Here is a 50247-nt window from a genome sequence, read left to right on the forward strand (position 1 = left end):
GGGCGAGGCCGACGAGGATCTTCTCCGCTTGTTCGCGGTCGTGGTCGGACACGGTGGCGGGGATCTTGCCCAGGATCGAGGTGATGGCGTCGATCTGAGCGTTCCCGATCACCCCTTCCCGCGCGGCGTCAGCGGTGGCGGGCGCTAGGGGTGCGGTGGGGGTGCCGGTGAGATCACACCCCGGGTGCAGCGCCTCGGACCGCTTGACGCGGGCGAGGGCGTCGGTGGTGGAGACATGGACGGTGTCGCGGATCAGCGCGGGCAGGGTGCCGTAGCCGGTGGTGTCACGGACGCCGCGGCGCTTGATCTCGGCGAGGATCCGGCCTTGTTCGGCTTCCGCGCGGCGTCGGTTTTCCTCGAGGTTGATGTATTCGGTTACCAGCACAGGCCCGTCGACACGCCACCATTCGGTGGGTGTTGTGGAGGTGCCGGTGCTGGTCACGCCTCTATGATACCGCGATTAGAACAAAGGTTCGCGACTCTTTAGGGTGGCATGGGGGATGTTGCGAGACCACGCACTCGCTTCATTCACGTCACTGTCCGACACAATTGCGGGGGAATGTGGGTGACGCGAACCTCAGGGCTGGCGACGGAACCTACAAAAGGCCTGTCACGTAAGCGATTCGAGGTCCGCGATGAACGCGGATAGTGAGGGCAGGTCGAGGATGTCGCGCTGGAAGGACCGCGCGGCCAGGTGGTAGGACGGCTCGTCGAGCACGCGCTTGACCAACCCTGCCAAGGTATCCGGGGTAAGGCCCGCGGTATCGACCTTGACACCCAGCCCCAGTTCGTCCACTCGGGACGCGTTCGCGGGCTGGTCGGCGAAAAGGGGCAGGGCGACCATGGGCACGCCGGCCGTCAGCGCCTCGCGGACGCCGCTGAAACCTGCGTGGGTGAGGAACAGGTCGCTTTCGCCGAGCAGTCGGCGCTGCGGTACGAACGGCGCGAGTTCGACGTTGGCCGGGCGGGGGCCGGTCCACGCGGCCACGGCGTCGTCGCTGCCGAGCGCGACAACGGCACGGACGGACAGGGAACCCAGCGCTTCCACGGTGATGTTCAGCAGCTCGGAGTCCGCTGCCAGCAGTGTCCGCAGATTGGAACCGAAGCCGGCCAGTACGAACGGCGTGGTGGCCGGGGCCGGCTGGTGATCGTCAAATGAATCGTTCACGCGGTAGTGCCGGTGGCCTGGTGTCCGCAGCGCGGCCGGGTACCACTGCTCGGGAAGCAGGCCGGCGGTCAACCGACCGGACGCGTGGGTCGCCGAGTCGACCGCCGGTAGGCCGAGGCCTTGGCGGAGGACGTTCAGTTGATCTGTCAGGTCCGGGATCAGGCTCGAGATCAGCGGCGCGATGTCCACGACGGCGAGCGGCAGGCAGAGTACCTCCGCCGCCAGGTAGCCGCCGTATTCGTTGGTCTCGCGCACGATCACGTCCGGCCGCCAGGACTTGGCGGCTTCGATGACGTTCGCTGCGAAGGCGTCGGTCAGGGCGCTGCTGAACAGCGGCAGGGACAACGGTCCGGTGACTTCCGGCCGCCACTGCTTCAGCTTCTCCAGCGAGAACCCGGTGTTGGCCAGTTGCTCGGGCCGGACCTGCTCGGGAGCGAGCGCATCCGGTAGAACCAGCACTGGGATGCCGTGCCGTTCGACTTCCGCCGCGATCGCCGACCCGGTGGCGATCGCGACCTCGTGCCCGGCGTACTGCAGGGACTTGGCCAGCGGAACCACCACGGGTACCAGGTGGGACTGGATGGGCAATCCGGTGAACAGCACTCGCACTGCGGAATCCTCCCTCACGGCGTTCGAAGCCAAACCAGTTCAGCGTAAACCGGACACACCCGGCCGCAGAGGTGGCGAAGTCCGCGCTCTTGACCGCTCGTTCGGTCGTAGCAGTGCGCTGACCGGGACCACTTTCTGCCTGGACACCCTCAGGAAGTGACGCCCTTGTCGATACCGTGCCGCATTTCGCTGATCAACGACGACACCACGGCTTTGAGGCTTCCGTTGTGCTGCTTCGCAACGGCTCGCTGACGCTGGTAACTCGGGCCGTACTTCAGGATCGTTTCGACTCCGCGCAGCTCGGCGACGCAGTCCAGCCGCCGTGACACCGGTTCGAGGCGGTCGAGCAGCTCGATGACGTCGTCGGTGACAAGGCGCTCGTTGCCGGCGGCGTCGAGGATGATGATCGCGTCGATGCCGTACCGCGCGGCGCGCCACTTGTTCTCCTGGACGTGCCACGGCGGCAGCGAAGGCAGGATCTCGCCGTCGTCGAGCCGCTGGCTGAAGTCGTCGACCAGGCACTGGGTGAGCGCCGAAATGGCGGCCACTTCTTCCAGCGTCGGCAGGCCGTCGCACACCCGCATCTCGATCGTGCCGAACTGCGGAGCCGGCCGGATGTCCCAGCGGATCTCCGAGAAGTGGTCGATGACGCCGGTGACGAGCATGTCCTCGGTGTAGCTCTCCAGCTCCGACCACTTCCGGAACTGGAACGGCAGCCCCGCGGTGGGCAGCTGCTGGAACATCAGCGCGCGGTTGGACGCGTATCCGGTGTCCTCGGCGCCCCAATACGGAGAGGACGCCGAGAGCGCTTGAAGGTGCGGCGCGTACTTCAGCAGCGAGTCGAGCACCGGCAGCACCTTGTCCCGGTGGTCGAGCCCGACGTGCACGTGGACGCCGTAGATCAGCATCTGCCGTCCCCACCACTGGGTCCGGTCGATCAGTTTCGCGTAGCGCTCCTTGTCCGTGACCCGCTGCTGGTACCACGGCGAAAACGGGTGCGTTCCGGCGGAGAACAGTTCGACGCCGAGCGGGTCGATCACCGAATGCACGACGTCCAGCGACTCGGCGAGGTCGGCGGTCACCTCACTGATCGTCGAGCAGACGCCGGTGATGATCTCGATGGTGTTGAGCAGTAGTTCCTGCTTGATCTTCGGGTGCTCGTCGCAGCCGGCGGGGCGGACCTCCTCGAGGATGCGCTCGGCGACCGAGGACAGCTCGCCGCTGCGCCTGTCGACCAGCGCCAGCTCCCATTCCGCGCCGACCGTGGACCGGCGCGAAGGGCGGAAGTCGATGCCCATCCGCGGTGCGGTTCCTAGACCTGGGCGCCGTTGCTGGGATCCGCCCCGGGCGGCGGTCCTTGCCGGACCCTGAGCAGCAGCAGCGCGATGCCGGTGGCGAGCGCCAGAATCCCCAGCGGGGTGCCCTGGATCGGGCCGATCCCCAGCAGGTTCGGCGCGATCAGCAGGAACAGGCCGATGATGAACAGCAGCAGCACCAGGAACGCGCCCTTGCGCGGCCTCGGCAGCGGAGGCGGCTCGGGCGGGACGAAGTGCTCGTCGTCGTCGGCCGGGTCGCCGCTGAAGATCGTGGTGTCCCATTCGGTGCCGCCGCCGCGCCAGCCGGCCGCCGTGGTGCCGCGCTCAGTCGGCTCCGGCTCGTTGGAGGACTCGTTCGTCGACTTCTCCGGCGTCGGGGCTTCGGCGTCCGCCGTGTCCTCCGGCAGCAGGCCGACGCCCTCGGCGCGGAGGTCGGCGACGATCTCGGCGAAGGCCGCGTCGACGTCTTCGGGGCCGTCCATGCCCTTACCGCGGCTCATCCGGCATCGACCTGTCTCGCCTGGCTGATCGATCGCACGAATTCGGTACTGCGTTCGAAGATCAACGGGGCGTCGTTGTCCTGTGTCGCGACGTGGAAGCTGTTTTGGAGGAGCACCTCGGTGACGTTCGCACTGCGGACGCCTTCGAGGATGAGCGCCGAGTTGACCGGCTCGACGACGTGGTCGACCACCGAGTGGAGCAGGAGCAGCGGCTGGGTCACCTTCGGCAGGTCTTCGCGGACGAGCTTCCAGAGCTTGCTCAGGCTCGCCGCGGCGCGCACGGGCGTGCGCTTGTAGGCGACCTCGACCTCGCCCGCCTTCGCGATGTCGTTGCCGACCCCGGGCACCGACGCGAGCACCTTCGACAGCACGGGCAGGAGCTTCGCGTCCTTGCGCAGCGTCGTCACCGACGGGTTCACCAGGATGACCCCGGCAATCCGGTCGCCGAACTCCTCGGCCAGCCGCAGGCTCAGCGTTCCGCCCATCGAGAGGCCGGCCACGAAGACCGAGCCGCAGGTCTCGAGCAGCTGTTCGAGCTCGGTCCGGACACAGCCGTACCAGTCGGTCCACCCGGTGGTGTTCATTTCCTGCCAGGTCGTCCCGTGGCCGGGGAGCAGGGGGCAGCGCACGGTGAAACCCGCTTCCGCGAGGTGGCCACCCCAGTCGCGCAGGCTCGCCGGGGTTCCGGTGAACCCGTGGCACAGCAGTACCCCGACTTCGGTCGAACCGGTGAACGAGAACGGTTCTGCGCCGGCGAGCACGGTCATGCGAAACGCCCTCCGTGTAAACATCTAGGGAACCTATGTTCGCACGACCGGGGGTGGTTGTGGGGGTGTGGATGCCTCCGTTCTTATCGGTCCGGCGGTGTGAGATCAATCGCTGAGCCCGCGCAACCGGGCGGCAGGCGTTGTGCACGTAGGGTCATGCTTCGTAGGCTTTGGCGATCGGGTGAAGCGTCCTAGCCGCTAGGAGGGCATGTCGCGGTGCTGTATCGGTTGATGAAGTACGTGCTGATCGGGCCGCTGCTGCGGCTGCTCTGGCCCACCAAGGTCGTCGGTGCGGAAAACATCCCGGCCACCGGCGGGGCGATCCTCGCGGGCAACCACCTCGCCGTGGCGGACTCGTTCTTCATGCCCATCCGCGTCAAGCGCATGGTCACCTTCCCGGCGAAGTCGGAGTACTTCACCGAGAAGGGCATCAAGGGCACGCTGAAAAAGTGGTTCTTCACCGGCGTCGGGCAGTTCCCGATCGACCGCTCCGGCGGCAACGCCGCGCAGGCCGCGCTGAACACCGCGACCCGGCTGGTCAAGGAAGGGCGCCTGCTCGGGATCTACCCCGAGGGCACCCGCTCGCCCGACGGGCGGCTGTACAAGGGCAAGACCGGGGTCGCCAGGATCACCCTGGACTCCGGGGGTGTGGTGATCCCGGTGGCCATGATCGGCACCGAGAAGGTCAACCCGATCGGCTCCAAGATGTGGTGGCCCCGCCGCCTCGAGATCCGCTTCGGCAAGCCGCTGGACTTCTCGCGCTACGAGGGCCTTTCCGGCGACCGGTTCATCGAGCGGTCGATCACCGACGAGATCATGTACGCGCTGATGGAGCTGTCGGGCCAGGAATATGTCGACATCTACGCGGCCAAGGCGAAGGAACTGATCGCCGCCGAGCAGTCCGGCGTCCGGCCGGCCGTCCCCGCCCAGGCCTCGGCGCGCGAAGCGGACCGGGTTCCAGGGACGAAGGTCGGGTAGCACTAGGGTCGTCGGGTGCGATTCTTCTACGACACCGAGTTCATCGAGGACGGCGTGACCATCGACCTGGTGTCGATCGGTGTGGTGGATGAACAGGGCCGGGAGTTCTACGCCGTCTCCACCGACTTCGACCCGGGTAAGGCCGGTCCGTGGGTCCGCGAGAACGTGCTGCCGAAACTCCCTTCGCCCGCGGACACCGCTTGGCGCAGCCGGGAGCGGATCCGGGCGGACCTGCTCGAGTTCTTGGGTAAGCCCGGCGGCGGCATCGAACTGTGGGCGTGGTTCGCCGCGTACGACCACGTCGCCCTCGCCCAGTTGTGGGGCCCGATGCCCGCGTTGCCCCGGCAGCTTCCCCGCTTCACCCGGGACCTCCGGCAGCGCTGGGAAGACGTCGGCAAGCCGAAGCTGCCCGCCGCGCCCACCGACGCCCACGACGCTCTCGCCGACGCGAAACACAACCTCGAACGCTGGCAGGTCATCGAAGACGAGTGGCACCGCCGCGGCTGAGCGGGCAGTCAGCGCTCGTGAGTGTTCCAGCCGCTTGGAACCGGCCGGAACACTCACGAGCCTTGGACGCACCTACCGGCGCCGGGCGACGCCGTCGGCGAGGTCGTCGAGCAGGGACGCGGTGGTGTCCCAGTCCATGCACGCGTCGGTGATGCTCTGGCCGTAGGCGAGTTCGTCGCCGTGGCCGAGTTCGAGTTCCTGCCGTCCGCCGACCAGGAAGCTCTCGAGCATCAGGCCGACGATCCCGCGCTCACCGTCGCCGATGCGGACGGCCAGCTCGCGGACGACGTCGGCCTGGCGCACGTGGTCCTTGCCGCTGTTGCCGTGGCTCGCGTCGATGATCACGCGCTCGGGCAGGCCACCGGCGCGCAGCCGGTCGAGGGTGTGGGAGACGGTCTCGGCGTCGTAGTTGGGACCCTTGGTGCTGCCACGCAGGATCACGTGGCAGTCCGGGTTGCCGGACGTCGTGAGCAACGCGGCGAGGCCGTCGGCGTTGATGCCGGGGAAGACGTGGCTCGCCGCGGCGGCGCGCGTGGCGTCGACGGCCACCTGGACGTCCCCCGAGGTCGAGTTCTTGATCCCGACCGGCATCGACAGCGCGCTGCACAGCTGGCGGTGGACCTGGCTGGCCGCCGTGCGGGCACCGATCGAGCCCCAGGTGACGGTGTCGGCGATGAACTGCGGGGTGATCGGGTCGAGGAACTCGCAGCCCACCGGCAGGCCGAGCGCGGAGATGTCGAGCAGCAGCTGGCGGGCCACGCGCAGCCCCTTGTTGACCTCGAACGTGCCGTCGAGACCGGGGTCGTTGATCAGGCCCTTCCAGCCCAGCGTGGTGCGCGGCTTCTCGAAGTAGACCCGCATCACGATGTGCAGCCGGTCGCTGAGCACTTCGGACTTCGCGGCGAGCCGGTGGGCGTAGTCGAGGGCGGCCACCGGGTCGTGCACCGAGCACGGCCCGACGACCACGAGCAGCCTGTCGTCACGGCCGTCGAGGATGTCGACGGCCCCGGCTCGGCCGCGTTGGACCGTCTCGGCGACCTCGGCGTCGATCGGATGCTCGTGGCGCAGCATGTTGGGCGACAGCAGCGGGTTGATCGCGATCGTGCGCTGGTTGTCGAGTGCGGGGAAAAGGTTGAGGGTCATGACGGGGTCCTTTCGAAAGGAACCGACCCGTCGAACCACGCCCGAGCCGGTGGATGTCCGGCTCGCAGGGTGGGAAGTGTCAGCGCGTGGTTTCGCCGCCGGGCCCACCCTGGGCCGGCTCGGTAAACCACGAATAACGCTGCATGAGGATCAACTTACACGAATGTCCCCCGACCTCGATCGGGGGACATTCGTGGGTCAGCCGCCGACCGTGACCCCGCTGAACGTGACCGGGATGGCGGGTTTGCCGGTGCCGTCCTGGCTCGACTCGGCGGCGGCCGGGTCGATGCCGCCGCGGGCCACCTTGTCCAGTACCTGCAGGCCCTGATCCGAGATGGTGCCGAAAACGGTATACGAAGGAGGCAGCGGGGCGTCGCCATAGACCAGGAAGAACTGGCTGCCGTTGGTGTCCGGGCCGGCGTTGGCCATGGCCAGGATGCCCCGGCCATAGGCCAGTTCCGGGAAGACCTCGTCCGCGTAGCTGTAGCCGGGGCCGCCCGATCCGTTGCCGGCCGGGTCGCCGCACTGGAGCATCTGCAGGCTGCTCGTGCCGAGCCGGTGGCACGACGTTCCGGTGTAGAACGACTGCTGCGCGAGGCCGAGGAAGCTGTTCACCGTGCACGGTGCGAGCGCGCGGTCCAGCGCCAGCGGGATGTCGCCGGCGCTGGTCCGCAGGGTCACCACCACCGTGCCGGTCGAGGAGAGCCGGCCGTCGGCCGGGGCGGTGGCGTGTTTCGGAGCCGGTGTCTGAGTATCGGCCGGGTACTGGCAGTTGACCGGGTTCGCCAACGGCGTCGCGCGGTGCGGCGTCGGGGTGCGCACGGTCGGGATGGTGACCGAGGCCGCGCTCGGCGGAGCGGCCGGCGTGCTCGGTACCGACGCTGCGGACGGAGTGACCGGAGTGGTTGACGTCGACGTGGTCGCGACCGAAGTGTTCTTGCTCAGGAAGAACCCGGGCGCGACGAATCCCGTGACACCCAGCGCGATCACCACGACCACGACGAGCCCGACCGCGACCCACAGCCCGGTCTGGCTCTTCTTCGGCGGGATAGGAGGCAGTGGCGGCGGTCCGTAGCCGCTGAACGGCGGCGGGAACTGGCCGGCCCGCAGCGGCACGGGCGGCGGGCCATAAGCCTGGTAGGGCTGCTGCGGGTACGGGTCAGGCCCTGGTCCGGGCGGGTTCGTCATGGGGGAGATCCTGCCGCCTCGACCGGCTCCACGTCACGTTGCCGCACAATGTTCGTAACGTCACTGTCATGGCTCCTGCACCGATCAAGACGCGAGCCGCTACGCTGGCGCCGAAAAGTGACCGCCCTCATGGTGAGGGACGAAATGCGGAGGTCTGATCTCATGCGAGTCGGAGTGCTGACCGGCGGCGGCGACTGCCCCGGGCTCAACGCGGTGATCCGTGCGGTGGTCCGGAAGGGCATCGAGGTCCACGACTGGGAGATCGTCGGCTTCAAGAACGGGTGGCAGGGCCCGATCAGCGGCGACAGCAGGCCGCTCGGCCTCGACGACGTCGAGGACATCCTGACCAGGGGCGGCACGATCCTGCGGTCGTCGCGCACCAACCCGTACAAGATCGACGGCGGTGTCGACGCCATCAAGGCCACGATGGCCGCCCAGCACATCGACGCGCTCGTCGCGATCGGCGGCGAGGACACCCTCGGCGTCGCTAAGCGGCTGACCGATGACGGTATCGGTGTCGTCGGGGTGCCCAAGACCATCGACAACGACCTCGGCGCGACCGACTACACCTTCGGTTTCGACACCGCGGTCTCCATTGCCACCGAGGCCATCGACCGGCTGCACACCACCGCCGAGTCGCACCACCGCGCGCTCGTCGTCGAGGTCATGGGCCGCCACGCCGGCTGGATCGCCCTGCACTCCGGCCTCGCCGGCGGCGCCAGCGTGATCCTCACCCCGGAGCGTGAGTTCTCCGTCGACCAGGTCGTCAAGTGGGTCGAGCGCCGGTTCGAGCGCGAGTACGCGCCGATCATCGTCGTCGCCGAGGGCGCACTGCCCGCCGGCGGCCGCGAAAGCCTTCTCAACGGCGAAAAAGATGCCTTCGGACACGTCCGTCTCGGCGGCATCGGCACGTGGCTGGCCGAGGAGATCGCCGAGCGCACCGGCAAGGAGTCCCGCGCGGTCGTGCTCGGCCACGTCCAGCGCGGCGGCACGCCGACGGCGTACGACAGGGTGCTCGCGACGCGCTTCGGCCTCCACGCCGTCGACGCCGTCGCCGATGGCGACTTCGGGGTCATGGTGGCGCTGAAGGGCACGGACATCGTCCGCGTCAAGCTGTCCGAGGCCACCGCCGAGCTGAAGACCGTCCCGACCGAGCGCTACGAAGAGGCCGAAGTCTTCTTCGGCTGAGTCCCACTGCGCGTTTCAAACCGACTCAGGGGACCCCTGGTACGAATCATTCGTACCAGGGGTCCCCTGAGTCGATTCGGGGCCGGCATCCAGGTGGCGCTCGAGAGCGTCGAGGCGGTCTGCCCAGAACCTGCGGTAGGGGGCCAGCCAGGCGTCGACCTCGGTGAGCGGGTCGGGACGCAGCCGGTAGCAGCGGCGTTGTGCCGCCACCCGGACCGTCACCAGTCCGGCTTCCCGCAGTACCCGCAGGTGCTTGGACACCGCGGGCTGGCTGAGGTCCATTTGCTCGACCAGCTCGCCGACGGAGCGTTCTCCGTCGCGAAGCAGGTCCAGGATGGTGCGCCGACGAGGCTCGGCGAGTACGTCGAAGGTCTGCATCACGCCCTTAATGTGACCCTTCCTGCATATTACTGTCAAGGCATGTTCGGGCGATTTCTCCTGATCTGCTCAGGTCTGAACCATTGACTCAGTGGTCTAGTCCACTTAGCTTAGGAGGAGTCCCCTCCGCATCCCCCCGGTCGCCCACGGTGACCCTCGAAGGGAGAAGGCATGCTCAAACTGAGCAGGCGCACCCTCGTCGCAGTCGGCGCAGCGGCCGCGACGCTCGCGGCGGCCATCGTCGCGAGCCCCGCTTCCGCGGCTCCGGCCGCGCCGGCAGCACCGGCCGCGGCGCAGGCCTCGGTCGGCAAGGTGGTTGGCTACTTCGCCGAATGGGGCGTCTATCAGCGCAACTACCAGGTGAAGAACATCGAGACCTCCGGTTCGGCGGCGAAGCTGACTCACATCAACTACGCCTTCGGCAACGTGACCAACGGTGCTTGCGCGATCGGAGACGCCTACGCCGACTACCAGAAGACCTACGATGCGGCGGGCAGCGTCAGCGGCGTCGCGGACACCTGGGACCAGCCGCTCGCGGGCAGTTTCAACCAGCTCAAGGAGCTCAAGGCCAAGCACCCCGGGCTGAAGGTCATCTGGTCGTTCGGCGGCTGGACCTGGTCGGGCGGTTTCGCGCAGGCCGCGGCGAACCCGACCGCGTTCGCGAACTCCTGCTACAACCTGGTCAACGACCCGCGCTGGGCCGGGGTCTTCGACGGGATCGACATCGACTGGGAGTACCCCAACTCCTGCGGCCTGTCCTGTGACAGCAGCGGTGCTGCCGCCTACAAGAACGTGATGGCGGCCCTGCGGGCCAAGTTCGGTTCGGCCAAACTGGTCACTTCGGCGATCACTGCCGACGGCACCAGCGGCGGCAAGATCGACGCCGCCGACTACGCGGGCGCGGCGCAGTACGTCAACTGGTTCAACGTGATGACGTACGACTACTTCGGCGGTTTCACCCCGGCCGGCCCGACGGCTCCGCATTCGCCGCTGACTTCCTACACGGGCATCCCGATCCCCGGGTTCTACTCGGACGCGGCGATCCAGAAGCTCAAGAGCAAGGGCATCGCGTCGAACAAACTGTTGCTGGGTATCGGTTTCTACGGTCGAGGCTGGACGGGCGTGACACAGAGCGCGCCCGGTGGCACGGCGACCGGCCCGGCCGCGGCCACCTACGAGGCGGGCATCGAGGACTACAAGGTGCTCAAGACCAAGTGCCCGACCACCGGGACGATCGCCGGCACCGCGTACGCCAAGTGCGGCTCGGACTGGTGGAGCTACGACACCCCGTCGACGATCGCCGGGAAGGTCAGCTACGCCAAGGCACAGGGTCTCGGCGGCGCGATGTTCTGGGAGCTCTCGGGCGACACGTCGAACGGCGAGCTGATCACCGCCGTGGCGAAGTAAGCGCGGTAACCCGCAGAACCACCCGGTGCGGCCGGTCGCGCGAGCGCCGGCCGTACCGGGTTCCACGCCGTCCGGGCCGCGGCACTATCGTCCCGGGGTGACATTCGCGGGGTTCGGAGAGTATGCCGTCGACTTCTTCGACGGGCTCGTCGCCGACAATTCCAAGGCCTACTGGGACGACAACGTCGCGGTCTACAAGTCGGACGTCCGCGCGCCGATGGAGGCGCTGCTCGCCGAGCTGGCGCCCGAGTTCGGGGCGGGCCTCGGCGAAGGCAAGGTCTTCCGGCCGCACCGGGACGTCCGGTTCGCCAAGGACAAGAGCCCGTACAAGACGAACTGCGGCGCGGTGTTCGAGCTCGGCCGGGGCGGCGGCGCGTACTACGTCGAGCTGAGCCCGGCCGGTCTGCGGGTCGGTGGCGGGTGTTTCCACCTCGCGACGGACCAGCTGGCCAGGTTCCGGCAGGCGGTGGACACCGACCTCCACGGCAAGGCGCTCGAGAAGATCCTCGCGAAACTTCGCGCCGCGGGCTGGGACATCAACGGCGACCAGCTGAAAACGAAGCCGCGCGGGTTCGCCGAGGACCACCCCCGGCTGGACCTGCTCCGCTACCGGTCGATCTACGCGGCGCGGACCTGGGAGCCCGACGACACCCTGCACGAGCGGGGCTGCTTCGACCGGGTGCGTAAGTCGTGGCGCCAGCTGCGCGCGTTCAACGAGTGGTCGCTCGACCGAGTCGGCCCCAGCGAGAACCCGCGTCGCTGACCGTCCGGCTCCGGAGGTCGCACTTTTGCGCTTTTGTGCCCTGGTTGAGAACTCAAGCAGGGCACTTTTGTACAAGAGTGCCTTGCTTGCGCAGGCTAAAGCATCGCAACTCGACGGCGAGTTGCGACGGTGGCCGAGCCCGGCTGCCGGTCGCGACGGCGGCGTCCACAAGAGATCTGCGTCCACCAGCGACCGGTCACACTGGGGGCGTCACCGGTCACCGCGAGCTGCGGAAAAACCGCCGAACCGGACACAGCGGTTACTGGCAAAGGGACATTCACCAGACAGGCCGGCGAACTTTCGGTATCGGTACAGACGATCCGCGACAGAGGGTCTAAACTGCTTGAACGTGAGCCGACGCGCGAAGATCGTTTGTACTCTTGGACCTGCCACCGCTACGCCCGAAAAGATGCGGGCGCTCGTAGACGCCGGCATGGACGTCGCGAGGATGAACTTCAGCCACGGAACCCACAGCGACCACAAAGAGGTCTTCGACCTCATCCGGTCCGCTGCCGCCGAGAGCGGGCGTGCCGTGGGAATCCTGGCCGACCTGCAGGGACCGAAGATCCGCCTGGGCACCTTTGCCGGCGGTCCGGTCGAGTGGGACACCGGCGACATCGTCCGGATCACCGTCGAGGACGTCGCCGGTACGCACGACCGGGTGTCCACCACCTACAAGGGCCTTGCCGAGGACGCGAAGGCCGGTGACCGCCTGCTCGTCGACGACGGCAAGGTCGGTCTCGTGGTCAAGACCGTCGAGGGCCAGGACGTCGTCTGCGAGGTCACCGAGGGTGGCCCCGTCAGCAACAACAAGGGACTTTCCCTGCCCGGCATGGATGTTTCCGTGCCCGCCATGTCCGAAAAGGACATCGAAGACCTCGAATTCGCCCTCGAGCTCGGGGTCGACCTGATCGCACTGTCGTTCGTGCGGTCGCCCGCCGACATCGACCTGGTCCACCAGGTGATGGACCGGATGGGCAAGCCCCGGCTGCCGGTCATCGCGAAGATCGAGAAGCCCGAGGCCGTCTACAACCTCGAAGCCATCGTGCTCGCGTTCGACGCGATCATGGTCGCCCGTGGTGACCTCGGCGTCGAGTTGCCGCTCGAGCAGGTCCCGCTGGTGCAGAAGCGCGCCATCCAGATCTGCCGCGAGAACGCGAAGCCGGTCATCGTCGCGACGCAGATGCTCGAGTCGATGATCAACAGCTCGCGCCCGACGCGCGCCGAGGCTTCCGACGTCGCCAACGCTGTCCTCGACGGCGCCGACGCGCTGATGCTCTCCGGTGAGACGAGTGTCGGCCGCTACGCCATCGAGGTCGTCCAGACGATGGGCCGCATCATCGAGGCCGTCGAGACGGATTCGCCGGTCGTGCCGCCGCTGACCCACGTCCCGCGCACCAAGCGTGGTGTGATCTCCTACGCCGCCCGCGACATCGGCGAGCGGCTGAACGCGAAGGCGCTGGTCGCCTTCACCCAGTCCGGTGACACCGTCCGCCGGCTCGCCCGGCTGCACACCCGGCTCCCGCTGCTCGCGTTCACCCCGGCCGAGGCCGTGCGCATGCAGCTGTCGATGACCTGGGGCACGACGACGCACATCGTCCCCGAGGTCAGCTCGACCGACAAGATGATCCAGCAGGTCGACCACGCGATGCTCGAAATGGGCAAGTACCAGAAGGGCGACCTCGTGGTGATCGTGGCCGGTTCCCCTCCCGGCACGGTCGGCACGACCAACCTGATCCGCGTCCACCGCCTTGGTGAAGACGACCACGCATAAGGGACTGGACGGACGCGGGGTAATAGGGTTCGGGCATGACTGAGCTGGCCCGGCAGGCCGCGTCCGGCCTTGCCCTGAACACCGCCGCCGGAGGCCAACCGATGTTGGACCACCTGGTGGCGCTCCTCGACCTGGAGAAGATCGAGGAGAACATCTTCCGCGGCGTGAGCCCGGCCAACTCGACGGTGCGGGTGTTCGGCGGCCAGGTCGCCGGACAGGCACTGGTGGCGGCCGGGCGTACGGTCCCGGAGGAACGCAAGGTGCACTCCCTGCACGCGTACTTCATCCGCGGTGGGGACCCGAGCGTCCCGATCGTCTACGAGGTGGACCGGATCCGGGACGGCCGGTCGTTCACCACCCGCCGGGTGATCGGCGTCCAGCACGGCAAGGCGATCTTCTCGCTCTCGGCGTCGTTCCAGCTTGTCGAACCCGGAATCGAGCACGCCGAGGAGATGCCCGACGTCCCGGGTCCGGAGTCGCTGAAGACGATGGCGGAACTGGTCGCGGAGTTCCCGGGCGACCTGGGCTACCGCGATCGGCCGAGGCCGATCGACATCCGGTACGTCAACGCCCCGCCGTGGGAGACCCGTGCGTCCGGTGAACGCCCGGCGCGCAACCAGGTGTGGATGCGCGCCGACGGTTCCCTGCCCGCCAACGACCTGCTCCACGTCTGTGTGCTGACGTACGCCTCCGACATGACCCTGCTGGACTCGGTACTCGCCCGGCACGGGGTGTATTGGGGCCTGGACAAGGTGCTGGGGGCCAGTCTCGACCACGCGCTCTGGTTCCACCGGCCGTTCCGGGCGGACGAGTGGTTCCTCTACGACAGCGGCACGCCGACCGCCTCGGGTGCCCGTGGCCTGGCCACCGGCCGCTTCTTCGCCGCCGACGGCACCCTCATCGCCACCGTCGTCCAGGAAGGCCTTCTGCGCGTTCTGGACTGAGTCTCTCTGGTCCTCGGCGCGGCGCTAGGTGGGGGGCAGCTCGTCGGGTGAGGGTCCCGTCTACTGCAGCAAGACGAGGGCGACCAGGGCCACGGAACGGCCCTGGAGGCCCGAGGGATCCCTAACGCCGTGCGCGAGGTGCGGGGGGCGTTGGAAGGGAGGGTCCGGGATCGATCGGGGGAACAACCCCGGGCCCTCCCACAGTGAGAACGCGGTCGGATCACCTTGTGGTCAAGCCACGTAGTGCGGATTCCGCTTTCTCCGTTTGTGGTGGCTGGTGCTGGCCGCCATCACGGCCTCGCCTTGGCCCAGCCTGAGTTGTGCCGCCAGGTAGACGCGGCATGGTGTCCGGATGCGGCGGCGCCATGGCCACCGTGACGTGCGCGAGCGGCAGGCGCGGCATCGGCCGCGGGCGTCCGGGTCGTGCTCGGCGAGCGCTTCGCGCAGGGCGGCGACGATCACCGGGATTTCGGCCCTGGCCATCGCGGCCAGCCGGGCGTCGTCATAAACTTCAACAGTTCGGGTGATTTCGGTCAGTCGGTTATGGACAGCGGCCTGCATCGGGCCGAGGATGGACTCTCGTTCGAGCACTGGCCCCCCGTAACCGGTTTCACTGGGCGGAAACCCATTCCACTGCTTTCTCTCCCGCGGGGGAATCCGGTTCTCCGGTTATTCCTTCGCAGACTGCGAGCGTACATCGGCATTCTGCAAATTGCAGTCCACCGATCGGGGCTTGTCTCGCATTTCAGGGTGCACATTCATCACTGGGCGTATCAGCGGCTGGTTAGATGGTGCCTTGAACGGTGTGAAACTCCCGCCACCGCCGACCCGGAGGAGCCGCCATGACCAGGGGTCAAGGGCCTACCGTGCGCCGCCGCAGGCTGGCGAGCGAACTCAGGCGGTTGCGCGAGCTCGCCGACCTCACGATCGACGAGGTGGGTGAGAAGCTCGAGTGTTCCGCGTCCAAGGTCAGCCGCATCGAGACGGGTCATGTCGGGGTGACCCCGCGTGACGCCCGGGACATGCTCGAGCTGTACGGCATCGCCGGCGACGAGCAGGAGGCACTGGTCCAGCTGGCCAGGGAAGCCCGCAAACGCGGCTGGTGGCACGCCTACAACGAGGTGTTCACCGGGACCTTCGTCGGACTCGAGGCAGACGCGAGCTCGCTGCGGGCGTTCCAGGCGCTGCTGGTGCCCGGGCTGCTGCAGACTGAGCGCTACGCACGCGCCGTGATCAGGGCGATGCGTCCGGACGCCGAAGAGATCGAGGTGAAGCGCCGGGTCGCGGCGCGGATGGCGCGCCAGGAGCTGCTGACCGACGCCTCGCCGCCGGAGTACTGGGCGGTGATCGACGAGGCTGTGCTGCACCGCGAGGTGGACAGTCCCGAAGTGATGGCCGAGCAGCTCTACCGCATGCTCGCCGTGGCCAAGATGCCCCACGTCACCATTCAGGCCGTGCCGTTCGGCGCGGGTGCCCATCCGGGGATGGAGGGACCGTTCCTGATCCTCGGATTCCCGGAACAGGCGGATCCGGACGTGGTCTATGTGGACAGTACGTCCACCGGTCTGTATCTGGAAATGCCCCCCGATGTTCGTCGCTACGCGTTGATGTTCGACCATTTACGGGCGGCCGCGCTGAAGCCCGACGACACGCTCGAGCTGATCGCCGAGGCCGCGGGCAGATTCGCGGAACGGGCCGCTGGTTAGGGCTCGCGCTCCGAATCGTCTTCGGTGATCGAGCCGGGTTCACCCGGAAGGGTGAGGTTCGGACTAAATACTGACAATTTCCAGGCCACTAGCGGTATCCGGCCAAGAGTAAGGAGCGGGGAACCATGCCCGACGTCGATCTTTCCCGAGTGAACTGGCGCAAGAGCAGCTATAGCGGTGGCGGCAACGACTGTGTCGAGATCGCCTTTGCCGGCGGCGGTGCCGCCGTGCGCGACTCCAAGGACCCAGCCGGGGGCGCTTTCACCCTGTCGGCCCCCGGCTGGCGCGGGCTGCTCGACGCGGCGCGCGTCGGAGGCCTCGAACAGCGCTGAACGGCACGGAACGGTGCCGGAAGGCACCGCGAATCGACCCCTTACCCGCGACTGAGCTGCTGATCGGTCGGAGTAAGGGGTCGATCTGCGTCCAAAGCTGGGTGATCGCCCGATGCCGAGGGGGTGCCCTCAGGACGAATCTCATGTTCGCAGGAGAACGAACAACGGATTCGGAAGAGGGAACCATCATGGCTGGCGAATGGACGTTCGGCGCGGTGCAGGCGGAGATCGCCTACCGGACCGATGAACTGCGTAAGTCCGGACGGCACAGCTGGGTCACCAGCGGCCGGTTGAGCCGGCGTGCGCGCAAGGCGAGTGCGGCTCCGGTCGACATCCCGGAGCAGACGCGGCGCGGGGTCGACCGGTTGAGTGAGGCGGCTCCGGCGACGCACCACGCGGCACGGTAGGGCCACCGGTCATGCCTTGCGTGAACAGACTGGCAAACCTGACAAAGTTTTTGACGAGGTAGGCAAGAATGCACCTTGTGCCCCGTCTCGGATCAGGAATCCCGCTAGTCGCCCGTACTCACGAGATGCGACGGCTCCGTGCCGGGTTCGCCCGCGCCGAACGCGGCGAACCCGGCACGGTGCTGCTCTCCGGTGATGCCGGCGTCGGGAAGACGCGGCTGCTCACCGCGCTCGGCGAGTTCGCCGCGGATCAAGGGGCGGTGGTCCTCACCGGCCGCTGTATCGATGTCCGCGACGGCGGGTTGCCGTACCTGCCTTTCGCTGAGGCGCTGGCTCCGCTGGCCGCCTCGGCTGACCCGGTGATCGCCACCGCGGTCGCCGAACGGCCGACCCTCGGGCGGCTGCTGCCGCAGGTACAGCAGTCTTTTTCCAGCGCGCCGGTGTCCTCTGGCGGGATGTCGCTCCCGGAGCACGCGCCGCTGAACTCCAACGAGCGGGAGCGCATGCAGCGCCCGCGCCCCGAGCAGGACATGGGGCAGCTCCAACTCTTCGACGCCGTGCTCGGCGTCCTCAACGCCGTCGCCGAATCCCGGCCGGTGGTGATCCTGCTCGAAGACCTGCACTGGGCGGACGGGTCCAGCCGGAACCTGCTGTCGTTCCTGGCATCCCGCCTGCGGACGCAGCGGCTACTGGTCGTCGGCAGCTACCGCGAGGAGGACGTGCACCGCCGCCATCCCTTACGCGGGCTGCTCGTCGAGCTGGTTCGTCTGCCCACAGTGGAGCGGATCGATCTGAAACCGTTCGGGGACGCCGACGCGCGGGCTTTTGTCGAGGCGCTCGCCGACGAACCGCTCAGCGCCGAAACCGTCAGCGGCATCGTCTCCCGCTCCGAAGGCAATCCGTTCTTCGTCGAAGAACTTCTCGCTTCCTCCACCGAATCGGCCGGCTGCGACGATCTGCCCGCCGGTCTCGCCGACGTACTGCTGTCCCGGTTGGAGCGGCTCTCCCCGGACACCCGGCGCGTCATGCGGGTCATCTCGGTGGCGAATGATTCGGTGGCGCACGCGGCGCTGGCCGAAGTGTCCGGCCTGGGTGAGCTCGAGCTCGATGAGGCGCTGCGCGAGGCGGTGCAGCACCACGTCCTGGTCATCGAGCAGGGGTTCTACGAGTTCCGGCACGCGTTGCTGCAGGAAGCCGTCTACGCCGACCTGCTGCCGGGCGAGCGCGTCCGGATGCACGCCGCGTACGCGCTCCGGCTCAAGTCCACCCCTCAGGGGCGCGGCGCGGACGCGAGATTGGCTTATCACAGCTTGGAGAGCAAGGATTTCGCCACCGCGTTGACGGCGCTGCTTCGGGCGATGGCCGAAGCCGAGAAGCTCGGCGCGCCCGGTGCGGCACTGCGGCATGTCGAGCAGGCACTGTCCATTTGGGACGCCGTGCCCGCGGCGGATCGGCCGGCGGAATTCGATGAGCTCCGGCTGCTGAGTGAGGCGTCGTACTTCGCCGCCACCTCCGGCGAGCCCGAGCGGGCGGTCGCCTACGCGCGGTCTGCCACCCAGGCGATCACCGCGGACACGACGACCGAGCGGGCCGCCAAGACGTGGCGCCGGCTGGCCGAAGCACTGATGGCGATCGAGGGGACCCTCGACGAGCTGGTCGCGGCCATCGACCGGGCCTGGGCGCTGGTCGAGCACACCGGGCCGAGTTCGGTCCGGGCCTGGGTACTGGCCACTCGGGCGAGCATCCTGCGCGTCGTCGACAAGCCGGAAGAGGCGCTGCTCAGCGCTCAGCAGGCGGTCGCCGACGCGCGGGCTTCCCAGTCGTCCGGCGCTGAGGCGTCGGCGTTGATCTCGCTGGGTACCTTGGCCGACAACGCCGGCGATACCGAGGAGGCGCGCACCCGGTTGCGGGAGGCCATCCGGAAAGCCGCCGACAGCGGTGCGCTGAACGTCGAGCTCAAGGCCCTCTACCTGTTGGCGCTGAGCTATGACGACCAGGCCGAGACGGCCACCGCCATGGAGACCTACCTCCGGGGGATGAACCGTGCCGAGGAGAACGGCCTGACCTGGAGTGCCTTCGGGCTGGAGCTTCGCGCGCGGCACCTGTTCCTGCGGTATCTCAGCGGCGACTGGCCGAGCGAGGACGCCGCCGGCCGGGCGGCGCCGGGGGTGTCGAGCGTGGTCGCGGCCCGGATGGTGACGGTGTGGACCCTGATCGTCGTGGCCAGGGGCCGGTTCGCGACCGGCGCGAAGCTGGTGGCCGGCGCCCGTGCCCAATGGGGTGCCGATATCCAGATCGGCCTGGCCGGCGCCGACGCCGCGATCGAGCTTCCGTTCTGGCAGGGCGACCATGCCCGGGCCGTGGCCGAAGCCCGGAAGAGCATCGCCTGGCTGGAAAGTATGCAGCCGTGGCTGCTGGGCGGTATCCGCATCGGCGCGCTCGGCGTCGCGGCCGCGGCGGCGCAGGCGACCGCCGCGCGGGCACATGGCGACGTGGCCGAGGCCGTCGAGGCGGTCTCCGCGGGTGAGGAACTCATTGCCCACGTGCGTCAGTGCGCCGAGCTCGGACAACCGCGGTCGAGCACTTTGGGACCGGAAGGCCGAGCCTGGCTTGCGCGGGCGGAGGCATCGGCCAGCGGCTTGGCCGGCCCTGCCGATGCCGCGCTGTGGGAAAAGGTCGTCGACGCGTTCGGTTATGGCGCGGTCTACGAGCAGGCGATCTGCCGCTGGCACTTCGCCGAAGCATTGCTGGCCGCGGGGGACGCCGAACGTGCTGCGGAGGAGCTGCTACTGGCGCACGAGACGGCCGAAAGGCTGGGGGCGGTTCCGCTCCGCGACGCGGTGCGCGAGGTGGCGCACCGAGCCCGGATCGACCTGCCCGGACAGGCCGTGGTGCCGGAGCGGGACGTCGTGAGCCCGTTGACCGAGCGTGAACAGGTGGTGCTGGAGCGGGTCGCGCTCGGCCGGACCAACCGGCAGGTCGGCGAAGAGCTTTACATCAGCGAGAAGACGGTCAGCGTGCACCTGTCCCGGGTGATGGCGAAGCTCGGGGCCAGCAGGCGCGCCGAAGCCGTGGCGATCGCCTACGACCGCGGCCTGCTGGTCAAGCCCGCGTCGTCGTCACCGACCGGGTAGCCGCCGGAGCAGCTTCATGCTCGAAGTCATGCCCCGGGCCCACAGCTTCGGCGGGATGCCGCGCCCGGGGCGCAGCCTGAGCCCGCGCTGAATCGCGATGGACTGGGATTCGGTGTACTTCAGCAGCCCTTCGGCGCCGTTGCGCCGTCCGACACCGGATTGCTTCATCCCGCCCATCACCAGCGCGACACTGCCGAACGTCGCCGCGTAGCCCTCGTTGACGTTGACCGTGCCCGCCTTGAGCCTGGCCGCGATCGCCCAGCCCGCGCGCCCGTTGCCCGACCAGACGCTCGCGTTCAGGCCGTACTGGGTGTTGTTCGCGCGGTCGATCGCGTCGGTGATGTCGGTGTAGCCGTAGATGGAGACGACTGGGCCGAAGGTCTCCTCGGCGAACAGGTCGACGTCTTCGGTCACGTCGGTCAGGACGGTCGGCTCGTAGAACAGCGGCCCCAGCTTCGGCCGTGCCTTGCCGCCGGTAAGGACCTTGGCACCCTTCCGGCGCGCGTCCTCGACGTGGGCGGAGACGGATTCGAGCTGAGCGGGCGAGGTCAACGAGCCCATGTCGGCGTCGTAGTCGAGCGCGCCTCCGAGCCGCAGAGCTTCGGTCCGCTTGACGAACGCGGTGGTGAACTTCTCGCGGATGCTTTCGTGCACGTAGATCCGCTCGATCGACACGCAGAGCTGGCCGGCGGAGGCGAAACACGCCGTTACGGCCCCGGCCGCAGCCTTGGCCACGTCGGCGTCCGGCAGCACGATCATCGGGTTCTTGCCGCCGAGCTCGAGCGAGTAGCCGATGAGCCGGTGGGCGACCTGACCGGCGAGCCGCTTGCCCGTCGGCGTCGAGCCGGTGAAGCAGAGGTAGTCCGATTCCTCCACCAAGGCGGTGCCGATTTCCGCGCCGGCGCCGAGGACTATCTGCCAGGCGTCGACCGGGAGCCCGGCTTCCTCGGCGAGTTCGTGGAGCCACAGTGCGGAAAGCGCGGTCTGGTTGTCCGCCTTCTGCACCACCGTGTTGCCGGCGGCCAAGGCGGGCAGGACGTCCATCGCGGTCAGTGCCAGCGGGTAGTTCCAGGGCGTGATGATGCCGACGACGCCTTTCGGGTGCCGGATTTCGCCGGCCTTGGTCAGCACCGGGATGACGCCCGGGCGTTTCCTCGACGCCAGGATCTTCGCGCTGTGGTTTCCGTAGAACGCGGCTACGAGCGCGGTGGCGCTCACTTCGTCGAAGGCGTCCATGCGGGCTTTTCCGGCCTCGACCTGCAGCAGGTCCAGTGCTTCGGCCTGCCGTTCGAGCACGAGGTCGTGCAGCCGGACCAGGACGCGCTGCCGCTGGGTGACCGGGGTCGTGGCCCAGGAGCGCTGGGTTTCGCGTGCCTTGGCGAAAGCGGCGCGCGTGTCGACGTCGGTGGCCTGGGGGAGCGCGGCGATCAGCGTGCCGGTGAATGGTGCCGTCGTCTCCGCGGGCGCGCTGTCCTTGCCGCCGGATACCCGGTCGAGGAGCTGGGCGGCCCTGGCGGTGGCGGGTGCCCCGGGGACTCCGCCGAGGGTGCCGGAGTCCGCCTCGTCGTGGCTTGCGCTAACCGGCGTTGTGCTGGTCATGACGTCTCCGCTTCCTGCCCCAGAAGTGTTACCGACGAGTAGAGCATACCGCCGGTACGTCTTCGGCCCAGGTTACATGAATAGTATTCACTTATTACGGGGTTCGGGGAGCGATGATCACCGGCGCGGAGAAGCCCATCGGCGGCGTGTCGGTGTCATCGGTGTTGTCGGCGACCACGGCCGCCGGCCGGGATCGGAGGCAGACGAAGACAGCCGCCAGCACCGCGGCCGCGGTACCGGCCGAAAGCACCCAGACGCCGCTCCCCGCTCCGACGGCGATTTTGGCGCCGGCGGTCGAATCGACGGAGTACGCGCTCAGGAACGCGGTGATATCCGTCAGCATCATCGCCAGTATCGCCGCCGCCGCGGTTGCCGTGGCGACGACCGTCACCCTCGCCGAACCCGCTCGCCGGACGACCAGCGCGACGCTGACCAGCAGAGCCACGGCGACGACGAGGATCGGGATCCCGAAGTACGGCGGATGGACGTTGCCCGTTGTACCGGTGCCGGTGGACACCCAGGAAATCGTGAACTTCCAAGGGGTCGTCTCCACGCGCTGGGTCTGCAAGGAGCCGCCCGTGCTGTTGGTCAGGAACTTGTAGGGCAGCAGGGTTCCCACGGCGAGCAGCAAGGCGGCGACGCCGGACAGCACGGCGGCGATCAGCCGCACCCGGGCGATTCGGACCCGGGGAGGGGGTGGCTCAGCCGCCGTCGGCTCGCCCAAGACGACTACGCCGGGATGGTCGCTCGAGGGTGGCAGAACGGCCGTGTGTGTCACAGATCGGGACGGTAGAAGGACACGGCGATTCGCTTCCACTCCTCGAGGAGTTCCTTGCGCCGCACGGGATCTCCGCCGAGCTCGGCGTCGAGGGCGAGGCCTCGGGTGAGGTTGACGGTGAGCCAGAACAGGATCTCGGCGCGTTCGCGGGGGAGGTCGCCGGCGACCGCGGTGATGTGTTCCATCGTCGCCCGCCCCAGCGCGCGGTCGACCGGGCGGATGGCGGCCCGCAGTTCGGGATCGGTGCGCGCGGCGACCCAGAGCTCGGTCACGGCCTTCGACAGCGTGCCCGAGTAGCCCTCCCACAGCAGGTCGATGGCGGTCGGGATGCCGTCCGCGCCACTGGGCAGCGTGCCCAGCGACGCCGCAAGCTGGCTCTTCAGCTTGGTCGTCAGGTGGGCGACGGCGGCCGCCATGAGCTCGGCCTTGGCCGAGAAGTGGTGCTGGACGGCGCCTTTCGACACGCCCGCCCGCGCACAGATCTCCTGGACCGATGTCCTGGCGTAGCCGATCTCGACCAGGCAGTCGATCGTCGCGTCGAGCAGGGCCGTGCGGGTCTGCTCCCGTCGCTCGGCCTGGGTGCGGTGTGCCCTGGTGTGCGGCCCGCGTGTTGCCTCGGTCACATCGGGCTCCCGTCGGTCGGTCTTTACGTTCAGTCCGGCACGCATGTACATTCCACTGAGAACTTACATTCTAGCTGTAATGTTTTCTAGTAGACCTGCTCTAGAGCTATCAGGAGGGCCCGCCGTGCCACTGCGGAAAAAGCGGAGTTCGTGGAGTGACGACGATCTGGAGAACTTCCGCGACCTCGCGCGGACCTTCTGCCAGAAGGAGCTGACGCCCAACCAGGAGCGCTGGGCGCAGGCCAAGCAGGTCGACCGGGAGCTGTGGACCAAGGCTGGCGAGGTCGGTCTCCTGGCCATCTCCATCCCTGAGCAGTACGGCGGCGGTGGCGGCACCTTCGCGCACGAGACCGTCCTATATGAGGAGCAGGCCAGGTCCGGTGACAGCGCCTGGGGTGTCTCGGTGCACAACGGGATCGTCGCGCACTATCTGCTCGCCTACGGCTCCGAGGAACTCAAACAGCGCCTGCTGCCGAAGTTCGCGAGCGGCGAGTTCGTCGGCGCGATCGCGATGACCGAGCCGGGCACCGGGTCCGACCTGCAGAGCATCAAGACCCGCGCGGTCCGCGATGGCGACCACTACGTCATCAACGGCGCGAAGACGTTCATCACCAACGGCGGGCTGGCTGACCTCGTGGTCGTCGCGGTGAAGACCGATCCCGACGCGGGGGCGCAGGGGGTCTCGCTGATCGCGGTCGAAACCACGACGCCCGGTTTCCGGCACGGCCGGATCCTCGACAAGCTCGGCCTGAAGGGGCAGGACACCGCCGAACTGTTCTTCGACGACGTCCGCGTGCCAGCCGGCAACCTGCTCGGTGGCGAAGAAGGCCAGGGCTTCATCCAGATGATGAAGCAGCTCCCGCAGGAACGGCTGCTCATCGCCATCACCGCGGTCGCCGGCATGGAGAGCGCGATCGACCTGACGATCGAGTACACCAAAGACCGCAGCGCCTTCGGCCGCCCGATCTTCAACTTCCAGAACACCAAGTTCAAGCTCGCCGAAGCGGCGACCGAGGCCGCGGTGGCACGGGCTTTCCTCGACCAGTGCGTCGAGGAACACCTCCGCGGCGAACTCGACATCCAAGGTGCCGCCATGGCCAAGCTATGGACGACCGAGCGGGTGAACAAGGTCGTGGACGACTGCCTCCAGCTGTTCGGCGGTTACGGCTACATGACCGAGTACCCGATCGCGCGGGCGTGGGCCGATCTCCGCATCAACCGGATTTTCGGTGGCACCAGTGAAATCATGAAGGAAATCATCTCGCGCACGCTCTGATTCTCCTTACTCCCAAGCTTTCCTCTTGTTGGTTCTTGCGACTGGCACTACACAGAAGGGATTTCCTCGATGAAGGCTGGGCCCCTGAGCGGACTCAAGGTCGTCGAACTCGCCGGGCTGGCGCCCGGGCCGTTCGCCTGCACCGTGCTCGCCGATCTCGGTGCGGACGTCGTCCGGGTGGACCGCGCGACCCCCGGGGCCGACGTCCTCGGGTTCCCGAATGACCCACTGACGCGCGGCCGGCGCACGATCGGTGTCAACACCAAGACGCCCGAGGGTGTCGAGGTGGTGTTGACACTGCTCGAAAGCGCGGACGTGCTGATCGAGGGGTTCCGGCCGGGGGTCGCGGAACGGATGGGCCTCGGTCCGGAGCAGGTGCACGCGCGCAACCCGCGCTTGGTCTACGGACGGATGACCGGGTGGGGGCAGGACGGCCCGATGGCCCCGGCTGCCGGGCACGACATCAACTACATCTCCATCGCCGGTGCGCTGGAACCGATCGGGCGGGCGGGCGAGCGTCCCGTCCCGCCGCTCAACCTGGTGGGCGACTTCGGCGGCGGCGGTCTGTTGCTCGCGATGGGCGTCCTCGCGGCCTTGTACGAACGCACGTCCTCTGGCAAGGGGCAGGTCGTCGACGCCTCGATGGTCGACGGTGCCGCGTTGCTCACCACCAGCCTGCACGGGTTGAAGGCGGTCGGGGTGTGGCAGGGCGAACGTGGGGAGAACCTGCTCGACGGCGGCGCGCCCTTCTATGACACTTATGAGACGTCAGACGGAAAATATGTCGCAATAGGCGCTATCGAACAACGTTTCTGGGCCGCGCTGGTGAAGGTTCTCGGCCTGGATCCCGCCGAGCTGCCGATCCACGTCGATCAACGCGAATGGCCGCGGCTGCGCGAAATCCTCACCAAAGCCATCGGCAGCCGCACGCGGGACGAGCTCGTCGCCCTCGCCGAAGGCACCGACGCGTGCCTCACTCCGGTCCTTTCGCCGTGGGAGGCCGCCGAGCATCCACACAATGCCGCCCGCGGCACCTTCGTCGAGATCGGCGGCGTCGTCCAGCCGGCACCGGCTCCGAAGTTCGACCGCACGCCGCCCGAAACCCCGGAAGCGCCCCATGTCGCGGGAGCGGACACCGCCGAGGTGCTGACCGAACTCGGGCTTGGTGACCGGATCGACGAGCTGCGAGCGGCCGGCGTGATCGTTTGACACAGAGCACCCTCCAGCGTGGCTTGATGCACTGAACGGCCCAGTCCTCCTAGAGTGGACGGGTACTCGTCCACCACGCGGAGTCACCAGCTGCGCACGTGAGCGTGACACCTGTCCCAGATCGCGTGGTCTAGGGGATGATGGCCGTACTGGTCGGCTGAGATGACGAGGAGCCGGTGCCCGCGGTGGGCGCCGGTCGGACCTATTCCGGATGGAGCCATGTCGCCCAACCTCAAGAAGATCGTGGTCGTCGCCGTGGTCGCGCTCGTGCTGTTCTTCTTGATCACCCAGCCACACCAATCCGCCGACACGGTCCACCGGGTGCTGGGCTGGTTGAAGTCCGGGGCCGAGGCCATCGTGACGTTTGTGAAGAGTTTGTTCTCCTGATCCCAGGCATAGGGTGACCGGCATCGCGCACGCGGTGCCGGTCACCCTGGCGTGCGCTCCGCGTGATAACTACGGAGAGTCAAGAACCTCTCGATTTGGCCTCAAGACTCGACCATCTGGGTGGATTGCCACGATTAACGCGCTGGTCGCCGAATTGTTGGCATCGGGGGACTGGCGGAGTAAGCCACACCGGCCCTACGGTGCTCACATTGCGTGACAGGCGGAGCCGGGCATCGCCGGACAATCGGAACTGCCCAGCCGTACAGCGCATGAATTCCTGTTTCTTGATCATCGGTTCTGATCATTGTGGTGCGTTCGGTAGTTGAACTTCATCAGTCGGGGCAAGTCAGTCGAGGAGGCGGGGATGAGCGGAGATCCCGGAGTGGACGCGTTGATCCGGCAGTGGGCGGCCGAGCGCGAGCGGACGGTGGAAGAGCAGGAAGTCGACCGCATCGCGTCGGCGTGGCTCGCCGACGTGCCCCGCGCGGCGCCGGGTATTCCCGGCCAGCGTGAGCGCGGCGGTTCGGCGAAGTGGGCGCAGGTCGACGCCGCCGATCCCGGTTACCTGGACGCCATGCGCAGCAGGCTGCCGGATGTCCCGGTGGACTTGCTGACCGCCGCCGCCGGTTGGTGGCAGATGGTCGGCGGAGTCGCCGAAGCCGAAGCCTGGTGGGACGCCGGTATCAGCCCGCTGGACCAGCGCGCGCTGGACTATCGCGCAGCCGGCCTGTCGCCGTCGGACCTGAGCCGCCGGCTCGGCCCGATGACGGTTCTGCAGCACCTCCGTCGCGGCAGCGCGCCGGCTTGGTGCGTCGCGAGGCTCTCGAGGCAGCAGCAGAAACCCGCCTAGTTTCGGTGGTATTCCAGTAGTTGAGAGCACAGCTACACGACCGGGTAGAACCGGCGTGCCGACGTCGAGCGGACGGCCCGCGTAACGCTAACCTGCGCGGGCTCGTTACCTCAGTAACGTCGGTCAGGCTGGAGGCTTTTGCTGGTGCGCACGACCCGGAACGGTCACTCGGATACCGCTGAGGACGCACTGGCCGAACCAGCGGCGTCTCCCGCCGCGAAACGCGGGCCAGGGGTCGCGATCCTCGGCAGGCTGGCGATAGCGGTCGTCGTGCTTACCGTCGCCGGCGGCGGTGTGTGGTTGGTCACCAGTGCGACCGCGCCGGAAGCCGGCCCCACGACCACCGACATCCCGGCCCTGCAGGTAGCGGCCGCCGATGTGCGACCGGGGTCGATCGCTCCGGGCAACGCCACCATCGAGGGCGGCGGCAACCAGCAGACCGCTCCTCAACAGGTCCAGAGCAAGCAGGGCCGTGACTTGTTGGCCGGATGGGCGGCCAAGGCCGCTCCGGTGGTCGGCGTGCCGGCCCGCGCGCTGGTCGGTTACGGTAACGCCGAACTGGTCATGCGGGCGGTGGACCCGGGCTGTCACATCTCCTGGGCGACCTTGGCCGGGATCGGCCGGATCGAGTCCGACCACGGGCAGTACGGCGGTGCCGTGCTCGGTGCCGACGGACGGCCGTCCAAGCCGATCATCGGCGTCCCGCTCGACGGATCACCCGGGGTCAGGGCCATCGGCGACACCGACGGCGGCAGGCTCGACGGCGACCCGACCACCGACCGTGCGGTCGGACCGATGCAGTTCATTCCCAGTACGTGGTTGAAATGGGCGTCCGACGCCAATGGCGACGGCCGCGCCGACCCGCAGCAGATCGACGACGCCGCGCTGACCGCGGCTCGGTATCTGTGTGCCGGCGGACGTGACATGGCGAGCGCGTCCGGCTGGTGGGCGGGGCTGATGTCGTACAACAACTCGACCGAATACGGGCAGAAAGTATTCGGGCTCGCCGACGGATATGCCAAAGCGGCACAAACCGTCAAGGTGCGGGGCTGAGGGAAAGCACCCGTACGGACGAGTGCTAGCGTCGGAACGTGCCAGCCACCCCGCGGACCTCGCAGCGCCTCGCGATCGCGGGCGTGTGCGCGGTCAGTCTGCTGATCTGCTGCGGGCTCGCCTGGTGGCAGTGGGACCGGTACTCCTCGGCCACCGGAACCCTCCAGAACCTCGGGTACGTACTGCAGTGGCCGCTGTTCGGCCTGTTCCCGGCGTTCATGTTCTACCGGATCCGCAAGCTCAGGCGCGAAGCCGACGCGGCCGACGCGGCGGAGATGTCGGAGCTCACCCGCCCGGAGCGGATCGAAACGCCGGTCGAGCGCGAGCCCGTCAGCGAGATGGCCTACCGGCTTCCTGCCGAGCGCCGGGCCGCCCCGTCGGACGATGACGACGACGAGCTCGCCGCCTACAACCGTTATCTCGCCGAGCTGCGCTCGCGCGATCAGTAACAGACCCGTCTTCGGGCCGGAAAGGCAGTTTCCATGGTGACCACGGAGGAACGCGACACCCCGGCGGCCGGAGCCAAGGTGTCGCTGCGCGGACCGCTGCTGCGCTATCGCGTGATGGCGTACGCGACCGGTGTCGCGCTGCTCTGCCTGACGCTGGCGATCATCCTGAAGTACGCGGCCGACTCGCCGGCGATGATGAGCTGGGCCGGCGTCACCCACGGCCTGTTCTACATGGTCTACCTGGTACTGGCTGTCGACCTGGCACTCAAGGCCCGGTGGTCGATCAAGGGCACCCTGCTGGTGCTGATCGCCGGCACCATCCCGTTCCTGTCGTTCGTGGCCGAGCGCAAGGTGACCCACCGTATCGACGCCGGTGGGAAGCTGTAAGTCGCCGAAAAGCTTGACTCGGGGGACCTTTCGTCTACTTGATGCAGACCGAAGGTCCCCCGAGTCGTTTCGGGATCAGTGGCGGAGAGTGTGCATCAGCGCGTGCGTTTGAACGTGAGCGCTACGACGAAGGTGAACGCGGCGAGGATGGCCGCCGTGGTGAAGGCGGCAGTCATCCCCGTGACGAGCACCTCCTGGCGCGAAGCCGTCGCGGTCGACGCGGAGCGCGTGGCCGTCCCGAAAACCGTCACCAGAATGGCGAGCCCCAGTGTCGAGCCGACCTGCTGCATCGTCTGCAGTACCCCGCCGGCCGCCCCCGCGTCCTCGGGCCGCACGGTCGACATGATGATGATGTTGAGCGGCGAGAACGCCAGCCCGCCGCCGATCCCCATCAGCAGCATCGGTCCCAGCAGACCCGCCACATACGTGCTGCCCTGGTCGAGCTGGGTGAGCCACAGCAGCCCGCCGAACATCGACGTCGTGCCGACGAGCAGGAGCGGTTTCGGGCCGAACCGGGGGAGCAGCCGCGGGATCACCCTGCTCAGCGAGAACATCGCGGCGGCCATCGGCAGGAACGCGAGCCCGGTCTGCAGTGCCGCGAAGTGCGTCACCTCCTGCAGGAACTGGGTGAGGTAGAAGAACATCGACATCATCGCCATCGGGCCGATGAAGAAGTTCAGGTACGCGGCCGCGCGGTTGCGGTCGGCGAACAGGCGTAACGGCATGAGTGCTTGCCGCGTCCGCAGTTCGATGGTGAGGAACGCCGCCAGTGCCGCCAACCCGCCGAACAGAAAGCCCAGCGTCGCCGGATCACCCCAGCCGTGGGTCGCGGCGCGGATGAACGAGTACACGAGCGCGGCGACCGCGGTCGTGCCGGTGAGCGCGCCGGGGATGTCGAGGTGGGCCTTGCGGCGTGCCGGTTCGGGCACGAACCTTGGGGCGAGCAGGATGATCGCGGCCCCGAACGGGACGTTGATGAACAGCACCGCGCGCCAGGACAGCCACTCGGTGAGCAGGCCGCCGAGGATCAGCCCGATGGCGAAACCGCCGCTGGACATCGCCGAGAACAGCGACAGCGCGCGGACCCTGGCGCGGGTTTCGGTGAACGTGCTGACGATCAGTGCCAGCGTGCTCGGTCCGGCGGCGGCCGCGCCGAAACCTTGGACGACGCGGGCGACGAGTAGCAAAGTCGCCGAGTCGGCCAGGCCGCCCACCAGCGACGCGGCGGTGAACAACGCCGTGCCGAGGACGAACATGCGCCGACGGCCGAAGAGGTCGCCCGCCCGGCCGCCCAGTAGCAGCAGGCCGCCGAACACGAGGCTGTAGGCGTTCATCACCCAGGACAGGCTGGTCGGGGTGAAACCGAGGTCGTGCTGGATCTTCGGGAGTGCGACGTTCATCACGGTCGCGTCGAGAATGAGCATGAGCTGGCAGGTGAGCACGATCGCCAGCACCAGGTGCGGCCGTCGTACCTGAGGTGGTGCCACGGTGTCGGGCACAGGCAGGGTCAACTGGGTGCTTGTGGACTCGGAAGACAAGGAATACTCCATGTGCTGGATGCAGATAAGTGGAGAAGCTCTCCACTTCGTCTGGGAGAGATAATATGGAGAGACTCTCCGGTTGCGCAAGAGGTATTCGGGGATTGTCTCCGGTTATGCTTCAGGGATGCTCAAGGAGGAGTGGCCGATGGTGACGGACAAGACCACCCGTCCCCTGCGGGCGGACGCCCAGCGCAACTACGACCGCATCGTGGCCACGGCCCGGGATGCCTTCGCCGAGTGTGGTAACGAGGTGCCTCTCGACGACATCGCGAAGCGGGCCTGCGTCGGCGCCGGCACGCTCTACCGGCACTTCCCGACGCGTGAGACGCTCTATGAAGCCGTGTACCGCGGTGAGATCACCACGCTTTGCGAGCGTGCGCCCAAGCTGCTGGCCGAGTTGCCGCCCACCGAGGCGCTGGCGGCCTGGGTCGGCGAACTGGTCCAGTGGGTCGCGAACAAGCGAAGCCTGGCCATGACGCTCAAGGCGTCCATCGACTCCGGTTCCGAAACGTTCCGTCTGTGTCAGACCATGATGAGAGAGGCTGCCGGCACCGTACTGAGCGCGGCGCAAGCCACCGGGGTGATCCGCCTCGACATTGGCCCGGCCGACCTCATGCGGCTCGGTCACGGCATCGGCGTCTCGGTGGAGCACGCCGATCCCGAGGACGCCGACCGCCTGGTTTCCATCATGCTCGACGGGCTCCGAGCCTGACGTCTCCTTCTTGTCGCATTTAGCCGATCGCGCGCTTCGCGATTCGGCTCAGTGGACCCCTGGTACGAATGATTCGTACCAGGGGTCCCCTGAGTCACCAGGGCGTCAGCGTGTCCGGAGCGAGTGGGGTGGCAAGGTGTTGGCGCGCAGAGCGGGTTCGTCGAGGGTGGACGGGGTGCGCGCGGAATCGCGGAGCTGGTGGCACACGGCCGAAACCGGATCGTCGAGACGGTCGACACGGCCGGTGAGGAACGCCCATTCGTGTTCGTCCGAACCGTAGTAGAGGACTGTGCCGAACGCTTCGGAGAAGCGGTCCCACGCCGTCGCCAGCGTCGAGTTGCGCCAGAGGGTGGGGCAGCCTGCCTGGCAGCCGACCACGCCGCCTTCGGTCAGCAGCTCGGCGCAGCGGCGTAGGAAATCCTTGCCGTACAACCGATTGTGCTGAGCTTCGGGGTTCTCGTTCTCGTCGGGCAGGTCGATGACGATGACGTCGTAGCGGTGCCCGTCCCGTGCGGCTTCGGCGAGGAATTCCCAGCCGTCGCGGTAGTGCATCCGGATCCGCCCGGTGCCCCGCTCCGCTTCCTTGAGCGCCTCGACGGTGTAGCCGTACGGGAGGTACTCCGCGCACGCCGTGACCGCGGCTTCGTCGATGTCGACGTGATCCACGAGCTCCGCGCCCCAGCCGGCCGCGAGCTCGCTGGCAACGCCTTCGCTCGACCCGATCACGAGCACCCGCCGAAGCTGCCGCGCGAGCAACATCGTCGGCACCATCAGCGCTTCGTGGTAGGTCAGTTGGCTCGACTCGGTGCTCTGCCGTTCGTCGTCGCAGAACAGGGAAACGCCCTGCGCTGTCCGTCCTATCAGGACACTCTGGAACGGTGTCCTGGTTTCGTACAAGACTTCGCTGAGCTCCCACGTCCGGTTCAGCCCGGGGCCGAGCGGCTCGAAGACCGTGCGCCGAACAGTCATTTCGCTTCCTCCGCTGAGAAGAACACGTCGTCAGTTGTTTCGGCTCCTCCGCTGAGAAGAACACGTCGTCAGTCGTCATGGTTCTCCTTCGACCGGGGCATGGCCGCGCCGGACAGTCGACAGTGCAACGGGGTCGGTACCGAGCGCGGCGGCGAACAGGCGCACCGCCTGCTCGGGATCGGCGCGGTCGCCGCAGGTGAACACGTCGATGAACACCGCGCCGAGTTCGGGATAGGTGTGGATCGACGCGTGGGACTCGGCCAGCATCGCGAGCACGGTGACGCCCTGGGGCTCGAACCGGTGATCGAGCATGTCGCAGACGGTCGCGCCCGCCTCGGTCACCGCGGACCACAGTGCCGAGCGCAGGAATTCGACGTCGTCGAGCAGTTCCGGGGCGATCCCGCCGAGTTCGGCCAGCACATGGCGGCCGGCGAACACCCCGACGGTCCGGGTTTCGTCAGTCATCGGCGAGCCGGCCGTCCAGCAGGCAGTACGTCCGCAGGGGTTCGATGCCGTTGAACGACACCGACGAATAACTGGCCGTATAGGCGCCCGTGCCGGGCAGGTCGAGGAGGTCACCCGCACGCAACGAGAGTGGCAGCTCGTACGGCGTCCGCTGGTAGAGCACGTCGTCACCGTCGCATGTCGGACCCGCGATGACCACCGGACCGCTCGGGCCGCCCCGGTCGTCGACGGATACGAAGCGGTACGTGATCGCCTCGTTCTCCGTCTCGGCCAGCCCGTTGTAGCGGCCGATGTCGAGGTAGACCCAGCGGTCCGGCCTGCGCGACACGAGGACGACTTCGGTCCGGATGACCCCGGCGTCCGCGACGACCACCCGTCCGGGCTCCAACGTCAACTCGAGCCGGCTCTCCGGGAAATGCGCGCGCAGGGCTGCGCCGATTCCTTCGGCGTAGACGGCTGGCGACGGGACGGGTTCGCGGTGCGAGGTGGCGAAACCGCCGCCGATGTTGAGCCGGTTCACGACCACCCCGCGCGACGTGGCTTCGGAGAAGACCTTGGCCGACGCGGCGATGGCGACTTCCCACGCGGACACGTCGAGCTGCTGCGACCCGACGTGGAAGGCGACGCCCGCCGGTTCGAGGCCGAGTTTCGCGGCGAGGACCAGCAAGTCCACCGCTGTCGCCGGTTCGCAGCCGAACTTGCGGCCGAACGGCGTCGCCGAGGTCGGGCCGTCCACCAGCAGCCGAACGAACACCGCCGAACCCGGCGCGTGCCGGGCGAGGTTCACGAGGTCTTGTTCGGCGTCCGAGGTGAACTCACGCACGCCGTGGGCGCGGGCGAACGCGATGTCCGACGGCTTCTTGATCGTGTTGCCGTAGGACAGCGAATCCGGGTCCGCGCCGAGCGACCGGCACAGCTCGATCTCCGCCCGCCCGGCCACGTCGAAACCCATACCGGCCGCGATCAGCGCGCGCAGCACCGCGGGCGCCGGGTTGGCCTTGACCGCGTAGCGGATCCGCGCCCCGGGAAAGGCGCTGATCACCGTATGTGCCCGAGCCGTCACCACGTCGACGTCGACGACCAGGCACGGCGTCGGCGGGCGGCGTTCGGCGAGCCATCGCTGGATCTGTTCGGTCACCCCACGACTGTGTCAGAGGGGCGGACTCGTCAGCGTTCCGGCCGCTTGCTGTGCTCTGCGGGACACCCGCACCCGGGCGTTCCGCAACACTCACGAGCCGATGCCGGTCAGGGAGCGGACCTCCATCTCGGCCTGTAGTGCCGGGTCGGCCTTGTCCCGGCCGAAGACGGTGCCGAAGAAGCCGCAGATGAACGAGAACGGGATCGACACCAGGCCCGGGTTCTTCAGTGGGAACCAGTGGAAGTCGACGCTCTTGAAGATCGCGTCGGGCGCACCGGACACGACCGGGGAGAACAGCACCAGCAGCAGGCAGGCGATGAGGCCGCCGTAGATGCCCCAAAGCGTCCCGCTGGTGTTGAACCGCTTCCAGAATAGCGAGTACAGCAGGTTCGACAAGTTTGCCGAGGCCGCGACGGCCAGGGCCAGCCCGACGAGGAACGCGATGTTCTGCCCGTTGACCAGGATGCCGCCGGCGATGGCGAGCAGGCCGATCAGCACCGCGGTGATCCGCGCGACCCGGACCTCCTTGACCGGGTCGGCCCGGCCGTGCTTGAAGATGTTGGCGTAGACGTCGTGGGCGAACGAGGCCGAAGCGGTGATGGTCAGCCCGGCGATCACCGCGAGGATGGTCGCGAACGCGACGGCAGCGACGATGCCCAGCAGCAGCGTGCCGCCGATGTGCAGCGCGAGCAGCGGCGCGGCGGAGTTCTCGGCGCCGGGCGCGGACAGGATCTCGGACGGCCCGACGATCGCCGCCGCGCCGAAGCCGATGACCAGCGTGCACAGGTAGAAAATGAACATGGTGACGATCGCCCACACCACCGAGCGGCGGGCCTCGGTCGAGTTCGGCACGGTGTAGAAGCGCATGAGCACGTGGGGCAGTGACGCGATCCCGAGCACCAGCGCGAGCGAGAGCGACACGAAGTCCAGCTTGGTGGTGCCGTTGGCGCCGTACTGGCCGCCCGGTTCCAGGAGCCGCTGGCCGAGCGGGCTGCGCTGGGCTGCCGCCGACAGGATGTTGGAGAAGCTGAAGCCGAACTTCCCGAACAGGAAGACGGTGATCAGGGTGGCGCAGAGCAGCAGGATGCCCGCCTTGATGATCTGCACCCAGGTCGTGCCCTTCATCCCGCCGACCAGCACGTAGAGCACCATCACGATGCCGACCACGGCGATGACCAGCGACTGGGCGAGCTTGCCGTGGACGTTGAGCAGCAGAGCGACCAGGCCGCCGGCGCCGGCCATCTGGGCGAGCATGTAGAAGAAGGTGATGACCAGCGTCGAAGTAGCTGCGGCGGCCCGGACCGGGGGCTGCCTCATCCGGAAGCTGAGCACGTCACCCATGGTGAACCGGCCGGTGTTGCGCAGGAGCTCCGCGAGGAGCAGCAGGTCGACGAGCCACGCGACGAGGAAGCCGATCGAGTAGAGGAACCCGTCATAGCCGTGGATGGCGATGGCGCCGGCGATGCCGAGGAACGACGCCGCCGAGAGGAAGTCACCCGAAAGTGCGATGCCGTTCTGACGCCCGGTGAACGCGCTGCCCGCGGCGTAGTAGTCGGCGGTCGTCGAATTGCGGGTGCTCGCCTTGTAGACGACGAACAGGGTGATGACGACGAACACCCCGAACACGGCAATGTTCACGGTCGGGTTACTCGCCGGGGTGGTGGCTGCGAGGGTGGTGGTCATCGGATGATTACTCCTGCTTGCTCCCGGATCTCGGCGACCTGGGGATCCACGTGCTTTTTCGCGAACTTGAGGTACGCGATCGTGATGAGGATGGTGCTGGCGAACTGGCCGAGGCCGAACAGCATCGCCACGTTGACCTCGCCGAACACCCGCCGGCTCATGAAGTCGTGCGCGTAGGCCGCCAGCAGCACGTACGTCAGGTACCAGGCGAAGAACAGCAGGCTCATCGGGAAGATGAACCGCCGCAGCCGGCCGCGCAGGTCGACGAACGCGGCGCTGCGCTGGATGCCGGCGTAGTCGGGGCCGTCGGGGACCGGCGGCAGGGACGGCAGGTGCGGTACTTGCTCCCGGGCGAACATCGCCGGCATCTGGCCGGTCTCCTCGAGCGCGTTGCGAGGGGAGGGGCCGCCGGGCCGCGGGTTGCCGGGGCGGATGCGCGCGGGCAGCGGCTTGCGCGGCCCGCCGGCCAGCGGATCGTCCGGCTTGGGGCCGTTCTTCGGGGTGCCGCCCGGCTGAGGACCGCTGTACTGGGGGATGTCGTACATGGATGCCTCCGGGGACTTCGGCCCATGGCTGGGCACGGCGTCCGTGCTTCGCGGATCGTTCCGCGCCCTCGCGGGCCTTCAAGGCGGCCATAGTAACCAGCGGCCGGAACGCCCGGAAAAGCGGTGGACCCGGTTTTACCTGGTATTTGCTTTCCCCGGTTAACGGCCGTTGTCTCCCCGATCACGGGCAGATCACTCGGACGATAATAACGACGGTGACGCAGTGCGGTTACGGTGCCAGCGAATGGGGGATCCGACGCCGTTGGACAGGGTAGGTCCGTCGTTCTTGGACGCAATTGCTACGGTTGGTAGTCGGCGCGGTGAGCGAGGCGGCCAGTGGCACCTCAGGCCGGGCCACTTCACCCGCCCGGGTGGTGAAGAACGGCTGCCGAGGATCTCGATCCGGTCAGGAATCGCCATGTCGGGGCCGACTATTACGCGATCCGGGCGATGCCACAACATCGTGCACACATTTGGGGTTGACCCCCCGTTGGGGGCACGCTCAGTAGACCTTTCGGGGGGTTCGACTACTCTCCGTGGGCTAAATGGGTGACACGGTGGTCCGCGAATACTCAGCGTGCTGTAACCGAAATTCCCCGTCCGTCGGCGATCTTCCGAATAGTGCTTGCAAAAATCTGGCCAAATTGGCATTTCCGCTGGTCAGCCCCGGTGAACTGAAGACAATTGACGGCGTGGGGATTGGTGTACGATTCTTTCGCCAAGCTGACCGCAGTGATCGATGGGCACCGAGCTGGACAGGTACGAGAGTGATCTTCGAGACCGTGCACTTCGCATCATGCGAGGTAGGCAGACCGGCAGAGACCGGCACTGCCGCGCACAGCCGTCTGGCGAAGAGCGCGTGTCACCCGGCCGTGTCCACCGGGATCGATCACCCGCGGTCCGGCGACGGACCTGAGCACCCTCCCGGGGCACCCCCCGGGCGAACAACGACCAGACGCCGGACGCGGATCGGCAGGGATGGAACGGATGTGGCGCGAGCACAGCACCCGGGGCGACCGGCGGACCGCCGGCCGGCGCACCGGGGCGCAGGCCGCGGCCACCGCGCCGTGAACCGCCGACCCGGATCGAATCCGCCGGACAGGGAGTCACCTTCGTGACGGTTGCAGGAGAAGGCCAAGTGCCTGTTGGGAAGCTGCTCGGCCGACCACAGAAACGACGGCGATGGGGCGGCTGGAGCGCGGTGGTGCGCTGGCGTGACTGGAGCCTTCCGGTCAAGCTGTCCGCCGTCACGCTGATCCCGATCATCATCGCCCTGGTACTGGGCGTGACGACGATCGCGGGTCAGGTCGGCAAGTCCGACGGCTACCAGCGCGTCGACCGCCTCGTCACACTCAGCTCGGACGTCCGCACGCTGCTCGCGGACCTGCAGCGGGAGCGCACCCAGGCCGCCGCGGTGCTCACCGCGGGCACCGTCGGCGGTACCCCCGCGCTGACGTCCGCGCGCACCGACGTCGACCGCGCTGTCGCCCCCTTCGCCGATGCCAGCCAGCGTGCCGTCGCGCTGGACAGCGCCATCGCCGCACCCGTCAGAGATACGTCCACCGCGCTCGCCAAGCTCGCCGGTCTCCGGCAGCAGGCCGCCGCCGGCCAGCTCGACCCGGTGCAGGCGATCACCGGCTACACCGAAATCACCACCGCGCTGCTGAACCTCGACACCTCGCTCGCGGCCGGGGTCACTGACGACACGATCGGTGGCGCGCCGGGCGCGCTGCACGATCTGCAGGTCGCCGGCGAGCAGGTGTCGTTGTCGCAGGCGCTGATCGACTACGGGATCGGGCGCGGCAACCTCGCGCCGACCGAGCTGGTGCTGGCCAGGGCCGCGCAGGTACGCCTGGGCGACCGGCTCGACGACTTCCGCGCCGCCGCCACCGCGCAGCAGCGCGCGGACTTCGCCGCCACTGTGCCCGGCGCGCGGTTCGACGCCAGGGATGCGCTGGCCAACGGCGTCCTGCAGGCTTCGGACACCCCGACCCAACAGTCCCTGCGGCAGTTGTCCGGCCAGCAGTGGGACGACGCGTCCACCGCCGTGCTGACCGGGATCGACCAGGTCGCCGGCCGGGTGGGGCAGCAGATCCAGGCAACGTCGGCACGACTGGTGGACAGCTCCAGCAGCGGGGCCGGCGTGCTCGCGGTGCTGCTGTTCGGCGCACTGGTGCTGGCCGCCGCGGTCGTCTTCCTGATCACCCGCCAGCTGCTGCGTTCATTGCGGATCCTTCGGGCCAGCGCGCTCGACGTCGCGGAGCAGCAGCTGCCCGCCGCCGTCCGCAACATCCAGGAGGGCCGCACACAGGGCACCGACGTCCGGCCGGTGCCGATCACGGTCAACGACGAGATCGGCGAGGTCGCTCGGGCCTTCGACGCTGTCCACCACCAGGCGCTGCGGCTCGCGACCGAGCAGGCCGCGATGCGCACCGGCTACGGCAGCGTGTTCGTCAACCTGTCCCGCCGCAGCCAGAGCCTCGTGCAGCGTCAGCTGCAGCTGATCGAGCGGCTCGAACGCGACGAAGAGGACGCCGACCAGCTCGCCACCCTCTTCCAGCTCGACCACCTCGCCACCCGCATGCGCCGGAACAACGAGAACCTGATGGTCCTGTCGGGCTCGGAGCCCAGCAGGCGGTCGGGCCAGCCGGTCAGCACCACCGACGTGCTGCGCGCCGCGGTGTCGGAGATCGAGCAGTACCAGCGGGTCGTCGTCCAGCCGCCGCCCGTCGCCCGGATCGTCGGCTACGCCGCCAGTGACCTGATGCGGCTGCTTGCCGAGCTGCTCGACAACGCGACAGCGTTCTCCGCCCCGGAGACGCACGTGACCATGGCGACTCGGCTCGCCGACGACGGCTCGTTGTCGGTGGACATCCTCGACAAGGGCATCGGCATGAACGAAGCCGAAGTCGCCGAGGCCAACACACGGCTCACCGAGGCAGGCTCGGTCGACCTGGCCACCTCACGGCGGATGGGCCTGTTCGTGGTCGGCAGGCTCGCCAGCCGGCACCGCGTCGGCGTCTCGCTCTTCGGCGGCCGCGACATCGTCGGTGTCCGTGCCACGGTCACCGTGCCTGCCGAGCTGGTCATGGCACCGCCGGCGCCGGAGGCGGCCAAGCCGCACCAGCGGCCGCCGGTGGCCGGTGGCATCGGCACCCCGGGCGCGCTGCCCCGGCGGCAGCGGACGGTCAACGGGGCGACCAGGCCCGGTATCGCCGTCCCGCCGCAGGGCGACCGACGCTCGTCGGGTGACCCGACCGTGGTCAACGGGCACGCGCCTGTCGTCCGCCCGCCGTCGGACCTCGAGGTCTCCGGGACGGCCCTGTTCAGCCCGATCAAGTCGGACGACCCGGCCGCTCCGCCGTCGTGGCCGGGCCTGACGGCGTCGCCGCTCGTCCCGCAGCAGCTGCCCACGCGGCCGACTGCGCCGGTGGAGCCCCCGAAACCCCCGACGTCCCCGAAGGCTCCGGAGGCTCCGGAGGCACTGAAGCCGCCGACAACTCCGCCTGTCGTGGACGACGGCGATCTCCCGCGCGGCAAGGCGCTGTTCACCGCGAACGGCACCGCGTTGACCGAGTGGTGGAACCAGGCCGCGGGCTCGCTGCCCCAGCGGGCGACTCCGCCCGTGGTGCCGCCGCCGACGGAGGCGGAGACGACTTCGGAGACCACGCCGATCTTCGACGAGATGCTGTCGGCGTGGTTCCGCAGCAGCGCGCCGGTGCCGGCGAAGCCTGCTGTCGCAGAAGAGAAGGCGGACGGGAAGGCGCCGGAAGAAGCGGCTGCCGAAGCGTCGGCAGAGGGTGAGACGAAGGCGCTCACCGGCTGGGACTTCGCCAGCGACGAGAACTGGCGGACCGTCCAGGCGGTCACCCAGGCGCAGCCGCCGTCGACGCTCACTCAAGCGGGGCTGCCGATCCGGCGTCGCGGCGAGCAGCTGATGCCGGGCAGTGCCGCTCCCGCCGAGCCGGCGACACCGGTCGGCGAGAGCCCGGCTGTCGCCGAATGGCCGACCCGCGATCCCTCCGAGATGCGCGGCAGGCTCAGCAGCTTCCAGCAGGGCGTCAGCCGCGGCCGCAAGGCAACCAAGGAGCAGGCCGAAGCAACCGAAGCCACCGAAGCCACAGTCACCGAGAAGCCCGCGGGCAAGGTGTCGGAAAAGGCCTCGGAAAAGACTGCGGACAAGCCCGCGGAATCGGCTGCAAAGGTGGCGGACAAGGCTTCGGAAGGGCCGGTCGACAAGGCGTCGGACGAGGTCACCGGAGTTACCGGCGACATCGGTGTCGAGGCGGCGAGCGAAGCCGCCGAGGCGCCGAAAGCTGCCGAGACCCAGCCCGAAAAAGCCCCGGAAGCAGCCCCTGAAGCCACTGCTGCCGCCCTGGAACCGAGCCCGGTTCTGCCGCAGCGGGTGACCAAGACGGACTCGCCGGTACCATCAGCGCCTGCGCCGGTCCAGGAGCCGGTTTCGATCCCCGCATCCGAATTGGGTGCGACGGCAGAATGGGTGTTCGGATCCGATGAAAGCTGGCGGACCGTGCAGGCGGCGTCTCAGCCCGCACCGTCGACATACACGCCCGCCGGGTTGCCCCGGCGCCGCCGAGGAGAGCAGCTGCTCCCCGGCAGTGCGGCACCGCCGGTGGCGCCGCCAGGTCCCCGCCCGGAGCGCGACGCTCATGACGTGCGTGGAAGGTTGAGTAGTTTCCAGCAGGGAATTCAGCGCGGACGGCACCGGACAGCTCAATCGACCGAAGGCAACCAAGAAACCCTGGAGGGTGAATGACCTCGCCGAATGGTGCACAGCCCCAGCAGAATCAGTTCGGGTGGCTGGTCAACGACTTCGCCGAGCGGGTGCCGGGGGTGGCGCACGCCGTGGTCGTGTCGGCGGACGGGTTGTTGCTGACCTGCTCGAACCGGCTGCCGCTCGACCGCGCCGACCAGCTCGCCGCGGTCGCGTCCGGAATCGTCAGTTTGACCCAGGGAGCGGCACGGTGTTTCGAAGCGGGGGCCGTCAACGAGACGGTCGTGGAGATGGAACTCGGCATCATGGTGCTGATGTCGATCAGCGACGGTTCGTGCCTGGCCATCCTCGCCGCCCCGAACTGCGACATCGGCCAGGTCGCCTACGAGATGACCATGCTCGTCGACCGGGTCGGCCAGATCCTCACGCCCGAGCTGCGTGCGCAGCTTCAGGGTGCGGGTGGGTCGCTGATCGGTGAACCGGTGGGATGATATCTCGATGAGCACGGGACCCGGGTTCTCCGGTGAGGAGCCGGCAGCAGGTGATCAGCCCCCGCGAGTGGGGGTCGGTTCTGCTGCCCGAGGTGGGGACGACGGCACCTTCGCCGATGTCTTCAACGGCTTCGCGCTCGATTCCCGCCGTGGTCGTCGGAAGCGCAAGAAGAACAAGGAGACCACCGAAGGCCAGGCTCGGGACGGTAACCCGGACGAGCAGGCCGCACTTACGCCCCCGACTGACCAAGGAGACCGCGTGACCTCAGTAGTCTCTCCCCCAGGCCGGACAGACTCGCTCATCACGACGCCCGGCGGGCTGTTCGACGCCGGCGTGGCCGATTCCGGTTACCCGGACTACCCGAACTACCGGCAGACTTCGGAGCCGGATCTTCACCCGGCCGAGGAAACGGCCATCGTGCGGCCCTACGCGCTGACCGGTGGGCGTACCAAATCCAACTACGCACTGGAGTTGGAGACACTTGTCTCCACGAAGGAAAGCATCGCCGGCGCGCTATCGCCGGCGATAACCGAACAGGTCGAGAGCTTCTCGATCATGGAAGAGTGCCGGACCCCGCGTTCGGTCGCCGAGATCGCGGCGGCCTTGCGCGTACCGCTGGGTGTGGCACGGGTGCTGATCAGCGACGCCGCGGACGCCGGCCTGGTCACCGTGCACAAGACCATAACCGGCAGTGACGGCGCCGAGGCGCATCTGGTGTTGATGGAAAGGGTTTTGAGTGGACTCCGTCGGCTTTAAGGCACCGCGGGAGACCGCGCCTCCGACCATGACATCGGCCAAGATCGTGGTGGCCGGTGGCTTCGGCGCCGGGAAGACGACCTTCGTCGGATCGGTGTCGGAGATCGTGCCGCTCACCACCGAAGCGGTGATGACGGATGCAAGTGCCGGTATCGACAACATCGACAACACCCCGAACAAGACCACCACCACGGTGGCGATGGACTTCGGGCGCGTGTCGCTGGACGCGGACCTCATCCTGTACCTGTTCGGCACACCGGGCCAGCAACGTTTCTGGTTCATGTGGGACGACCTGGTGCGGGGCGCGATCGGCGCGGTCGTGCTCGCGGACACCCGGCGGCTCGCCGACTCGTTCGCGCCCGTCGACTTCTTCGAGGACCGCGGCTTGCCGTACATCGTCGGCGTCAACTGCTTCGACGGCATCCTCCAGCACGACATCAACGACGTGCGCGAGGCCCTGTCGATCAGTCCGAGCATCCCGATCGTGCGCTGTGACGCGCGGGACCGCGAGTCGACGAAGCAGACGCTGATCACGCTGGTCGAGTACGCGATGCGGCAGTGGATCGCGCTCCGGGCGGCCAACGCGAAGTAGGTTCGCGGGCCAGTTGATCTGAGATGCCCGTCACGTGCTGTTACGTGGGCTTGAAATAGTAGGAAGTCCTAGTATTTTAGGTGGATGAGCGCTGAACTCCACCGGCCCGCGAACCCCGTCCGGTTCGTCACCGCGTCGAGCCTGTTCGACGGGCACGACGCGTCGATCAACATCATGCGGCGCATCCTGCAGTCGCAGGGGGCCGAGGTCGTGCACCTCGGGCACAACCGCTCGGTCGACGAGGTCGTCACGGCCGCGATCACCGAGGACGTCCAGGGCGTGGCGATCAGCGCCTATCAGGGCGGGCACGTCGAGTACTTCAGCTACCTGGTTGAGCTGCTCGCGGAACGCGGCGCCGGCCACATCAAGGTCTACGGCGGCGGTGGCGGGGTCATCGTCCGCGAGGAGATCGACCTGCTGCACTCCCGTGGCGTCGCGCGCATCTTCTCCCCGGAGGACGGTTACGAGCTGGGCCTCCCGGGCATGATCAACCTGATGATCAAGGAGTGCGACGTCGATCTGTCGGCGGTTTCGCCGGGGTCGGTCGACAAGCTCCTCGCCGGTGACGTGCCGTCGCTCGCGCGGGTCATCACCCAGCTACAGCGCGAAGCACTCCCCGCCGACTGGCTCACCGCGATCACCGAGGCCGCGAAGGCGCGTCAGGTTCCGGTGCTCGGCATCACCGGAACGGGTGGTTCGGGCAAGTCCTCGCTCACCGACGAGCTGATCCGCCGGTTCCGGCTCGACCAGGAGGACAAGCTGCGGATCGCGGTCCTCGCCGTCGACCCGTCCCGCCGCAAGGGCGGGGGAGCGCTGCTGGGCGACCGGATCCGGATGAACTGCCTCGACGGTTCGCCGGTGTTCTTCCGCTCGCTCGCCACGCGGACCGCCAGCGGTGAGATCCCGACCGGCCTCAGCGAGGCGGTGCTGGCTTGCAAGGCCGCCGGGTACGACCTCGTGATCGTCGAAACCCCGGGTATCGGCCAGGGTGACGCCGGCATCGTCGACTACGTCGACCAGTCGCTCTACGTGATGACGCCCGAGTTCGGCGCCGCGTCCCAGCTTGAGAAGATCGACATGCTGGACTTCGCCGACGCCGTGGCGATCAACAAGTTCGAACGCCGTGGTGCCGAGGACGCGCGTCGCGACGTCGCCCGCCAGATGGTGCGCAACCGCCAGGCGTTCTCCTCCGCGCCCGAGGAGATGCCGGTGTTCGGCACCAGCGCGGCGAAGTTCAACGACGACGGCGTCACCGCGCTCTACCAGAACCTGCGCGACACCCTCGCCGAGCACGGGCTCCCCGTGGCGCCGGGGATGCTGCCTCATGTTGAGGGCAAGGTGTCCACCGACGCCAGCACGATCATCCCGTCGTCCAGGGCCCGGTACCTCGCGGACATCGCGGACACCGTGCGCGGCTACCACGCACAGACCCGGACCCAGGTCGACGCGGTGCGTACGCGTGAGCACTTCGCCGCGGCGAAGGACGCCCTCGCCGCTGCCGGGGCCGACGTCGACGCGATCGAGAAGCTGCTCGAAGATGCCGATGAAAACGTCAGTGACTACACGAAAAAGCTCCTGGCGCGGTACTCCGAGCTGGCCGAGTCCTACGGTCACGACGAGCTCGTGGTGAAGATCCGGGACAAGGAGCTGCGCACGACGCTGTTCCGGGAGACGTTGTCCGGCAACAAGATCCCGCGCGTGGCCTTGCCGCGCTACACCGACCCAGGCGAGCTGCTGTCCTTCCTGCGCCGCGAACACCTTCCCGGATACTTCCCTTACACCGCCGGCGTTTTCCCGTTCAAGCGGGAGGGTGAGGACCCGGCGCGCATGTTCGCCGGCGAGGGTGACCCGTTCAGGACCAACCGTCGGTTCAAGCTGCTCTCCGCCGACTCTGACGCGAAGCGGCTGTCGACGGCGTTCGACTCGGTGACGTTGTACGGGCACGACCCGCACACCCGGCCGGACATCTACGGCAAGGTCGGCACCTCCGGGGTGTCCATCGCGACGCTCGAGGACATGAAGGCCCTCTACGACGGCTTCGAGCTGACTTCGCCGAGCACGTCGGTGTCGATGACGATCAACGGCCCGGCGCCGACGATCCTGGCGTTCTTCCTGAACACGGCCATCGACCAGCAGCTCACCGCGTTCGAGGCGAAGAACGGCCGCGCGCCCAGCACGGACGAGGCCGCCGAGCTGCGGGAGTTCGCGCTGCACAACGTCCGCGGCACCGTGCAGGCCGACATTCTCAAGGAGGACCAGGGGCAGAACACCTGCATCTTCTCCACCGAGTTCAGCCTGCGGATGATGGCCGACATCCAGGAGTGGTTCATCCGGAACGGGGTGCGCAACTTCTATTCGGTGTCGATCTCCGGCTACCACATCGCGGAGGCCGGGGCGAACCCGATCTCGCAGCTGGCGTTCACGCTGTCCAACGGCTTCACCTACGTCGAGTCCTACCTCGCGCGCGGTATGGACATCAACGACTTCGCGCCGAACCTGTCGTTCTTCTTCTCCAACGGGATGGACGCGGAATACTCCGTGCTCGGGCGGGTCGCGCGGCGGATCTGGGCGGTCGCGATGCGCGAGCGCTACGGCGCCGACGACCGGTCGCAGAAGATGAAGTACCACGTGCAGACGTCGGGGCGCTCGCTGCACGCGCAGGAGATGAACTTCAACGACATCCGCACCACGCTGCAGGCGCTGTGCGCGCTGTACGACAACGCGAACTCGTTGCACACCAACGCCTTCGACGAGGCGATCACCACGCCGAGCGAGTCTTCGGTGCGGCGTGCGATGGCCATCCAGATGATCATCAACAAGGAGTGGGGCCTCTCGAAGAACGAGAACCCGCTGCAGGGCGCGTTCATCATCGACGAGCTCACCGACCTGGTCGAAGAGGCCGTGCTGGTCGAATTCGACCGCATCTCCGAGCGCGGCGGTGTGCTCGGCGCGATGGAGACCGGCTACCAGCGCGGCAAGATCCAGGACGAGTCGATCCTCTACGAGCGGCTGAAGCACGATGGAACGTTGCCGATCGTCGGGGTGAACACGTTCCGCAATGAGCACCCGGACGCCCACGAGCAGGACGTCGAGCTCGCGCGGGCGACCGAGGAGGAGAAGGAGTCGCAGCTCAAGCGACTGGCCGACTTCCAGCACCGCCACGACCTGGACGCGCAGGAAGCGCTGAAGTCCCTGCGCGCGGCCGCGACGCGGGGCGGAAACCTGTTCGGTGAGCTCATGGACGCCGCCCGTGTCTGCTCGCTGGGTCAAATCACCGACGCCTTCTTCGAGGTCGGCGGACAGTACCGGCGGAACGTCTAGGGCTCGTGAGTGTTCCGGACGCCTTCTAACCGGCCGGAACACTCACGAGTCATGGACGGCCAGTCCAGGGAACACAACGGCCGCTCCCGTGGTTCGATCAAGGTATGAAATTCGGAATCGCCACGTTCGTGACCGATGAGGGCATCCGGCCCGGCAAGCTGGGAAAGGCGCTGGAAGAGCGAGGTTTCGACTCGCTGTTCCTGGCCGAGCACTCGCACATCCCAGCGAGCCGTGAGAGCCCGTATCCCGGCGGCGAACCGCTGCCCCGTGTCTACTACCGGACGCTCGACCCGTTCGTCACGTTGACGGCCGTCGCCGCCGTGACGGAGAACCTCATCCTCGGCACCGGCATCGCCCTGCTCATCCAGCGCGACCTGATTCACACCGCCAAGGAGGTCGCCAGCCTGGACCTGCTTTCGGGCGGGCGCGTGGCCTTCGGCGTCGGAGTGGGCTGGAACCGGGAGGAAATGCGTAATCACGGCACCGACCCGAAGACGCGGGGTTCGCTGATCAACGAGCAGCTCGCCGCGCTCAAGGAGATCTGGACGAAGGACGAGGCCGAGTTCCACGGCAAGTTCGTCGACTTCGACCCGATCTTCGCGTGGCCGAAGCCGGTGCAGAAGCCACATCCGCCGATCTTCATCGGTGGCGAGAGCCCGGCCGCCCTGGACCGCCTCCAGAAGTACGGCGACGCGTGGCTCCCGCGTGGCAATACGCAGCCGGAGGAGATCGTGCGTGTCCGGCAGTGGCTCGTCGACCACGGCCGGGAGAACGTGCCGTTCACCGTCTTCGGCAGCCCCGACGACGACAAGACGTTGTCGGGTCACCGGGAGGCCGGTGTCGAATCGGTCACTTTCTTCCTCGACACCGTTCCGGAAGCCGAGACGCTGACCGCGCTGGACAAGTTCGCCGAGCTCGCCGCGAAATACCGGTGAGCCGATGAAATTCGGGGTGACGACGCTGGTTGTCGACGGATCGATCCGGCCGGACGTACTCGGCAGGGGGCAGGAGGCGGCGAGTCTCGACGCGTTTTCCAACGGCCGGTTCCACGAGTTGGCGAAGCTGGTTGAGCAGTACCACTGAGCAGTACCACTGAGCAGTACCACTGAGAAGTACACCTGAACCAGATGGGACATACGTGTGAGTGACGTTCAGATCGGCATGGCGGCGGCGCTGGAGCAGTTCTCGCCGCGTGAGTCGATTCGGCTGGCGGCGCTGGCCGAACAAAACGGGTTCTCCGGCCAGATGGCCGCGGACCACTTCCAGCCCTGGGTCCCGCAGCAGGGGCAGGCGTCGTTCGTCTGGAGCGTGCTGGCTTCGCTGGCCGAGAACACGACCGGGGACCTCGGTCCCGGGGTGACCTGCCCGTCGTTCCGCCTGCACCCGGCGATGGTCGCGCAGGCCGCGGCGACGCTCGAGGCCACCTACCCCGGCCGCACCTGGCTCGGGATCGGGTCCGGCGAGGCGCTCAACGAGCACATCATCGGCGGCTACTGGCCGGAGGCCCCGGAGCGCGTCAAGCGCATGTTCGAGGCCCTCGAGGTCATCCGGAAGCTGTTCACCGGCAAGGACGTCAAGCACAGCGGTGAGTTCTTCAAGCTGCACACGAGTCGCTTGTGGACGCTGCCGGACGGCCCGCCGCCGCCGGTGTACATCGCCGCGGCCGGGCCGTACACCTCCCGCAAGACCGGTGAGCTGGCCGACGGCCTGATCACGCCCGGCGCGTCCATCGAGAAGCTCGGGGGCATCCTCGACAACTTCAACCAGGGCGCGAAGAAGGCCGGTAAGGACCCGGACGAGATGCCGAAGCTCCTACAGGTGCACCTTTCGTGGGCGGACTCCGACGAAGAGGCGTGGACGAACGCGATGGAGCAGTGGCCCAACGGCGGGATGAAGTTCCCGAAGGCCGACGTCCGCTCGCCGTTCGACTTCGCGCAGATGGCGAAGCTGGTGCGGCGCGAGGACTTCGAGGGCCGCATGGTCGTCTCGTCCGACCCGGACGTCCACCGCGCGTCTCTGCAGAAGTACATCGACGCCGGGTTCAACCGCATCTACATCCACAACGTGGGCCTGAACCAGGACAAGTGGCTCGAGACCTTCGGCCGCGAGGTTCTGCCGAAGCTCACCGCGTAACCGAAGTAACTCAGTTCGCCAGTAGGGCGCTGCCCAACGGGGTCAGCGAGTGCAGGACGGTGTTGCGGTCGCGGTGGGTGCTGATCAGGCCCGCCTCCCGCAGGATCGCCGTGTGCTTGCTGACCGCGGACGGGGTCACGCCGAGCAGCGCGGCGAGTTCGGACGTGCTGCATCCGGCGGCCATCGTCCGCAGGGCGGCGGCCCTCGTCGGACCGAGCAGGTCGGCCAGTGCTTTGCGCTGGTCGCCAGGGTTGGTGCGCGCTGGGGAAAGGGTTCGCTCGGACGGGTAGACCAGTCTTGCGGGCTGCCCGTCGTACGCCGTGAGGATCTCCGGCGCGATCGAGAAGAACGCGGGCAGCAGGACGAGCCGTGCGCCGCCGAGCCGGACGTCTTCCACGCCGGCATCGGCGGCCGTCGTCGGGGACGACCAGGTCACGAGTGGTCGAAGGCTGGTCAGCAGCGCGTACACCCCGCCGGTGAGCAGGGTCTGGGTCCGGCGCTCAAGGTCGGCTTCGACCTGGGCACGCACCGTCGGCCAATGTGGGGTAAGCGCGGCCTCGAAGTAGTCGCGCAGCGCCGTGACCAGGGTTCCGATGTGCCCGTCGGCCAGCGAAGCCGCCCAGGGTGGGATTGCATGTCCGTCGGCGGCCCGAAGCACGTCCTCGTGAAGCCGTTCAGGGCTCGTTTCACGTACCGCGGCCAAGGCGGTTTCGAGGTCGGGGCGGCCGGGGAACGGAACGAGGCAGGCCGGCACGGCAACCCCAGGCCGGCACAGCCACGCGAGCGCGCGGGCCGAGGACGGCAGGTGGTGCCGTGCCCAGCGTCTCCACCAGGCGAACGCCGTCGTGCCGTCACGGCTCTGCAGCAGTCGCAGGCTGGCCGTCAGCTCGACGAGCGGGTCGACGCCGGCCAGCCCGACGCGCGTCAGATCGTGGACGGTCAGTTCCAGCCGCATCGCGGAACCCCCTCCACGTTAGATACCGACGCTTCTTGTTCGTCCGATCGGGCGAAGTCGTTACATGGCTGACCTGCGTTATTGCGCGGGCGCGCAATGTTGTCGACCGGAACCGGCGGAACGAGAATGATCGATCAAGGAAATCCGCTGACGCGGTTTTTCCGAGGGGGAGTTTCACACGGCGTTCGCCGTACCACCATCACGAGACGGGTGTCCGGTGCCCGGCTTTCGGTGTCCCCTCGACTGGGACATCGGAAAAAGGGGAAAGATGACGAAGACGAAGCGACTCCTGGCGACGGTGGCCGCGGCGGCCGGCGTGCTCGCGCTGGCCACGGCTCCGCAGGCCGGCGCGGCGGAGACGCCCACGCAGGGCGCGCTCGTACAGAGCGCGATCAAGAACATGCACCTGATCCCGGCGCAGCTGCATGGGTCGGCCAAGAGCTCGAGGGTTGCCGCCGCGCCGGCCGACACCGCGGCCTACCTGATCCCGTCCGGGCTGAACAACGGCCGATGCCTCGATGCCGACACGGCTTCCCTCGGCAGCAACGGCACGAGGGTCCAGCTCTGGACCTGCGACAACACCGCGGCGAACCAGGCGTTCTACATCACGCAGATCCCCGAGGGCTACCTGCGCTTCCAGAACGTCGCGAACGGCCGGTACCTCGACGCCGACCTGGGCTCGATCAAGACCAACGGCACCCGCGTCCAGCTGTGGGACTACGCCGGTGGCGCCAAGAACCAGTGGTGGGGTCAGACGGTGATCCCGGAGGGTTACGCCCGCCTCCAGAACGGTGCCAGCGGCCGGTACCTGAACGCGCAGGGGTCCGCCGGTGGCAACGGCACCTTGATCCAGCTGTGGGACTTCATCGGCGGCGCCCGTACCGAGTGGTGGGGCCAGCCCCCCGCCTGACACGGTCCTGATGTCGGCGTGAAGGCCGCCCTCGTCGCGTTCCGCGGCGAGGGCGGCCTTCACGGTTTCCAAGACACCCCACAAAAGCGCACCACTGCGGACATCGACGTCCGCAACTCGCCGTCGAGTTGCGATGCTTAGCGTCCGCAAGGAAGGCACTTTTGTGCAAGAGTGCCCTGTTTGAGAGCTCAACGAGGGCGCAAAAGTGGCTCTTGTGTCGTATGTGTGGGTCCGCGACGCCTCAGTGGTGTCGGTGTGGCTGGTGGGGTTCTTGAGGTCAGTGGGTGTGGTCGGCTGTCGGTGATTGTGGGACTCGTCGGCGTGAACGTGGCACTCGCCGGGCTGGAGTGTGCGACTCGCCGATGTGCTGTGCGAGTCCCACGTTCAGCGAGGGCGAGTCCCACACTCAGACCGGCGAGTCCCACACCCAGCTCCGGACACCGGCATTCGCCATACACCGGACACGACCAGGCCCTTGCT

General features: G+C 68.0%; 47 protein-coding genes. 28 read left to right on the plus strand and 19 right to left on the minus strand.

Features of this window, described 5'->3' with window-relative positions; translation table 11 throughout:
* The 5 genes from JWQ81_RS00450 to JWQ81_RS00470 all read right to left on the minus strand — a co-directional run.
* A partial coding sequence (locus tag JWQ81_RS00450) for a DUF222 domain-containing protein (RefSeq protein ID WP_297536700.1) occupies positions 1-442 on the minus strand: 442 nt, incomplete at its 3' end.
* 168 nt (positions 443-610) lie between these two features.
* Positions 611-1777, minus strand: a complete 1167-nt coding sequence (locus JWQ81_RS00455) for a glycosyltransferase (RefSeq protein WP_297536702.1) — start codon at positions 1775-1777, stop codon at positions 611-613.
* A 149-nt stretch (positions 1778-1926) separates the two neighbouring features.
* Positions 1927-3075, minus strand: a complete 1149-nt coding sequence (locus JWQ81_RS00460; protein ID WP_297536704.1) for a glutamate--cysteine ligase — start codon at positions 3073-3075, stop codon at positions 1927-1929.
* Between the two features lie 14 nt (positions 3076-3089).
* Positions 3090-3593, minus strand: a complete 504-nt coding sequence (locus JWQ81_RS00465) for a hypothetical protein (protein WP_297536706.1) — start codon at positions 3591-3593, stop codon at positions 3090-3092.
* Positions 3590-4360 (minus strand): alpha/beta fold hydrolase, encoded by a 771-nt coding sequence (locus tag JWQ81_RS00470; RefSeq protein WP_297536708.1) that lies wholly within the window; start codon positions 4358-4360, stop codon positions 3590-3592. Before JWQ81_RS00470 ends, JWQ81_RS00465 begins: the two co-directional genes overlap by 4 nt.
* Before the next feature lie 216 nt (positions 4361-4576).
* On the opposite strand from JWQ81_RS00470, the gene JWQ81_RS00475 reads away from it, so the two are divergent.
* Both JWQ81_RS00475 and JWQ81_RS00480 read left to right on the plus strand, forming a co-directional pair.
* Positions 4577-5338: a 1-acyl-sn-glycerol-3-phosphate acyltransferase gene (locus JWQ81_RS00475; protein WP_297536710.1), complete on the plus strand. Its 762-nt coding sequence runs from the start codon at positions 4577-4579 to the stop codon at positions 5336-5338.
* A gap of 15 nt (positions 5339-5353) precedes the next feature.
* Positions 5354-5845, plus strand: a complete 492-nt coding sequence (locus JWQ81_RS00480) for a polyadenylate-specific 3'-exoribonuclease AS (protein WP_297536712.1) — start codon at positions 5354-5356, stop codon at positions 5843-5845.
* A gap of 72 nt (positions 5846-5917) precedes the next feature.
* Here the strand turns inward: JWQ81_RS00480 and JWQ81_RS00485 are convergent, their stop codons facing one another.
* Positions 5918-6988, minus strand: coding sequence for a 3-deoxy-7-phosphoheptulonate synthase (locus JWQ81_RS00485; protein WP_297536715.1), 1071 nt, complete (start codon positions 6986-6988; stop codon positions 5918-5920).
* Positions 6989-7186: 198 nt separating this feature from the next.
* The gene (locus tag JWQ81_RS00490) at positions 7187-8176 is read right to left on the minus strand and encodes a peptidylprolyl isomerase (protein WP_297536717.1); all 990 of its coding nucleotides are present in this window, start codon (positions 8174-8176) and stop codon (positions 7187-7189) included.
* A 162-nt stretch (positions 8177-8338) separates the two neighbouring features.
* On the opposite strand from JWQ81_RS00490, the gene JWQ81_RS00495 reads away from it, so the two are divergent.
* Positions 8339-9364, plus strand: coding sequence for a 6-phosphofructokinase (locus tag JWQ81_RS00495; RefSeq protein ID WP_297536719.1), 1026 nt, complete (start codon positions 8339-8341; stop codon positions 9362-9364).
* A gap of 15 nt (positions 9365-9379) precedes the next feature.
* Here the strand turns inward: JWQ81_RS00495 and JWQ81_RS00500 are convergent, their stop codons facing one another.
* Entirely contained in the window at positions 9380-9742 is a 363-nt protein-coding gene (locus JWQ81_RS00500) for a metalloregulator ArsR/SmtB family transcription factor (RefSeq protein ID WP_297536758.1), read from the minus strand.
* 171 nt (positions 9743-9913) lie between these two features.
* On the opposite strand from JWQ81_RS00500, the gene JWQ81_RS00505 reads away from it, so the two are divergent.
* The 4 genes from JWQ81_RS00505 to JWQ81_RS00520 all read left to right on the plus strand — a co-directional run bounded on the left by JWQ81_RS00505 (position 9914) and on the right by JWQ81_RS00520 (position 14630).
* On the plus strand, positions 9914-11149 hold the full coding sequence (locus JWQ81_RS00505; RefSeq protein ID WP_297536721.1) for a glycoside hydrolase family 18 protein: 1236 nt from the start codon (positions 9914-9916) through the stop codon (positions 11147-11149).
* A 97-nt stretch (positions 11150-11246) separates the two neighbouring features.
* Positions 11247-11912, plus strand: a complete 666-nt coding sequence (locus tag JWQ81_RS00510; protein ID WP_297536723.1) for a DUF2461 domain-containing protein — start codon at positions 11247-11249, stop codon at positions 11910-11912.
* A 349-nt stretch (positions 11913-12261) separates the two neighbouring features.
* Entirely contained in the window at positions 12262-13686 is a 1425-nt protein-coding gene (gene pyk, locus JWQ81_RS00515; protein WP_297536725.1) for a pyruvate kinase, read from the plus strand.
* 35 nt (positions 13687-13721) lie between these two features.
* On the plus strand, positions 13722-14630 hold the full coding sequence (locus JWQ81_RS00520) for an acyl-CoA thioesterase II (RefSeq protein ID WP_297536727.1): 909 nt from the start codon (positions 13722-13724) through the stop codon (positions 14628-14630).
* Between the two features lie 231 nt (positions 14631-14861).
* Here JWQ81_RS00520 and JWQ81_RS00525 read toward each other — a convergent pair whose 3' ends face one another.
* Positions 14862-15191, minus strand: coding sequence for a hypothetical protein (locus tag JWQ81_RS00525; protein WP_297536728.1), 330 nt, complete (start codon positions 15189-15191; stop codon positions 14862-14864).
* A gap of 281 nt (positions 15192-15472) precedes the next feature.
* Here JWQ81_RS00525 and JWQ81_RS00530 point away from each other — a divergent pair, with 281 nt between their 5' ends.
* The 4 genes from JWQ81_RS00530 (at position 15473) to JWQ81_RS00545 (ending at position 20209) form a co-directional block, all read left to right on the plus strand.
* A complete protein-coding gene (locus tag JWQ81_RS00530; RefSeq protein ID WP_297536729.1) occupies positions 15473-16336 on the plus strand; it encodes a helix-turn-helix transcriptional regulator in 864 nt (287 codons plus the stop codon).
* Positions 16337-16461: 125 nt separating this feature from the next.
* The gene (locus JWQ81_RS00535) at positions 16462-16668 is read left to right on the plus strand and encodes a DUF397 domain-containing protein (RefSeq protein WP_297536730.1); all 207 of its coding nucleotides are present in this window, start codon (positions 16462-16464) and stop codon (positions 16666-16668) included.
* Between the two features lie 188 nt (positions 16669-16856).
* A complete protein-coding gene (locus tag JWQ81_RS00540) occupies positions 16857-17075 on the plus strand; it encodes a hypothetical protein (protein WP_297536731.1) in 219 nt (72 codons plus the stop codon).
* A 68-nt stretch (positions 17076-17143) separates the two neighbouring features.
* Positions 17144-20209 carry an AAA family ATPase gene (locus JWQ81_RS00545; protein WP_297536732.1) on the plus strand — a complete coding sequence of 1022 codons (3066 nt, stop codon included), beginning with the start codon at positions 17144-17146 and terminating at the stop codon, positions 20207-20209.
* Here the strand turns inward: JWQ81_RS00545 and JWQ81_RS00550 are convergent.
* From JWQ81_RS00550 to JWQ81_RS00560, 3 genes are all read right to left on the minus strand, one after another.
* Positions 20195-21808 carry a succinic semialdehyde dehydrogenase gene (locus tag JWQ81_RS00550; RefSeq protein WP_297536733.1) on the minus strand — a complete coding sequence of 538 codons (1614 nt, stop codon included), beginning with the start codon at positions 21806-21808 and terminating at the stop codon, positions 20195-20197. The two genes, JWQ81_RS00545 and JWQ81_RS00550, sit on opposite strands and share 15 nt — an antisense overlap.
* A 94-nt stretch (positions 21809-21902) precedes the next feature.
* Positions 21903-22478: a hypothetical protein gene (locus JWQ81_RS00555; protein ID WP_297536734.1), complete on the minus strand. Its 576-nt coding sequence runs from the start codon at positions 22476-22478 to the stop codon at positions 21903-21905.
* 104 nt (positions 22479-22582) lie between these two features.
* Entirely contained in the window at positions 22583-23209 is a 627-nt protein-coding gene (locus JWQ81_RS00560) for a TetR/AcrR family transcriptional regulator (RefSeq protein ID WP_297536735.1), read from the minus strand.
* 124 nt (positions 23210-23333) lie between these two features.
* Here JWQ81_RS00560 and JWQ81_RS00565 point away from each other — a divergent pair, with 124 nt between their 5' ends.
* From JWQ81_RS00565 to JWQ81_RS00595, 7 genes are all read left to right on the plus strand, one after another.
* Positions 23334-24485, plus strand: a complete 1152-nt coding sequence (locus tag JWQ81_RS00565) for an acyl-CoA dehydrogenase family protein (protein WP_297536736.1) — start codon at positions 23334-23336, stop codon at positions 24483-24485.
* A 69-nt stretch (positions 24486-24554) separates the two neighbouring features.
* Positions 24555-25694 carry a CaiB/BaiF CoA-transferase family protein gene (locus JWQ81_RS00570; protein WP_297536737.1) on the plus strand — a complete coding sequence of 380 codons (1140 nt, stop codon included), beginning with the start codon at positions 24555-24557 and terminating at the stop codon, positions 25692-25694.
* A gap of 219 nt (positions 25695-25913) precedes the next feature.
* Complete coding sequence (locus tag JWQ81_RS00575; protein ID WP_297536738.1) at positions 25914-26081, plus strand: hypothetical protein; 168 nt, start codon at positions 25914-25916, stop codon at positions 26079-26081.
* A gap of 364 nt (positions 26082-26445) precedes the next feature.
* Positions 26446-26931: a helix-turn-helix transcriptional regulator gene (locus JWQ81_RS00580; protein ID WP_297536739.1), complete on the plus strand. Its 486-nt coding sequence runs from the start codon at positions 26446-26448 to the stop codon at positions 26929-26931.
* Positions 26932-27075: 144 nt separating this feature from the next.
* A complete protein-coding gene (locus JWQ81_RS00585) occupies positions 27076-27984 on the plus strand; it encodes a lytic murein transglycosylase (protein WP_297536740.1) in 909 nt (302 codons plus the stop codon).
* Positions 27985-28022: 38 nt separating this feature from the next.
* The gene (locus JWQ81_RS00590) at positions 28023-28433 is read left to right on the plus strand and encodes a hypothetical protein (RefSeq protein ID WP_297536741.1); all 411 of its coding nucleotides are present in this window, start codon (positions 28023-28025) and stop codon (positions 28431-28433) included.
* A 33-nt stretch (positions 28434-28466) separates the two neighbouring features.
* Positions 28467-28820 (plus strand): DUF3817 domain-containing protein, encoded by a 354-nt coding sequence (locus tag JWQ81_RS00595; RefSeq protein ID WP_297536742.1) that lies wholly within the window; start codon positions 28467-28469, stop codon positions 28818-28820.
* 95 nt (positions 28821-28915) lie between these two features.
* Here the strand turns inward: JWQ81_RS00595 and JWQ81_RS00600 are convergent, their stop codons facing one another.
* The gene (locus JWQ81_RS00600; protein ID WP_297536759.1) at positions 28916-30277 is read right to left on the minus strand and encodes an MFS transporter; all 1362 of its coding nucleotides are present in this window, start codon (positions 30275-30277) and stop codon (positions 28916-28918) included.
* A gap of 208 nt (positions 30278-30485) precedes the next feature.
* Here JWQ81_RS00600 and JWQ81_RS00605 point away from each other — a divergent pair, with 208 nt between their 5' ends.
* Positions 30486-31073, plus strand: a complete 588-nt coding sequence (locus JWQ81_RS00605; RefSeq protein WP_297536743.1) for a TetR/AcrR family transcriptional regulator — start codon at positions 30486-30488, stop codon at positions 31071-31073.
* 105 nt (positions 31074-31178) lie between these two features.
* Here the strand turns inward: JWQ81_RS00605 and JWQ81_RS00610 are convergent, their stop codons facing one another.
* The 5 genes from JWQ81_RS00610 to JWQ81_RS00630 form a co-directional block, all read right to left on the minus strand.
* Positions 31179-32042, minus strand: coding sequence for a spermidine synthase (locus JWQ81_RS00610; RefSeq protein WP_297536744.1), 864 nt, complete (start codon positions 32040-32042; stop codon positions 31179-31181).
* Between the two features lie 75 nt (positions 32043-32117).
* Positions 32118-32507, minus strand: a complete 390-nt coding sequence (speD, locus tag JWQ81_RS00615; RefSeq protein WP_297536745.1) for an adenosylmethionine decarboxylase — start codon at positions 32505-32507, stop codon at positions 32118-32120.
* Entirely contained in the window at positions 32500-33645 is a 1146-nt protein-coding gene (locus JWQ81_RS00620; RefSeq protein ID WP_297536746.1) for a type III PLP-dependent enzyme, read from the minus strand. Before JWQ81_RS00620 ends, speD begins: the two co-directional genes overlap by 8 nt.
* Positions 33646-33735: 90 nt before the next feature.
* On the minus strand, positions 33736-35328 hold the full coding sequence (locus JWQ81_RS00625) for a cation acetate symporter (RefSeq protein WP_297536747.1): 1593 nt from the start codon (positions 35326-35328) through the stop codon (positions 33736-33738).
* Positions 35325-35696 carry a DUF485 domain-containing protein gene (locus JWQ81_RS00630; protein WP_297536760.1) on the minus strand — a complete coding sequence of 124 codons (372 nt, stop codon included), beginning with the start codon at positions 35694-35696 and terminating at the stop codon, positions 35325-35327. The genes JWQ81_RS00625 and JWQ81_RS00630 overlap by 4 nt, the downstream gene beginning before the upstream one ends.
* Before the next feature lie 1315 nt (positions 35697-37011).
* Between JWQ81_RS00630 and JWQ81_RS00635 the strand changes: the two genes are divergently transcribed.
* The 8 genes from JWQ81_RS00635 (at position 37012) to JWQ81_RS00670 (ending at position 47902) form a co-directional block, all read left to right on the plus strand.
* The gene (locus tag JWQ81_RS00635; RefSeq protein ID WP_297536748.1) at positions 37012-40650 is read left to right on the plus strand and encodes a nitrate- and nitrite sensing domain-containing protein; all 3639 of its coding nucleotides are present in this window, start codon (positions 37012-37014) and stop codon (positions 40648-40650) included.
* Positions 40647-41099, plus strand: a complete 453-nt coding sequence (locus tag JWQ81_RS00640; protein ID WP_297536749.1) for a roadblock/LC7 domain-containing protein — start codon at positions 40647-40649, stop codon at positions 41097-41099. The genes JWQ81_RS00635 and JWQ81_RS00640 overlap by 4 nt, the downstream gene beginning before the upstream one ends.
* A 7-nt stretch (positions 41100-41106) precedes the next feature.
* Positions 41107-41856: a DUF742 domain-containing protein gene (locus JWQ81_RS00645; RefSeq protein WP_297536750.1), complete on the plus strand. Its 750-nt coding sequence runs from the start codon at positions 41107-41109 to the stop codon at positions 41854-41856.
* Positions 41837-42448, plus strand: a complete 612-nt coding sequence (locus JWQ81_RS00650; protein WP_297536751.1) for an ATP/GTP-binding protein — start codon at positions 41837-41839, stop codon at positions 42446-42448. The genes JWQ81_RS00645 and JWQ81_RS00650 overlap by 20 nt, the downstream gene beginning before the upstream one ends.
* Before the next feature lie 84 nt (positions 42449-42532).
* Positions 42533-45769, plus strand: coding sequence for a fused isobutyryl-CoA mutase/GTPase IcmF (gene icmF, locus JWQ81_RS00655; RefSeq protein WP_297536752.1), 3237 nt, complete (start codon positions 42533-42535; stop codon positions 45767-45769).
* A 104-nt stretch (positions 45770-45873) separates the two neighbouring features.
* Positions 45874-46704, plus strand: coding sequence for an LLM class F420-dependent oxidoreductase (locus JWQ81_RS00660; RefSeq protein WP_297536753.1), 831 nt, complete (start codon positions 45874-45876; stop codon positions 46702-46704).
* Between the two features lie 4 nt (positions 46705-46708).
* Positions 46709-46852 (plus strand): hypothetical protein, encoded by a 144-nt coding sequence (locus JWQ81_RS00665; protein ID WP_297536754.1) that lies wholly within the window; start codon positions 46709-46711, stop codon positions 46850-46852.
* 57 nt (positions 46853-46909) lie between these two features.
* On the plus strand, positions 46910-47902 hold the full coding sequence (locus tag JWQ81_RS00670; protein ID WP_297536755.1) for a TIGR03557 family F420-dependent LLM class oxidoreductase: 993 nt from the start codon (positions 46910-46912) through the stop codon (positions 47900-47902).
* A gap of 10 nt (positions 47903-47912) precedes the next feature.
* On the opposite strand, the gene JWQ81_RS00675 is transcribed toward JWQ81_RS00670, so the two are convergent.
* Entirely contained in the window at positions 47913-48857 is a 945-nt protein-coding gene (locus tag JWQ81_RS00675) for a metalloregulator ArsR/SmtB family transcription factor (RefSeq protein ID WP_297536756.1), read from the minus strand.
* A gap of 268 nt (positions 48858-49125) precedes the next feature.
* Between JWQ81_RS00675 and JWQ81_RS00680 the strand changes: the two genes are divergently transcribed.
* Positions 49126-49767 (plus strand): RICIN domain-containing protein, encoded by a 642-nt coding sequence (locus JWQ81_RS00680; RefSeq protein WP_297536757.1) that lies wholly within the window; start codon positions 49126-49128, stop codon positions 49765-49767.
* Positions 49768-50247 lie beyond the last annotated feature (480 nt).

This window comes from Amycolatopsis sp., assembly GCF_025464955.1.
GTDB lineage: Bacteria > Actinomycetota > Actinomycetes > Mycobacteriales > Pseudonocardiaceae > Amycolatopsis.

What these genes read in the sequence shown, in the direction of transcription:
- JWQ81_RS00460 (WP_297536704.1), bottom strand. Translation starts at nt 3,075, where the DNA reads ATGGGCATCGACTTCCGCCCTTCGCGCCGGTCCACGGTCGGCGCGGAA.
- JWQ81_RS00465 (WP_297536706.1), bottom strand. Translation starts at nt 3,593, where the DNA reads ATGAGCCGCGGTAAGGGCATGGACGGCCCCGAAGACGTCGACGCGGCC.
- JWQ81_RS00470 (WP_297536708.1), bottom strand. Translation starts at nt 4,360, where the DNA reads ATGACCGTGCTCGCCGGCGCAGAACCGTTCTCGTTCACCGGTTCGACC.
- JWQ81_RS00485 (WP_297536715.1), bottom strand. Translation starts at nt 6,988, where the DNA reads ATGACCCTCAACCTTTTCCCCGCACTCGACAACCAGCGCACGATCGCG.
- JWQ81_RS00490 (WP_297536717.1), bottom strand. Translation starts at nt 8,176, where the DNA reads ATGACGAACCCGCCCGGACCAGGGCCTGACCCGTACCCGCAGCAGCCC.
- JWQ81_RS00495 (WP_297536719.1), top strand. Translation starts at nt 8,339, where the DNA reads ATGCGAGTCGGAGTGCTGACCGGCGGCGGCGACTGCCCCGGGCTCAAC.
- JWQ81_RS00500 (WP_297536758.1), bottom strand. Translation starts at nt 9,742, where the DNA reads ATGCAGACCTTCGACGTACTCGCCGAGCCTCGTCGGCGCACCATCCTG.
- JWQ81_RS00505 (WP_297536721.1), top strand. Translation starts at nt 9,914, where the DNA reads ATGCTCAAACTGAGCAGGCGCACCCTCGTCGCAGTCGGCGCAGCGGCC.
- JWQ81_RS00520 (WP_297536727.1), top strand. Translation starts at nt 13,722, where the DNA reads ATGACTGAGCTGGCCCGGCAGGCCGCGTCCGGCCTTGCCCTGAACACC.
- JWQ81_RS00525 (WP_297536728.1), bottom strand. Translation starts at nt 15,191, where the DNA reads ATGCAGGCCGCTGTCCATAACCGACTGACCGAAATCACCCGAACTGTT.
- JWQ81_RS00530 (WP_297536729.1), top strand. Translation starts at nt 15,473, where the DNA reads ATGACCAGGGGTCAAGGGCCTACCGTGCGCCGCCGCAGGCTGGCGAGC.
- JWQ81_RS00535 (WP_297536730.1), top strand. Translation starts at nt 16,462, where the DNA reads ATGCCCGACGTCGATCTTTCCCGAGTGAACTGGCGCAAGAGCAGCTAT.
- JWQ81_RS00540 (WP_297536731.1), top strand. Translation starts at nt 16,857, where the DNA reads ATGGCTGGCGAATGGACGTTCGGCGCGGTGCAGGCGGAGATCGCCTAC.
- JWQ81_RS00545 (WP_297536732.1), top strand. Translation starts at nt 17,144, where the DNA reads ATGCACCTTGTGCCCCGTCTCGGATCAGGAATCCCGCTAGTCGCCCGT.
- JWQ81_RS00550 (WP_297536733.1), bottom strand. Translation starts at nt 21,808, where the DNA reads ATGACCAGCACAACGCCGGTTAGCGCAAGCCACGACGAGGCGGACTCC.
- JWQ81_RS00570 (WP_297536737.1), top strand. Translation starts at nt 24,555, where the DNA reads ATGAAGGCTGGGCCCCTGAGCGGACTCAAGGTCGTCGAACTCGCCGGG.
- JWQ81_RS00575 (WP_297536738.1), top strand. Translation starts at nt 25,914, where the DNA reads ATGTCGCCCAACCTCAAGAAGATCGTGGTCGTCGCCGTGGTCGCGCTC.
- JWQ81_RS00580 (WP_297536739.1), top strand. Translation starts at nt 26,446, where the DNA reads ATGAGCGGAGATCCCGGAGTGGACGCGTTGATCCGGCAGTGGGCGGCC.
- JWQ81_RS00595 (WP_297536742.1), top strand. Translation starts at nt 28,467, where the DNA reads ATGGTGACCACGGAGGAACGCGACACCCCGGCGGCCGGAGCCAAGGTG.
- JWQ81_RS00605 (WP_297536743.1), top strand. Translation starts at nt 30,486, where the DNA reads ATGCTCAAGGAGGAGTGGCCGATGGTGACGGACAAGACCACCCGTCCC.
- JWQ81_RS00610 (WP_297536744.1), bottom strand. Translation starts at nt 32,042, where the DNA reads ATGACTGTTCGGCGCACGGTCTTCGAGCCGCTCGGCCCCGGGCTGAAC.
- speD (WP_297536745.1), bottom strand. Translation starts at nt 32,507, where the DNA reads ATGACTGACGAAACCCGGACCGTCGGGGTGTTCGCCGGCCGCCATGTG.
- JWQ81_RS00625 (WP_297536747.1), bottom strand. Translation starts at nt 35,328, where the DNA reads ATGACCACCACCCTCGCAGCCACCACCCCGGCGAGTAACCCGACCGTG.
- JWQ81_RS00630 (WP_297536760.1), bottom strand. Translation starts at nt 35,696, where the DNA reads ATGCCGGCGATGTTCGCCCGGGAGCAAGTACCGCACCTGCCGTCCCTG.
- JWQ81_RS00640 (WP_297536749.1), top strand. Translation starts at nt 40,647, where the DNA reads ATGACCTCGCCGAATGGTGCACAGCCCCAGCAGAATCAGTTCGGGTGG.
- JWQ81_RS00645 (WP_297536750.1), top strand. Translation starts at nt 41,107, where the DNA reads ATGAGCACGGGACCCGGGTTCTCCGGTGAGGAGCCGGCAGCAGGTGAT.
- icmF (WP_297536752.1), top strand. Translation starts at nt 42,533, where the DNA reads ATGAGCGCTGAACTCCACCGGCCCGCGAACCCCGTCCGGTTCGTCACC.
- JWQ81_RS00660 (WP_297536753.1), top strand. Translation starts at nt 45,874, where the DNA reads ATGAAATTCGGAATCGCCACGTTCGTGACCGATGAGGGCATCCGGCCC.
- JWQ81_RS00665 (WP_297536754.1), top strand. Translation starts at nt 46,709, where the DNA reads ATGAAATTCGGGGTGACGACGCTGGTTGTCGACGGATCGATCCGGCCG.
- JWQ81_RS00675 (WP_297536756.1), bottom strand. Translation starts at nt 48,857, where the DNA reads ATGCGGCTGGAACTGACCGTCCACGATCTGACGCGCGTCGGGCTGGCC.
- JWQ81_RS00680 (WP_297536757.1), top strand. Translation starts at nt 49,126, where the DNA reads ATGACGAAGACGAAGCGACTCCTGGCGACGGTGGCCGCGGCGGCCGGC.